At 59.1% G+C, this 43,458-nt stretch carries 44 protein-coding genes (1 of these 44 running past the window's edge); 17 read left to right on the forward strand and 27 right to left on the reverse strand.

Annotated elements, in window-relative coordinates; translation table 11 throughout:
* The 6 genes from ABWQ00_RS08500 to ABWQ00_RS08525 all read right to left on the reverse strand — a co-directional run.
* A protein-coding gene (locus ABWQ00_RS08500) for an amidase (protein WP_353238239.1) crosses the window boundary here: on the reverse strand, positions 1 to 907 show its 5' portion. Its footprint begins 296 nt before the window's first position; the window shows 907 of its 1,203 coding nt (coding positions 1–907); the start codon lies at positions 905 to 907; its stop codon lies off the left edge, out of view.
* A gap of 38 nt (positions 908 to 945) precedes the next feature.
* Entirely contained in the window at positions 946 to 1,956 is a 1,011-nt protein-coding gene (locus ABWQ00_RS08505) for an ABC transporter ATP-binding protein (RefSeq protein ID WP_353238240.1), read from the reverse strand.
* Entirely contained in the window at positions 1,953 to 3,014 is a 1,062-nt protein-coding gene (locus ABWQ00_RS08510) for an ABC transporter ATP-binding protein (protein WP_353238241.1), read from the reverse strand. The genes ABWQ00_RS08505 and ABWQ00_RS08510 overlap by 4 nt, the downstream gene beginning before the upstream one ends.
* Positions 3,015 to 3,021: 7 nt before the next feature.
* The gene (locus ABWQ00_RS08515; RefSeq protein WP_353238242.1) at positions 3,022 to 3,915 is read right to left on the reverse strand and encodes an ABC transporter permease; all 894 of its coding nucleotides are present in this window, start codon (positions 3,913 to 3,915) and stop codon (positions 3,022 to 3,024) included.
* A 21-nt stretch (positions 3,916 to 3,936) separates the two neighbouring features.
* Entirely contained in the window at positions 3,937 to 4,890 is a 954-nt protein-coding gene (locus ABWQ00_RS08520) for an ABC transporter permease (RefSeq protein WP_353238243.1), read from the reverse strand.
* A 101-nt stretch (positions 4,891 to 4,991) separates the two neighbouring features.
* Positions 4,992 to 6,608, reverse strand: a complete 1,617-nt coding sequence (locus ABWQ00_RS08525; RefSeq protein WP_353238244.1) for an ABC transporter substrate-binding protein — start codon at positions 6,606 to 6,608, stop codon at positions 4,992 to 4,994.
* Between the two features lie 432 nt (positions 6,609 to 7,040).
* Between ABWQ00_RS08525 and ABWQ00_RS08530 the strand changes: the two genes are divergently transcribed.
* The 4 genes from ABWQ00_RS08530 (at position 7,041) to rbp (ending at position 9,391) form a co-directional block, all read left to right on the forward strand.
* Complete coding sequence (locus tag ABWQ00_RS08530; protein ID WP_353238245.1) at positions 7,041 to 7,799, forward strand: aspartate/glutamate racemase family protein; 759 nt, start codon at positions 7,041 to 7,043, stop codon at positions 7,797 to 7,799.
* Between the two features lie 57 nt (positions 7,800 to 7,856).
* Positions 7,857 to 8,504, forward strand: coding sequence for a LysE/ArgO family amino acid transporter (locus ABWQ00_RS08535; RefSeq protein ID WP_353238246.1), 648 nt, complete (start codon positions 7,857 to 7,859; stop codon positions 8,502 to 8,504).
* 216 nt (positions 8,505 to 8,720) lie between these two features.
* On the forward strand, positions 8,721 to 8,978 hold the full coding sequence (locus tag ABWQ00_RS08540; RefSeq protein WP_353238247.1) for a hypothetical protein: 258 nt from the start codon (positions 8,721 to 8,723) through the stop codon (positions 8,976 to 8,978).
* A gap of 119 nt (positions 8,979 to 9,097) precedes the next feature.
* Positions 9,098 to 9,391, forward strand: a complete 294-nt coding sequence (gene rbp / locus ABWQ00_RS08545) for an RNA-binding regulator (protein ID WP_300556152.1) — start codon at positions 9,098 to 9,100, stop codon at positions 9,389 to 9,391.
* 208 nt (positions 9,392 to 9,599) lie between these two features.
* Here rbp and ABWQ00_RS08550 read toward each other — a convergent pair whose 3' ends face one another.
* The 18 genes from ABWQ00_RS08550 to ABWQ00_RS08635 form a co-directional block, all read right to left on the reverse strand.
* Positions 9,600 to 10,982, reverse strand: a complete 1,383-nt coding sequence (locus ABWQ00_RS08550; RefSeq protein WP_353238248.1) for a PucC family protein — start codon at positions 10,980 to 10,982, stop codon at positions 9,600 to 9,602.
* A 51-nt stretch (positions 10,983 to 11,033) separates the two neighbouring features.
* Entirely contained in the window at positions 11,034 to 11,225 is a 192-nt protein-coding gene (locus tag ABWQ00_RS08555) for a light-harvesting protein (RefSeq protein WP_353238249.1), read from the reverse strand.
* A gap of 12 nt (positions 11,226 to 11,237) precedes the next feature.
* Complete coding sequence (gene pufB, locus ABWQ00_RS08560; protein WP_026039355.1) at positions 11,238 to 11,390, reverse strand: light-harvesting antenna LH1, beta subunit; 153 nt, start codon at positions 11,388 to 11,390, stop codon at positions 11,238 to 11,240.
* Between the two features lie 104 nt (positions 11,391 to 11,494).
* Positions 11,495 to 12,358: a carotenoid 1,2-hydratase family protein gene (locus tag ABWQ00_RS08565; protein WP_353238250.1), complete on the reverse strand. Its 864-nt coding sequence runs from the start codon at positions 12,356 to 12,358 to the stop codon at positions 11,495 to 11,497.
* A complete protein-coding gene (crtD, locus tag ABWQ00_RS08570) occupies positions 12,355 to 13,887 on the reverse strand; it encodes a 1-hydroxycarotenoid 3,4-desaturase CrtD (RefSeq protein ID WP_353238251.1) in 1,533 nt (510 codons plus the stop codon). The genes ABWQ00_RS08565 and crtD overlap by 4 nt, the downstream gene beginning before the upstream one ends.
* The gene (locus ABWQ00_RS08575) at positions 13,880 to 14,692 is read right to left on the reverse strand and encodes a hypothetical protein (protein WP_353238252.1); all 813 of its coding nucleotides are present in this window, start codon (positions 14,690 to 14,692) and stop codon (positions 13,880 to 13,882) included. The genes crtD and ABWQ00_RS08575 overlap by 8 nt, the downstream gene beginning before the upstream one ends.
* 29 nt (positions 14,693 to 14,721) lie before the next feature.
* Positions 14,722 to 15,783: a photosynthetic reaction center cytochrome PufC gene (gene pufC, locus ABWQ00_RS08580; RefSeq protein ID WP_353238253.1), complete on the reverse strand. Its 1,062-nt coding sequence runs from the start codon at positions 15,781 to 15,783 to the stop codon at positions 14,722 to 14,724.
* Positions 15,780 to 16,757 carry a photosynthetic reaction center subunit M gene (gene pufM, locus ABWQ00_RS08585; RefSeq protein ID WP_353238254.1) on the reverse strand — a complete coding sequence of 326 codons (978 nt, stop codon included), beginning with the start codon at positions 16,755 to 16,757 and terminating at the stop codon, positions 15,780 to 15,782. The genes pufC and pufM overlap by 4 nt, the downstream gene beginning before the upstream one ends.
* 51 nt (positions 16,758 to 16,808) lie before the next feature.
* A complete protein-coding gene (pufL, locus tag ABWQ00_RS08590; RefSeq protein ID WP_019425955.1) occupies positions 16,809 to 17,645 on the reverse strand; it encodes a photosynthetic reaction center subunit L in 837 nt (278 codons plus the stop codon).
* Between the two features lie 84 nt (positions 17,646 to 17,729).
* Positions 17,730 to 17,939: a light-harvesting antenna LH1, alpha subunit gene (gene pufA / locus ABWQ00_RS08595; RefSeq protein WP_019425954.1), complete on the reverse strand. Its 210-nt coding sequence runs from the start codon at positions 17,937 to 17,939 to the stop codon at positions 17,730 to 17,732.
* Between the two features lie 10 nt (positions 17,940 to 17,949).
* A complete protein-coding gene (locus tag ABWQ00_RS08600) occupies positions 17,950 to 18,174 on the reverse strand; it encodes a hypothetical protein (protein WP_019425953.1) in 225 nt (74 codons plus the stop codon).
* A 44-nt stretch (positions 18,175 to 18,218) separates the two neighbouring features.
* On the reverse strand, positions 18,219 to 18,362 hold the full coding sequence (pufB, locus tag ABWQ00_RS08605; protein ID WP_019425952.1) for a light-harvesting antenna LH1, beta subunit: 144 nt from the start codon (positions 18,360 to 18,362) through the stop codon (positions 18,219 to 18,221).
* Between the two features lie 140 nt (positions 18,363 to 18,502).
* Positions 18,503 to 20,029 carry a chlorophyllide a reductase subunit Z gene (gene bchZ / locus ABWQ00_RS08610; protein WP_353238255.1) on the reverse strand — a complete coding sequence of 509 codons (1,527 nt, stop codon included), beginning with the start codon at positions 20,027 to 20,029 and terminating at the stop codon, positions 18,503 to 18,505.
* Entirely contained in the window at positions 20,026 to 21,582 is a 1,557-nt protein-coding gene (gene bchY / locus ABWQ00_RS08615; RefSeq protein WP_353238256.1) for a chlorophyllide a reductase subunit Y, read from the reverse strand. Before bchY ends, bchZ begins: the two co-directional genes overlap by 4 nt.
* A 42-nt stretch (positions 21,583 to 21,624) precedes the next feature.
* Positions 21,625 to 22,629 (reverse strand): chlorophyllide a reductase iron protein subunit X, encoded by a 1,005-nt coding sequence (locus ABWQ00_RS08620; RefSeq protein WP_353238257.1) that lies wholly within the window; start codon positions 22,627 to 22,629, stop codon positions 21,625 to 21,627.
* Positions 22,626 to 23,579 (reverse strand): chlorophyll synthesis pathway protein BchC, encoded by a 954-nt coding sequence (bchC, locus tag ABWQ00_RS08625; RefSeq protein WP_353238258.1) that lies wholly within the window; start codon positions 23,577 to 23,579, stop codon positions 22,626 to 22,628. The genes ABWQ00_RS08620 and bchC overlap by 4 nt, the downstream gene beginning before the upstream one ends.
* Before the next feature lie 37 nt (positions 23,580 to 23,616).
* Positions 23,617 to 24,831: a methyltransferase gene (locus tag ABWQ00_RS08630; protein WP_353238259.1), complete on the reverse strand. Its 1,215-nt coding sequence runs from the start codon at positions 24,829 to 24,831 to the stop codon at positions 23,617 to 23,619.
* A gap of 32 nt (positions 24,832 to 24,863) precedes the next feature.
* Entirely contained in the window at positions 24,864 to 25,778 is a 915-nt protein-coding gene (locus ABWQ00_RS08635) for a polyprenyl synthetase family protein (RefSeq protein ID WP_353238260.1), read from the reverse strand.
* Between the two features lie 117 nt (positions 25,779 to 25,895).
* On the opposite strand from ABWQ00_RS08635, the gene ABWQ00_RS08640 reads away from it, so the two are divergent.
* Positions 25,896 to 26,039, forward strand: coding sequence for a hypothetical protein (locus tag ABWQ00_RS08640; protein WP_353238261.1), 144 nt, complete (start codon positions 25,896 to 25,898; stop codon positions 26,037 to 26,039).
* A gap of 118 nt (positions 26,040 to 26,157) precedes the next feature.
* Here the strand turns inward: ABWQ00_RS08640 and ABWQ00_RS08645 are convergent, their stop codons facing one another.
* Together ABWQ00_RS08645 and ABWQ00_RS08650 are read right to left on the reverse strand one after the other, a co-directional pair.
* Complete coding sequence (locus ABWQ00_RS08645) at positions 26,158 to 27,909, reverse strand: ABC transporter transmembrane domain-containing protein (protein ID WP_353238262.1); 1,752 nt, start codon at positions 27,907 to 27,909, stop codon at positions 26,158 to 26,160.
* Between the two features lie 112 nt (positions 27,910 to 28,021).
* Entirely contained in the window at positions 28,022 to 29,008 is a 987-nt protein-coding gene (locus ABWQ00_RS08650; RefSeq protein WP_353238263.1) for an NADPH:quinone reductase, read from the reverse strand.
* Between the two features lie 181 nt (positions 29,009 to 29,189).
* Here ABWQ00_RS08650 and ABWQ00_RS08655 point away from each other — a divergent pair, with 181 nt between their 5' ends.
* Positions 29,190 to 29,564: a DUF2237 family protein gene (locus ABWQ00_RS08655; RefSeq protein ID WP_353238264.1), complete on the forward strand. Its 375-nt coding sequence runs from the start codon at positions 29,190 to 29,192 to the stop codon at positions 29,562 to 29,564.
* A gap of 12 nt (positions 29,565 to 29,576) precedes the next feature.
* On the opposite strand, the gene ABWQ00_RS08660 is transcribed toward ABWQ00_RS08655, so the two are convergent.
* Entirely contained in the window at positions 29,577 to 30,071 is a 495-nt protein-coding gene (locus ABWQ00_RS08660) for an RrF2 family transcriptional regulator (RefSeq protein WP_353238265.1), read from the reverse strand.
* Positions 30,072 to 30,229: 158 nt separating this feature from the next.
* Between ABWQ00_RS08660 and ABWQ00_RS08665 the strand changes: the two genes are divergently transcribed.
* From ABWQ00_RS08665 to ABWQ00_RS08715, 11 genes are all read left to right on the forward strand, one after another.
* Entirely contained in the window at positions 30,230 to 30,796 is a 567-nt protein-coding gene (locus ABWQ00_RS08665) for a hypothetical protein (RefSeq protein WP_353238266.1), read from the forward strand.
* Positions 30,793 to 32,397 (forward strand): cryptochrome/deoxyribodipyrimidine photo-lyase family protein, encoded by a 1,605-nt coding sequence (locus ABWQ00_RS08670; protein WP_353238267.1) that lies wholly within the window; start codon positions 30,793 to 30,795, stop codon positions 32,395 to 32,397. Before ABWQ00_RS08665 ends, ABWQ00_RS08670 begins: the two co-directional genes overlap by 4 nt.
* Positions 32,398 to 32,400: 3 nt before the next feature.
* Positions 32,401 to 33,723, forward strand: a complete 1,323-nt coding sequence (locus ABWQ00_RS08675; protein ID WP_353238268.1) for a DASH family cryptochrome — start codon at positions 32,401 to 32,403, stop codon at positions 33,721 to 33,723.
* 98 nt (positions 33,724 to 33,821) lie between these two features.
* Positions 33,822 to 34,775: a DMT family transporter gene (locus tag ABWQ00_RS08680; RefSeq protein WP_353238269.1), complete on the forward strand. Its 954-nt coding sequence runs from the start codon at positions 33,822 to 33,824 to the stop codon at positions 34,773 to 34,775.
* Between the two features lie 231 nt (positions 34,776 to 35,006).
* Positions 35,007 to 36,041 carry an ABC transporter substrate-binding protein gene (locus tag ABWQ00_RS08685; RefSeq protein ID WP_353238270.1) on the forward strand — a complete coding sequence of 345 codons (1,035 nt, stop codon included), beginning with the start codon at positions 35,007 to 35,009 and terminating at the stop codon, positions 36,039 to 36,041.
* A gap of 159 nt (positions 36,042 to 36,200) precedes the next feature.
* Positions 36,201 to 37,019: an ABC transporter ATP-binding protein gene (locus tag ABWQ00_RS08690; RefSeq protein WP_353238271.1), complete on the forward strand. Its 819-nt coding sequence runs from the start codon at positions 36,201 to 36,203 to the stop codon at positions 37,017 to 37,019.
* A gap of 13 nt (positions 37,020 to 37,032) precedes the next feature.
* Positions 37,033 to 37,800, forward strand: a complete 768-nt coding sequence (locus tag ABWQ00_RS08695) for an ABC transporter permease (protein WP_353238272.1) — start codon at positions 37,033 to 37,035, stop codon at positions 37,798 to 37,800.
* Position 37,801: 1 nt separating this feature from the next.
* Entirely contained in the window at positions 37,802 to 38,686 is an 885-nt protein-coding gene (locus ABWQ00_RS08700; protein WP_353238273.1) for an urease accessory protein UreD, read from the forward strand.
* A 150-nt stretch (positions 38,687 to 38,836) separates the two neighbouring features.
* Positions 38,837 to 40,063: an MgtC/SapB family protein gene (locus ABWQ00_RS08705; RefSeq protein WP_353238274.1), complete on the forward strand. Its 1,227-nt coding sequence runs from the start codon at positions 38,837 to 38,839 to the stop codon at positions 40,061 to 40,063.
* A gap of 50 nt (positions 40,064 to 40,113) precedes the next feature.
* Positions 40,114 to 41,106, forward strand: coding sequence for a virulence RhuM family protein (locus ABWQ00_RS08710; protein WP_353238275.1), 993 nt, complete (start codon positions 40,114 to 40,116; stop codon positions 41,104 to 41,106).
* 350 nt (positions 41,107 to 41,456) lie between these two features.
* A complete protein-coding gene (locus ABWQ00_RS08715) occupies positions 41,457 to 43,010 on the forward strand; it encodes a leucine-rich repeat domain-containing protein (protein ID WP_353238276.1) in 1,554 nt (517 codons plus the stop codon).
* Positions 43,011 to 43,458: the final 448 nt, after the last annotated feature.

The following is a 43,458-nucleotide window of genomic DNA, read 5'->3' on the forward strand; positions in this document are numbered from 1 at the left end:
AAGCCCTCGCCTTGGCCACTTGCTCGTCGGTGACTTGGGACGACCAGTCAAAACGCTGGGCCACCGCAGCACCCAGCACCGGCTGAAACCGCTGAAGAAAACCACCATGCACATCCCAAGCCTCGCGCCCCTGAATGGCGCGGAAATGCCAATACATGGTGTCCATGTCTGCGTTCATGACACGAACCGGTTTGGCCTTGCCCAAACACTGCTCTATTTTTTGACGCACCGGCTTGAGGGCTTTGAGGGCACCGGGTGTGGCCAGCGCCCACATGTCGGTCGGGGCCAGCAAGCGGATTTGATCGGGCAGGGGCTGCGCATCCTGGCCCAACAAGACATTCGCCACGCGGGCAAAGGTGGGCACATCGCGGGCAAACCAGCCGCAGGTATCGAGGCTGGGCGACAAGGCCATGGTGTCTTGCAAACTGATGCGGCCCTGGCTGGGCCGCATGCCCACCAAACCACAATGGTTGGCAGGGGCCCGCACCGAGCCGCCCGTGTCCGAGCCCAAAGCGAAATCACACATACGGTTGGACACGGCAGACGCCGAGCCCGAAGACGACCCGCCGCTGATGCGTTCGGCCACCGCGCCGTTGATGGGCGCGCCGTAATGCGCGTTTTGACCGTTCATGGAAAACGCCAACTCGTCGGTGACGGTTTTGCCCACAAAGCGGGCACCCGCGTCGAGCAAGCTTTGCACCACCGGGGCCGTGCGTTCCTGAACGCCCCACAGGGCCATCAGCACAGGTTGGCCGCCGCTGGTGGGGTAACCCTTGACGTGGTAGATGTCCTTGGCCGCAAAGCTCAGACCTGACAAAGGACCCGTGGCGGCGTGGGCCACGGGCTTGGCGGGGTATGGCATGAAGGCGTGGGCTTTGTCCCACAGGACGTCGGTGTGTCGGCTCATGTTCAACTCACTTTGAAAAAATGATCAGACCCCATTGATCAGGCTGCTTGCTGAGAATTGGGCTGAGACTGGGCCAGCAAGCAGCGCACACTGTGGCCATCGGCCAACCAAGTGACTTCGGGGCGTGTGGCCGAGCACTCAGGCACCGCCACCTTGCAACGGCTGGCAAAGGCGCAGCCCTGTGGCAGATTCGTCAAATCAGGGGGTGAGCCGGCAATGGTTTCCAGACGCTGGCCTTTGGCCAATGCCCCGTCTGCGCGGCTTTGCAGCAACGCACGGGTGTAGGGGTGCCGGGGCTCGCGCATCAAGGTGCGGGCGGGCCCCTCCTCCACAATGCGGCCGGCATACATCACGGCAATCCGATCGGCCACCTCCACAGCGGCACCGATGTCGTGGGTGACAAAAATCACCGACAAACCCATTTCTTTTTGCAGCTCTCGCAAAAGCAGCAGGATCTGGATTTGGACGGTCGCGTCCAATGCGGTGGTGGGTTCATCGGCCAACAGCAACTGGGGTTGGCAAGCCAAGGCCAAGGCAATCATGGCGCGCTGGCGCATACCGCCTGACATCTCATGCGGATAAGCCTGCAAACGACGCTCTGGGCTCGGGATGCGCACCCGCTCAAACAAGGCCAAGGCCCGCTGCCGGGCCGTTTCCTCGCTCACATCTTCGTGGCGGCGAATGGTTTCGATGATTTGCTGGCCCAGGCTGTAAACCGGGTCCAGCGCCAGCAAGGGCTCCTGAAAAATCATGGACGCCACGCGTCCACGGAAGCGGCTGAGATGGTCCTGCGACAGCGTGAGCACGTCCTGATCGCCCACCCGGATTTGCCCTGTGATTTGGGTTTTCTTTTCGGCATGCAAACGCAGCAAGGTGCGCAAGGTCACGCTTTTGCCAGATCCTGACTCGCCAATCAGGGCGACCACTTCGCCGCGCTGCACGCGCAAGTCCACGCCCGAGACGGCCTGCACGGGTTTTTTGCCGCCGGTGAAGGTGACATGCAACTGACGGATGTCCACAAATGCGGGTGTTGGCGTCTCCGGTTTCATGCCGCGACCTCCATGGGTTTGACCACGCTCATCCCAGAAGGTGCCCCAGAGTGCGCTGCGCCGGCCACATGCATCCAGCAGGCGACCTGTTGGCCATGTTGGGCTTGGGCCAACTCCGGCATCTTGTCGCTGCAAATGGCTTGGGCGTGCACACAGCGGGTGTGAAAACGACAGCCGCTGGGCGGGTTGATGGGGTTGGGCGGGTCACCGGCCAACGGCGGCTTTTCGGTGCGCCTGTCAGGGTCCAGTGTCGGGATGGACGAGAGCAAGGCTTGGGTGTAGGGGTGCGCGGCATGCTTGAACAGGGTTTCACTGTCCCCCACTTCCACCACTTGGCCCAGGTACATCACCATGACCCGGTCGCTCATGTAGCGCACCACATTCAGGTCATGGCTGATGAAGATGTAGGTCAGACCAAATGCTTCTTTCAAGTCAAGCAAGAGGTTCAGCACCTGGGCTTCCACGGACTTGTCCAGGGCAGAAACCGCCTCGTCAAGGATGATCAAACGCGACTGCAAAGCCAAAGCCCGGGCAATGTTGACGCGCTGCCTTTGCCCGCCTGACAACTCATGGGGATAGCGCTCAGCAAAGCGCTGCGGTGCCAAGCCCACCCGTTCGAGCAAGTCACGCGCCCGGTCTATGGCCTCGCGCTCGGGCAGTCCGTGCACCATGGGGGCAAATGCGATCGAATCTTCCATGGTCAAGCGTGGATTCAAGGACGCGTAGCTGTCCTGAAACACCATTTGGGCCTGGCGGCGATAGTCCTTCAGAGGCAGCGACTTGCTGCCCACCGTCTGGCCATCGAACACCAGTTCGCCCTGGTCGGGCGTGATCAGCTGCATGAGCAAACGCGCCGTGGTCGACTTGCCGCAACCGGACTCGCCCACCACGCCCAAGGTCTCGCCCTTGAACACATCAAAGCTGACCCCATCCACGGCGCGTACCATGCCAGTGCTGCGGCCCAACAAGTCTTTCTTGAGCGGAAAGTGCTTGACCAAGCCACGCACCGAGAGCATCGGCTGGCTGGATCCACCCGCCTCATCATTGGCCATTGTCATTCGGACCTCACTGTTTGATTTCCATGGCCGAGCGCAAGCCGTCGGCCAGAAGGTTGAAAGCAATCGATGTCATGAAAATCATCGCCCCAGGCAAGGCTGCAATCCAGGGTTGCGTGTAAATGGCGGTGCGCAAAGTGTTGAGCATCAAGCCCCACTCTGGCTCGGGGGGTTTGACCCCCAGGCCCAAAAAGCTCAGACCCGAGGCCAAGATCATGGACACCGCAATCAAACTCGTGGCGTACACAAAAATCGGCCCCAGCACATTGCCCAGCACATGCACCCGCACGATGGTGAAAGCGGATGCGCCCGAGGCCCTGGCCGCCTCGACAAAATCACGCCCTCGAATCTGCGTCGTCACGCTTTCGGCCACACGCGCCAAAGGCGGGATGAACACAATCGTCAAGGAAATCAGGGAGTTGGTGATGCCCGCGCCCAAAGCGCCCGACAAGGCGATGGCCAACAAGACCGAAGGAAAGGCATAAAAAACGTCGATGGTACGCATCATCACGCTGTTGACCCAGCCACCCATGTAACCTGCGGTGATGCCAATCAAGGAGCCGATGACAAAGGCACAAATGACGGGGGTGATGCCCATGAACAAAGACAGCCTGGCACCGACCATCAAGCGGCTGAGCATGTCGCGGCCCAACTCGTCGGTGCCCAAGGGGTGGCCTTCAAAGCCAATCGGCTTGAGGCGTTTGAGCATGGACGACTGGTAAGGGTCCATGGGCGCCAGCCACGGCCCTAAAACAGCCAGCACCATCAAAAACAGCACCACCAAAGCAGCCCCCACGGCCACTTTGTCGCGCAAAAACCGACGCCCCACGGTTTCCCAATAACCGGCAGAGCGCTCATACACCAGCGGTAGCACCGGGCTGGCGGCCGCATTCAATGAAGTCATGTCAATTCCTTGAGGTCGGGATCAAGCGCGTGCAATGCGAGGGTCCAGCAAGGTCTGGATCACATCCACGATGAGGTTGAGCACCACAAAAAACATGGCCAGCACCAAGATCGTGCCTTGCAGCAAGGGCAAGTCGCGCTGGAAGATGGCCGAGTTGAGTAAAAAGCCTGTGCCAGGCCAGGAGAACACCGTCTCGATCAGGATCGACCCGCCGAGCAAGTAACCCAATTGCAAGCCCATCACCGCCAGGGCCGTGGGGGCGGCATTTTTGACCACATGCCAAAAAATACCCAGATTGGTCAAGCCCTTGGCGCGCAAACCCACAATGAACTCTTGCGCCAGGATGTCGGCCACCAAGGCCCGCACCGTGCGCGCAATGATGCCCATCGGAATCACGCTCATGGTGATGGCGGGCAAGAGCATGTGCTTGACGTGCTCCCAGTCCCAAACCCACTGGCTGGATCCCCCCGGCCCAGCACCACCGGGCGGCAGCCACATCAGGATCGACGAAAACACAATCACCAAGACCATGCCCAGCCAGTAGTGCGGGACGCTGACGCCCAGCACAGACAGCAAAGAGGCGCACTTGTCCAGCCAAGAGTTCTGGAAATACCCGGCCACAAACCCAAACAAACAGCCCAACACAAAGCCGATCAGGGTGGCCAGCATGGCCAGTCGCAAGGTGTTGCCCACGGCGGTCATGACCTCGGCCGCCACCGGGCGGTTGCTGGCAATCGATGTGCCCAGATCGCCCTGCAGGGCACGCCAGACCCAGGTCACAAATTGCTCGGGATACGAGCGGTTGAACCCGTACAACTCGATCAGCTGGGCCTGCAAATCGGCCGATGCGTCAGGCGGCAAAATCGACACCAGAGGATCACCGGGTGCCAAGTGCACCAATGCAAAGCAAACCAGCGCCACCCCCAGCATGATGGGCAGGGAATAAATCAGACGCCGCAACAAAAAGCCGAGCATGCCAGCACTCCAAAACTGCAATTAAAAAGTGAGCAATCAGGCCGTTCACAACCTGACTGCACACCCAGCGGTGTGGGCCCAATGGGCCCACACCTGGACCATCAATCCATCGACACGGGCGCCAAATCGACAAACCAGCTGCGGGGTTGCACAAAACCCTTGACCTTCGCGCTCATGGCACGGGGTCCCACGTCATGGGCAATCCAGACGAAAGGTGCTTCTTCGACAATGCGGGCGTGCAATTTGGCCAGCGCTTCGTCGCGTTTTTTGTCATCAAACTGCGTGCGGGCATCCGCATTGAGCTTTTCAAACTCGGGGTTGCCAAAGTAACCCCAGTTGTTGGACACCGGTGGGAAGGTGCCCATGCTGGTGAAGCGCACCATGCCAAAGAAGGGGTCCATGGCGGAGTAACTCACGTTGATGGCGTCCGCACCATTGGCCGTAGGGTCTTTGGCCCCACGACGCCAGTTGGTGAACAAGGTATTCCACTCGATCACGTCAAACTGGACATCAAAGAAGCACTGCTTGAGCGACTGCTGAACAAACTCATTCATGGGCAAGGGCTGCATCTGGCCTGAGCCCGATGCCGAAATTTGCACCTTGACCTTAAGAGGTTTGGCCGCGCTGTGACCGGCTTGGGTCATCAAGGCCTTGGCCGCGTTCACGTCGTACTTGATGTCAAATTTGGGGTTGCCCCACCAAGGGTGACCCGGAGGCACCGTGCCTTTGGGGGCTGCCATCATGCCGCCCAGCAGGGTTTTCAGGCCCTCGCGGTCCACGCACAGGTTAGCCGCATGGCGCACCCGCTTGTCCAACCAAGGCGAGCCTTCGGCAAACGACAACTGCCAAGGCCAGACATGGGGCTGGGCATTGCTTTCAATCTTGAAGCCGCGCTGGCGAATTTGCGGCATGGCGTCGGGGGCGGGGGCCTCGATCCAGTCGACCTGGCCACCGAGCAAAGCGGCGGTGCGGGCATTGGCCTCAGGCATGGGGACGAGGACCACACGGTCGACCTTGGGCATGCGCTTGGCGTCCCAATAGGTTTTGTTGGCCACCATTTCCAGGCGCTCACGCGGCACAAATCGGGCCATTTTGAAGGGGCCAGAGCCGGAGGCATCTGCGGCAAAGGCGGTCCAGGCGGCCTTAGATTTGTCTGCGGGTGTAGCGCCTGCAGCGGCATCAAATTTCTTTTGCCAATGCGCAGGCGAGGCAATGAACAAATTGGTCAGGTTGATGGGCAAAAACGCATCGGGTTCGCTGGTGGTCAACTCCACTGTCAGCTCGTCAATTTTGCGAGCGCTGCGCAGTGTGGGCATGCGCGAAGCGGTCACGCCCACCTGGCTGGCATCGAAATGCACCGCGTCTTTGTCGAGCACCTTGCGCACGTTCCAAACAATGGCATCAGCGTTCACTGCCGATCCGTCATGGAACTTGATGCCGGGGCGCAGCTTGAAAGTCCATTTGGTTTTGTCGCTCGCCCCCACCGTCCATGAAGTGGCCAAGCCGGGTCCTACCACACTGGGGGCATCGGCTTTGGACAAGTCCCAGTGGGTCAAGGCGTCGTACATCGGGATGCCGGTGAACCGGTTGCCCTCAAAGCCCTGGTCAGGCTGCCCCAGGGTTCGTGGAATGTCCGCCGCCGTCATGGCAATGCGCAAGACTTTCTCTTGCGCCTGAGCGGCCATGGAGATGGCGCTGAGCCCCATCCCGACAGCCATGGTGAACGCCCAGGATGTGGGCAAACGAGGGGAAAGGATAGACCGCTTCATCATCAAGACTCCAGTAAAAGTGCGTTGAAAAAATGTGCACCAGACCCAGGCAACCAACAGATCGGTGTCGTAAGCTAACATAAGCTTCAAAAGTCTGGCAAGCATTTTTTGTATGCAATCGTCATGCCCGTTATGGTTCTCAAATCATCCGTCTGTCGATAGAAGTCAAGGCTTAAAGGCGTCAATTTAGCCCTGAAAAATAGGCACAAAAATGGTGTTTTCTGGCACCATTCTGGTTTGCACCTATGGAGTCTCACCCCAATTTGGTGTTTTCTTTGTATGCAATAAATCCCACTTCCACATTCAGATTGCAGCACCATGAACGCAGCCCCGAACCTGATTTGAAGTCGACGGCACACACACTGAAAAGGAACACCCCGCATGGACTCCACCGCACAGCGCCGCTATTTGCTGATCAACCCCAACACCAACCCGCTGACCACACAGCGGCTGCAGGAGGTTTTGCAGCCCCAAGTGCCCTCGGGTGTACAGCTGCTGGTTCAGACCGCCCGATTTGGCGCCCCCTACATCGCCTGCGAAGCCAGCCATGCGGTGGCGGCCCATGCGTGTCTGGATGTGTGGACCACGCACCGGGGTACGCCAGAACAGCCGCTGGACGGCGTGCTGATTGGCTGCTTTGGCGACCCGGGTTTGTTCGCGCTGCGTGAGGTCAGTGGCTACCCGGTGACGGGTCTGGCCGAGGCCTCTTTCATCCGGGCCGCTGCGCTGGGGCCCTTTGCCATCGTGACCGGGGGCGAGCGCTGGAAGCCCATGCTGCAGCGTCTGGCCAAGGGATTGGGATATGGCGCACAACTGCGACACATCGAAACCGTGGCCCCCACCGGCGCAGCGCTGCAAGCCGACCCGGACATGGCCATTCAATGTCTCAGCCAAGCTTGCCAAAACGCAGCGCAGCACGGTGTGGCCAGCATCATTTTGGGCGGTGCGGGTCTGGCCGGTTACGCCCGGCTGCTGCAAGCCCACTGCGCCCTGCCCTTGATCGACAGCGCCCAGGCCGGCTGGGAGGTCTTGCTGCAACAACAGGCTCCCGCTGCGCCGACAGCCGACGATGGTTTTTATGCCCCCTGGGTGGGGCTGCCCCCAGCCTTCTCAGAGGTGCCGGCCAAGGGCCATGACTGAGCCAACCCGGCACAATCCCTCCTTTCGAATTCTTTCGCGCTCTAAAGCGCGCATCGCATGAGTGTGCTGTCAAGTGTTGGAGGGGCCTCGCCTGTTTTTGTGCATGGCATGGTCTTGGGCTTGGGTCTGATCGTGGCCATTGGGGCGCAAAACGCTTTTGTTTTGCGCCAAGGTCTGCGCCGAGAGCATGTGGGCAGCGTGGTGGCGTTTTGTGCACTGGCCGACGCGCTGCTGATCGCGGCGGGCGTGCTGGGCATGGCGCAAGCCCTGGGCGATCGGCCTGCGCTGGCACGGGCTTTGGCTTTGGGCGGGGCGGCGTTTTTGGCCGTGTATGGCTGGCGGGCACTGCAGCGGGCGCGCCAGGCCAACGCACTGGATGTGACGAACACGGGCCAGGGCCTGAGCCGAGGAGCGGCGCTGGCGCAAGCGGCGGCCTTTACCTTGCTCAACCCGCATGTGTATTTGGACACGGTGCTCTTGGTGGGCAGCATTGGCGCGCAGCAGCCCGCGCCCCTGCAGGGCTGGTTTGCGGCCGGGGCCAGTGCGGCCAGTCTGATGTGGTTCAGCGCCCTGGGCTTTGGGGCGCGCTGGCTGGCCCCCTGGTTTGCAAGGCCGCGCGCCTGGCAGGTTCTGGACGTGTTGATCGGCGTGACCATGTGGGTGCTGTCGCTCTTGTTGATGCGCCACGCCATCGCTGGACCCTGATGTCTTTCAAACTGATGGAAATAAAAAATTTGACTTTTATTTCATTTGGAAATATAATGTGAACTTGTTCTGCAACACCCGCATGAACAAACGCAGATGGCTCACAAGGCGTCTGCATTGGCATCGATTGACTTCGAACACCGTTTCCTGTTGAGCTGCAGGCTTCGGCATTTTTCTCACAGCTCTGAGCAAGCCCCTGGATGGTTTGCGACTCGATTGATTTTGATTTCCCCGATTACCACCCGCACGGGCTCCACGGTCGCTTCGCCCTCGACACACCCTTTTTGCACCGGCCTTGACCGAACAACAGCTGCCACGGCTTTGCGTCAGGCCCGCCCTGCTCTGCAAGGGCTGGACCTGACGTCCGCCCTGCACCGCACGGCTTGTGCTTTCACCCAACATGCTGCGCGCCGCGTCCTCGACACCACGCGCGACTGGCTGCAAAACAGCCCCAGCCCCGAACAAATGCGCTAAAGCCTCACGGCCCGTGGCGCGTTTTCCTGCGGCTTCCTGGCCTTGGTCAGGCATCCGCTTTTCCCTGCCTGTCGGCTTCGTTTTGAAGCTGCCAAGCCACCTCTCTGAAAGGCTCAAACATGAGCAGCAAAATTTACGTGGGCAATTTGCCCTACACCATCGACGACGCCAGCTTGCGTCAGAACTTCTCTGAATTTGGCGGCGTTCTGTCGGCCAAAGTCATGATGGACCGCGACACCGGACGCTCCAAAGGTTTTGCCTTTGTCGAGATGTCCAGCGCCGAAGAAGCCCAAGCCGCCATCACGGGCCTGAACGGCATGTCGGTCAGCGGCCGATCCATCGTGGTGAACATCTCCAAGCCCAAAGAGCCGACCACCGGCTATGGCAGCGGTTACCGCGACACGCGCAACTGATCTCCATCAGTCGCCCACAAAAAAGCCACCTCGCGGTGGCTTTTTTGTGGGCTGACCCGTCCTGCCAGAGCTTCACTTGCGTGGGCGGTTGAACCAGTTGGCCAGCATGAACAGGCAGAAAACCGCGAACATGATGATGAGAATGTGTTTGATTTCCATGGTGAGTCCTTGGGTGGTGGGTCGAGGTGAGGGGTTGAAAGGTAATTGATTATGCAGAGTTGTTTTGGGGCCGCACCGCTGAGCGCATCAAAGGTCCCATCGCCCACAAGGTCAGCGCCAGCAACAAGATTTCGATCAGGTACACCGCCGAATAACCCATGACCGGGCTGCTGACCATGGCCACGGTGTCGCGCACGATGCCGCCCAGCGCCATGCCCACACCAGCGGCCGTGGCTTGAACAGCGCCCCAAGCACCCATGGCCAAGCCGATCTGACCGGGTGGCGCCAACTGCATGCTGGCCGTCAGGGTGCCATGTGCGAACAAGCCGCCACCCAAGCCAATCAAGAAGATCCCCAAGACAAAGACTGCAGGCGATGCCAGCGGAGCCGAAGCCATCACCGCCGCAAAAGCCGGCAAGCCGATCCAAGTGCCCCAGCCGGACATGCGGTAGGCGTCGCCCCCCCGTCCCAGCACGCGTGAAGCCCAAGCAAAGCCCAGCAAACCGCCCAAGGCCAAAGTAGCCGACAGCAAGGTGGTGCTGGACACGCTCATGTGCAAAATCTCACCGCCATAAGGTTCAAGCAACACGTCTTCCATGGTGAAGGCCATGGTGCCCAGGCCCACAGCGAGCAAGCGCCGAACGGTGTTGGGGCCTTGGCAAAACAGTTGCCAGGCTTGCGCAAAGCTGTGTTCTATGGGCGTGCCGGGCTTGCGCAATCGGCTGCGCGGCTCTTGCTTCCACAGCGCAATCACATTGAGCACCAGTGTGGTCACAGCCACGGCCTGCACCACGCGAATGAGTTGACCAGGGCTGTAGTCGTGCAGCAAATAGCCCAACATCAAGGCGCTGCCAATCATGCCGATCAGCTGCATGACATACATGAGGCCCACCACTTGGGGTTGACGCTCTGGCGGGGCCAAGTCGGTGGCCAGCGCCAGACCGGCGGTTTGTACGGTGTGCATGCCCAGGCCCACCAACAAGAAGGCCCCGGCAGCCCCTACTTGCCCCACCCACGCCGGGGCCTGGCTGGACTGTCCAGCACCGGCCAGGACCAGCAGTGCAAAAGGCATGATGGAGAACCCACCAAATTGCAGCAAGCTGCCCATCCAGATGTAGGGGACGCGCCGCCATCCCAGCTGGGAGCGGTGGTTGTCAGAGCGAAAACCAATGAGCGCGCGCAGCGGCGCAATGAGCAGTGGCAGCGCCACCATGAAGGACACCAGCGTGGCCGAGACTTTGAGCTCCACGATCATCACGCGGTTGAGGGTGCCCACAAGCATGACCATGGCCATGCCCACAGAAATTTGAAACAGCGACAGACGCAGCAAACGCGACAGTGGCAAATCCTCACTGGCGGCGTCGGCAAAAGGCAAAAAGCGTGGCCCCAAATTGGCCAGCGATTGCGTCCACGATGTGTTGGTTTTGTTCATAAAGGAAGGACCAGGCGCTCTCGCGCCTGGCCTTTCGGCGGGGCAAGCCCCTTACTTTTTCGCCGCAGCATCCGCCGGAGCGGTTGCAACGACTTTGGCGCCGCCATTGAGGAAGCTCTTCACCCACGTGGTGTTCAAGGTCAAAGCCAAGTGCACGCTGAAGGACGCGACGGCCACAGCAGCAATGAACACTGGAATGCCTACAGAAGGTTTCACCACCAACCACATTTTCGAATAGATCATGAGTTGTCCCCTTTACTTGAGCCAGGGTGAATAGATGTAGGCCAACAGGTGAGCAAATGCGGCAATCATGCCGAAAATCTGCGTACCCTGGATGAGATTGCGGTGAATCTCTTCCGATTCGGCCTGGGTCAGTCCCGTTGGCCAGACTTTGTCTGAGTTAGACATAGTTTTCTCCTTGCAGAAGACGTGCACGGCCCGCACGAGGGCTATTCTTGGCCACCACGGCCAGGAATGGGGTTGCCTTGAAAAAAGGTTCAAGGTTGTTCATCTCAAGCCCGCCTTGGCATGCGAAAGGGCAGCATGGCTTGAACCACCGGTGACACCAAACGTGGCACCGACAGGGTTTCGTGAAAGGCGAGCAAGGGCTCGCCCGCATAATCAAATTGCAGCAAAGCACGCTGGTAAAACGGCGTATCTTCCAGTTGTTCTTGCACCTGCACAGGCTTTGCACTGCGCATGCGGCGGTCGATGCGCCAGCCGGTCTTGGACAGGCGTTGCGCCGGGGGCGTGGCGATCGGCTCGACCACCCCCTTGGGTGTGAAGCGCAACGACAGCACACGGTCTTCAGTGCCAGGCGCTTGCATGTCGTAGAACACCACCGTGCTGCCATCGCGCATGCGGGCCCTTGACCAGTCCCAAGTGTGAAATCCTTGGTCGACAGGCTCATCACCCTCGTTGGAGTCCAGATAGGCATGGCCTTGCCACTTCAGGTCGGGGGCATTCAGATTGACCTCGATGCGAGAAGACGGCGCCAAAGGCCCCCAGCGGTGGCGCCCCCCCCCATCCAGTGGTGTGGAATACCCGAACAACTGTTGTGGCCACACTTTGATGCGGCCCCGAATGCGTTGCGGGATGGGCACACAGACTTCGTCGATGTCGATGTTCAGGCAATCACCTTCCCAGCTCATTTGACTGGGGCCGATCGTGAACTGGCGCTCGGAGCGAGCGCAGTGCCGCTGGCCACGCTCGGTCATGGCCCAACGGCCTTGGCCTTTGCTGTAGATGGCCACATTCAAGGCGCAATGGTTGTCGGGGTTGGCCCGGCCACGTCGACGCGCCCAAGCGTAGTAAGGCGAGAACACACTGCCCACAAAGGCAATGAGGGTGATGCCGTGTTGACCATCGTCACTCATGGCGTCGACATACCACCAAAGGTAGCCCCCGTCTGGAACGTTTTGGTCGAAGCGAGGCTCGCCATCACGGCCTCGGCCGCCCGTTGCCCGGACAAGGCTGCCATCGGCACGCCCGGCCCCGGATGCACGCTGCCCCCCGCCAGATACAGGCCCTGCAGGGGTGTGGTGGAGCCAGGTCTGCTGAAGATGCTGGTCCAACCGTGCGTCGCCTGCCCGTACAGCGCCCCCCCGCTGGCCGGAAAACGCCGATGGAAATCCTGCGGTGTCGTGCGAAGGCTGTTGAGTGGCGTGGGCTGCAGTGACAGACCCAGCTGCTGAAGATGCTGAAAGGTGTGGGTTTGGCATTGCTCTATAGCCTCCTCAGTAATGCCGTTGCCATCACCGCAGGCGGGGGCGTTGACCAAACAAAAAATACGCTCGGCTTGTCCGGGCGCCAGCTGCGCGGGCCGGTCTTGCGCGCACACATACACCGTGGGGCTGTGCGGCAGGCGCTGGCGTCCGAAGATGTCTTCGAACTCGCTGGCGTAGGCGCTTTGAAAAAACACGTTGTGGCGATCCAGCTTGACGCCCTCGGCGGGGGTGTGCATGGACCATGTCAGCGCCGACAAAGAGCGCGGTGGCGCATCTTTGGGCACCGCGCGGCGCACAGCATCACCCAACAAGCCTTGCCGCAAAGCACTGGCATCGCCATTGAAAATCACACGGTCTGCAGGCAAAAACTCACCCGACTGCAAGTGCACACCCGACACCCTGCCCTGGCGCTGTTCAATGCGCTGACAAGTGCTTTGGTAACGGAACACTGCACCATGGCGTCGGGCGACACGGGCCAAGGCTTGGGCCATGCCATGCATGCCACCCTCCACCGACCAAACGCCGTCCATCTCAACTTGCGCAATCAGCATCAAGGTCGCGGGCGACTCCCATGGCGAGGAGCCGCAATAGGTGGCATAGCGTGCAAACAGTTGACGCAAACGAGAATCGGAAAATTGTTGGCCCAGTTGCTGCCACAGGCTGCGCATGGGACCGAGTTGGGCCAGAACACCCAAGCCTTTGAATCCCAAGTCGCCCATGAAACCGCCCATGTTGGGGCGTTGGGCGCGGATCATCGGGCCTTCGAGCGTGGCGTAAAGCTGGCGCGTGGTTTTGCAAAAATCTCGGAAACGGCGGGCCTCGTCGCCACTGGACCAAAGGGCAATGGCCGCTTCGCTCTCGCGCGCGTCAGCCGACAAATCGAGCTGGCTGCCGTCGGGCCAAAAGTGGCGGGCAAGGACCTGCAAGGGCGTGATGCGCATCTCTGACTCGACGCTCGTGCCCACACTGCGCAGCAAGGCATCGAACACCCAGCGCATGGTGAACACGGTGGGCCCACTGTCAATTTGGGCGCCATGGACTTCGCGGCAGTGCACCTTGCCACCGGGGGCATCAGCAGCCTCCACCACGGTGACATCCAAGCCTTGGTAAGCCAAGGCAATGGCACTGCACAAGCCACCCATGCCGGCACCGACGATGACCACCCGTTGCTCAGGCATGGCTGGGCTCCAAGGCCGACGCCTTCAAATCGACGGGGGGATTGGCCGAGAGTTTGAGCACCTGCGGGTCATAACTGCGCCCCATCCAGACGCCAGCCATTTGCAAAACCTGCATGCGAACAAAAAGGGATTCTGAGAAAAAATGGTGCTTGTATGCGGCCGCACTGGCCACTTGGTGCGCACCCTGCTGGGCATACTGCAGCATGCTGCCCGTGTCTTTCCATAGGCTAAACGTGCATTGACGCACCAAGGGCGCCTCACCCAAACCCATCGCCAACAAGCAACCTGGGGCTTGCGACAAATCGGCTTGCGCAGCGGGAGCGTAGCGCCAAAACGCCATGGCCTTGGTGGGCACAATGCTGGCCCGTGTCAACACCGCAAAAGGGGCGCGGTGATCTTCTTCGCTGCCTGTGTGCTGACCCAAAGCTTCGGGACTGGTGGCTTGCCAAGCTTGCTTGTCCCAATGGCCTCTGGCTGATTGCACCGACAACACGCCCGTCCACCACTCACGGGCGCGACTGCGGTAGGCCTGCACAGGCGGACTGTCCAAAAACCGCAGTGCCAAATCGAGGTGGCTGAAGTTGCAGATCAGCCCCTGATGCGTGGCACTGGGGCGCAGGGTGAAGCCTCCGCCATGCCCACTGCCCATGACCTTGACCATGGTCAGGCCGGGCACCTCTTTGTAGGGGGTCGCCCCAGCCACCAAGCGCAACCAGCCCCAGCCTTGATGCTGTCGCAAAAAGTCGGCAAGCAACACCACCACCACCCCGGACAGCGGGTCATGAAGTGTGGGGCTCGCTTCCATGACGGGTGTCCGGTTTGGCGCTGCTGAGACTACTTAGACGCCACTTTGGCAGCGGCCAAAGCAGGTTTGAGCAGTTCAGGGAAGTCTTTGGCCATGGGTGCACCATTGAGCGGCTTGTAAGCACCTTGGTGGCAGGTGGCGCAGTTCATCTTGGCCACGTCACCCAAGGGGCCCTTGCGGTGCGCCGGGAACACCTCGGTCAAAGGTTCCATGTAAGTCAGGTTCAGATCGCGCGCCATGCGGATCCCATGCCAAGCCGTCGTGCGTTGTGGAGGACTGATTTCCCAGTTTTGGAACGACTGTGTGTTGTGGCAATAGGTGCAATTGACACCCAAAGCGGTCGACATGTGGGTCATCAAGCCATAGGTCCACTCGCCCTGCTTGATCGATTGGCGGTTGCCCGAGGGCAGCGCTGTCGGACCATTCAGACGGATGTTTTCATTGCCCAGCAAAAACGGTGTGAACGGATCGTTGGGCAAAGAGGACAAATTGACCACTGGAGAGGGCTCGTTTTGACCCGCCTTGTCGCCCATGAAGTTGGATCCATAAGGCTGGTGGTTGGCTTTGAACCAGATGGCGCTTGGGACCGGCTCGCCACGGTGGCAGGTGTAGCAAGTCACCCCTGTTTGGGCGACGTGCGGCTGCCAATCCGAGTTGATGTGCTGCGTCATCTCGACCATGCGGCGCGCCACCACCTTGGTGTACTTGCTGTCGTCTTCAAAGTTGGGCAAAGCGTGGCAGTAGGCGCAGCCCTCTTTCGGAGCCACCCAGTTGGTCATCGAGACCATCAGTCGGTTGAACTCGCCCACACTCAAGTTCCCAAGCACCTTGACGTTTTTGTATGCCTGCGAAGCCTTGGGGCCTTCGGATCCAGGTGAGGGGATGACCGCTGGCGGTTGGTTGAGTTCGGTTTTAACCTCGAGCAAGCGGGCGTTGTAGACCTGAGCCATACCGGTGCCCCGGTAGCCGCTTTGTACGGATTCGGGAATCGGGCGCTCACAGCCTGCCAACACCAAACCCGCCAGTGTCAGTCCCAAAGCTTTGACCAGGCGGCCGGTCCAGCCAGAAGAGAAGGAAATGTTCATGTTCATGGCTTTGCTCCAGTGCTCAGCGCAGGGTCAACCATCCCTGGGAAAATTTCGGGGTATGGTGGTGCCACACCATGTTTGATGGCCCACAGGTACCAGTTGTCTACCACCGTGCCGGTGAGCAAAATGCCGATGCCACCTGTGATGGGGCACAACACCGCGAACCACCAGGCCCAGCGGTGAATCGATTCCATGGTGGCGTTGAAGCCCATGGTCCAGCGCCAGAACAAGGCAGCGCGCTCAGAAGCCGTGCCCCGGTCGGTGATCTGTTCGATCTCACGCTCACCGCCAAAACGGGTGACGGCCAAAATCGTGGCACCGTGCATGGCAAACAGCAGCGCTGAGCCATACAAGAACACGATGGACAAGGCATGGAAGGGGTTGTAGAACAGGTTGCCATAGCGCAGCGAGAAAGCCGCTGTCCAGTCCAAGTGAGAGAAGATGCCATAGGGCACGGCCTCACCCCATGAACCCATCAAGATGGGGCGGAACAAACCAAGTACCAAGAATAACCAGATGGCTGCAGCAAAGGCCCAAGCGATGTGCGTGCCCATGCCCAGCTCCACCGCGCGTCGGTAGGTGCGAGCCCACCAGAACAACACCGATGCGGTGAGGAACAGGCCAACAATGAGGAACCAGCCCCCTTGATTGAGGGGCGGCATGCTCAGGCCGTAACTGGGTGCTGGCGGCTCCAGCGAGAGCCAAAACAATTGGCGCACAAACTGGATCGGGTCATAGTTGACCGAAGCCAGCATGTTCATGCCAATCAGGGTGAAGGCGATCAGGCCCAGGATCAGCGAGATCAAGCCCAAACCACCCAAATAAATCGGACCCAACTGCGCATTGCCCAGCTTGCCCACCCAGTAGTTGATCAGGGGTTGTCCGGTGCGCGGGCTGTTGCCATGTCCGAGTTCCACCCCATGGTGGACTGGACCCACGGCTTGCACCGTGGTGAACAGGTTTTGATAGTCGGCCATTCGCTTAACTCCTCAATTCTTTGGATTCGGTCTGTGTGCGTTCAGACCGTTTCAGACGGGCCACTGGGACCAGATCGGCATGTTCAGCCACCAGCTCCACCACTCGGGCCAGCCGCGGCTCCAGAAGGGACCACTGAGCACGATGCACAGGGCACTGAACAACACGGCTGCCAGCGCCAAGAACAGACCCAAACGGTGAATGCCCAAGGTGCCGATCGAGTAACCGATGATGTCGCGAAAGAACGTGTCTTCGTGTTCGGGTGTCTTGACCACGGTGCCCGGTGCTGGGTTGGTGGAAGACAAAATCAAACCCCCGTGCAAAGACAAGGCAAACACGCTGGCGAAGAAGAAACTCACGGCGATCATGTGCGCCGGGTTGTAGTGAAAGTGCAGGTACTGGTAGCCCACGTTGGAGACCCAGTCCAGGTGGCTGTAAATGCCGTACGGAAAACCGTGGCCCCAAGCGCCCATGAGCACTGGGCGAATCACCACCAAGGTGAAATATGCAGAAATCGCCACCCCAAAAGCTACGGGCACATGAAAGCCCATGCCCAACTTGCGGCAGATCTCGACCTCGCGCATCATCCACGAGCCAAACGCCCCTAGGGCACACACCGTGATGAGCTGCCACAGGCCGCCTTCCATCAGGGGCGCAAAGCGCAAGCCATAAGACAGATCAGGCGGTGCGATGCTGATTTGCCAAAGGTTCCAGGTCGGGCCTTGTGAGGCACCCCACAAAATGAGCGCCGTGCCCAGGAACGAAAAGAAGAGGGTTGTGACGCCGAAAAAACCGACGTAAAACGGGCCGACCCAAAAGTCGAACAAATCACCACCCAGCAGGGTACCACCGCGAACACGGTACTTTTTCTCAAAATTCAGCATGGCCATGGTTGGGTCCTCCTGCTTTCAGTGGATGAACAGGTGCTGCATTGAGCGGGGTTCAATGTCAGCACCTGGACGGCAAGTCCTGGATCAGGACTTGGGCGCTGGGAGCGAAGCCACAGCAGCGGGCAGCGGCGAGTTTTGCGCCGATGCTGCTACGGGTTTTTTCGCGCCGTCGAGCCAGTTGAATTTGTTGGTGCTGAGCAAGATGAGGTGAATCATCGCTGCCAGGCCAAACAAGAAAATACCCTGCAGCACCATGGCACGCAAAGGGTCGTAAAGTCGCCAAATTCTCCACATGGTGAATCTCCTAAATGATGTGGGACATGAAGGTGTACACCGCAGCTTTGACCCCCTGACTCATGCTCTTGGCATCTTCAGCACCGGGTAACAAATCCCGCCAGTGAACGCCGACCAGTTTGGCCAGAACGACGACCACAAACAGGCATCCGAATCCGATGAGGAAAATGGACCAGTAAGCAGGAGACTCATCCGCACGCGAATGGGTCTCGTTGAGGTGGGTGGTGTTTTGCATGACAGTGACTCCGTCAATCTATGGTTGAAAAATCAGGCTCTGAATCAGAACCAGGGACGCCACGCCCAGACCAGGATGTGGGCCAACACAGCAACCGCTGTGAAGCCTACGGTGCCCTGCATCCAGTAGTGGTGGAACTCCTGGGCTTCCTCATCGGTGAGTCCGGATATTGATGTCTTGGTGGACATGTTTTGCTCCTTCTAAAGAGGCCTTGCGACCCGGGTTGCGCACAGCCCGCGCAGATGGGCATCCGCAGCCAAAGGCCACGACATCCTGGTCAAGGCACCGAACATGTCGGCCCCTGCTGTTGTGTTGATCCTGGTGTGGCTCATGCCGCTACCCCTAAGCCCAGTTCACGGCTGGCCGCGTTCACATGGGCTTCAGTCACCTCGTTTTGGCCTTGCGCCTGCGACAGCTGCTCGGCTTGATCGCGCAAACGCTTGGCCGCAGAAATCTGTACCAGCACCGGCTGGCTTTGCACCACATCGCGCAGGCGTTGCTGAGCCTGGTCTTGCCAACTGGCATTGGGGGCCACCACGCCACGCGCATGCGTGGCCGGGGCTTTGTCCATGTCAGAGCCCAGAGGCAGGATGTGGAACAGCGCATCAAACAACGCGTTGCACACCTCTTGAATCAGGTAACTCGCGCCGCTGTAACCCATGAAGGGGGTCCCGGTGTGGCGACGGATGATGGCGCCCGGAAACGATGCGGGAATGAAAGCGGCGCGCATCGGACTGCCACCCGAGATCTCGCTCAGGTACATGCGTTCGTTGTAGCTGCCAAACATGATCAAAGGCGTTTGCGTTTTGACCAATTCACGCACACTGGCGTTGTCGGTCTTGTTGCCGGCGGTGCGTGACACACTGAAGCGACAGGGCAAACCCATTTCTTTTTCAAGGAAGTTTTTCAGACCCCGCGAATAGGTCTCGCCTGCCACCACCGCAAAGCTTGCAGTTGCAAAGAAATCTTGCGTGACCGAACGCCACAGGTCCCACATGGGCTTGAGGGTGGTGTGCTTTTCGCGCTCAATGAAAGGCTCAGGGTCCAAGTGCAGCAAGTCGCCCAGCTTGCGCAAGAAGTTGGTGGTGCTGTGCAAACCAATCGGTGCCTGCAAATAGGGGCGCTCTAGGGCTTCGCACAGCATGCGGCCGAATTCGCGGTACATGCAGATGTTCACATCGGCCTCGACCAAGCGCGACACATCGGCCAGATGGCTGCCCAGCGGGAACACCATGTTCACCTCAGCCCCAATGCCTTGCACCAAGCGACGGATTTCGGCCAAGTCACTGGCACTGTTGAATGTGCCGTAGCAAGGCCCGATGATGTTGACGCGGGGTTTTTCACCCACAGGGCGATCTTCAAAAGGTTTGCGGGCAGGCACTTTGCGCAGGCCGTATTCGCTCCACAGCCAGTACATGGCGCGGTTGGCGCATTGCCATTGGTCTTCGTCAATCGTGCGCGGCAAAAAGCGCGCGATGTTGGTGCCTTCGGGCGTGACGCCGCCACCGATCATTTCGGCAATCGAGCCGGTCACCACCACGGCGGGCAGTTCGGGGTCGAGCGTGGCATGGGCACGCTTCATCGCGCCTTCTGTGCCTTCACGGCCCAGCTGCTCTTCGGCCAGGCCTGTCACCACAATCGGCAACTCGTGGGGAGGCAAAGCGTCGGTGTAGTGCAGCACCGAAGTCACGGGCAAGTTTTCGCAGCCCACCGGGCCATCGATCACCACTTGCAAACCCTTGATGGCGGTGAACACATACACCGCGCCCCAGTAACCGCCTGCGCGGTCGTGGTCCAGAATGAGCGGCGATTTGGGCTTGGCCACCGAGCTGGGGGGTGGAGACACTTGGTTCATGAGCCCATCTCCTCGGCTTTGCGCTTTTTCAAGAGCTTTTCGATCTGGCGGCGGGTTTCGGCCTTGAACTCGGGCCGGTCTTTGGGCACCGACTCCCACACGCCTGCGGCATGGCCCGCGCCCACATCGCCAAAGAAATCCTTCATGGCGTCAAAGCGGGCCTGATTGCCCATGGCCGCTTGCACCACCTGCACCAACGAACCCGCACCGGCCACACCCATCAGGGGACGGGCCGATATCAAGTTGGTGAAGTACAAGGAGGGCACGCTGTTTTGCTTGGCGATCTGCACCACCGGTGTGGTGCCAATGGCCAACTGCGGCCGGTACTCGTACATGGCATTGAGGTCTTGCTCAAGCGAGGCGCGCATTTGCACTTGCACGCCCTTGGCTTGCAGCCAGGCAATGTCTTGTGCGTTCCATTCGGTGGCCGGACAAGCCGAGCCCACATAGCGCACATCGGCACCGCATTCGATGAGCAAACGGCCCACCAACAACTCAGAGCCTTCATAGCCACTCAGGGTGATGCGACCCGAAATCGGCTTTTGCATCAAGAGACCGCGCATTTGCGAGAGGGCTTGGTTGCGCGCCACATCGATTTGAGCCTGGGCAATGCCAGCTGCTTGGCCGATGTTTTGCAGCCAGTCTTGTGTGCCTTCCAGACCCACAGGGGCCGAACCCACCACAGGGCGGCCTGCGGCTTTGAATTCACGCACGCTGGCGGTGTAAAACGGGTGGATGGCGGCGGCCACAGAGCAGTCGAGCGCGGCGTACAACTCGCGCCACTCGCGGGTTGGCACCACCGGACCCGCAGCCAGGCCCATGGGGGCGAGCATCTGGCCAATGATGACGGGATCGGCCGGGAACATTTCTCCCAGCAAGGCCACCGTGGGCAAGTCACCCCGCCCGGCACGCGGCGCGGCCACCGGGCCGCTCATGATTTCTTCGCGGGCGTATTTCAGCATTGCGCCAGCCAGCACGTCTTTGGCTTCGGCATGGGTGGGCACACCAAAACCGGGCACGTCGATGCCGATGATGCGCACGCCATTGATCTCTTTGGGCAAGAGCTGCAACGGCACGCCACTGGCGGTCGGCACACACAGGTTGATGATCACGATGGTGTCCACCTGGTCCGGGTCCGCTTCAGCGTGTACGGCATCGCGGATGTCTTCAAACAGCTTGCCCGTGACCAGCGACTCGGAGTTGAAGGGCACATAACCCACACTGCGGCGGGCGCCGTAAAAATGCGATGTGAAGGTGAGCCCGTACACGCAGCAGGCCGAGCCAGACAGGATGGTGGCGGTGCGCTTCATGCGCAAACCCACACGCAGCGAACCAAAGGCCGGACACATGCTTTGCGGCTGGTCGTGTGGGCCGGTATCGGGCTGGCGCGGGTAGTCTCGGGCGTATTGGTCCAGCACCTCCGACTTGCCCGCCTCTTTGGCCGCGGCCACCATGGCATCGGTGCCCGCGTGACAGCCCATGCCGTCGCCTTGCAGGCTCGCAGGGTTCACAGCCGCTGATGGGCTGGGGTGAATCGGAATGGTGCGTGTCATGGCCGTGTCCTGGGGTTTTCAGCGTGTGGGGTGCAACAAGTCTCAAGCCGCGTCGTAGACGACTTCCAGCGAGGGCTTGATGTCTTCGTGCTTGCCCACCATGTCGAACACGGTGGCAGGCTCGAGCACCACGTTGCGACCGACCACGTCGGCACTGAACAAGCCCAGCAATTGGTCCTGGGTTTGAGGCTTGGGTCGCTGGGGAGGTGCTTCGGCCACGTTCTTGGCCAGCTCGGCAAACAGCGGACCCCACTCACCATCAGGGCGACCAATGATTTCGTAGCTGGCACTCTTGCGGCGGATGTCTTCGTTGGCCGGAATGGCGGCCAGCACCGGGATGCCCGCATTGGCAGCAAAGGTTTGGGCCTCGCCCGTGCCATCGTCTTTGTTGATGACCATGCCGGCCACGCCGACGTTGCCACCGAGCTTGCGGAAGTACTCGACCGCGCTGCAGACGTTGTTGGCGACATACAGCGACTGCAAGTCGTTGCTGGCCACGACGATGACTTTTTGGCACATGTCGCGGGCAATGGGCAGGCCAAAGCCGCCGCAGACCACGTCGCCCAAAAAGTCGAGCAGCACATAGTCAAAACCCCAATCGTGGAAACCGAGTTTTTCAAGGGTTTCAAAACCGTGGATGATGCCGCGACCGCCGCAACCGCGACCGACCTCAGGGCCACCGAGTTCCATGGCGAACACGCCATCGCGCTTGAAGCAGACATCGCCAATGCTCACGGCCTGGCCGGAGAGCTTGAGCCGCGAGGAAGTCTCGATGATGGTGGGGCAGGCCTTGCCACCAAACAGCAAGCTGGTGGTGTCGCTCTTGGGGTCGCAGCCGATCAGCAGCACTTTTTTGCCTTGCTGAGCCATCATGTACGACAGGTTGGCCAGCGTGAAGCTTTTGCCAATGCCACCTTTGCCGTAGATGGCAATGATCTGGGTTTCTTTGGTGACTTCGCTGGTGCTGACAGCGTCGGGTTCGACGTCGGCCTCGCGGCGCAGCACTTCAACAAATTTAATGGGCTGAACAGTGGTGTCGGTAGTCATGCGTTGGCACTCCAATCAAGAATCATCTTGAGACAGCTCGCATCTCCGAAGGCTGTCTCGTAGGCGGAACCAGCTTGTGTCGATGGCTGGGTATGGGTGATCAAACCGTCGAGCGACAAGCGACCGGTGTGCACCAGTTCGTTGACGGCCAACAGGTCGGGGCGCTTCCACTCGGCGGCAATGCGCATGCGCGCTTCGCGCATGAAGGCCGGGGCGTAGGCAAATTTCAAATCTTGTTTGTAAAAACCAGCCAACACCAACTCGCCACCGGGGCGCAGGCGCTGGATCAGGCTGTCAAGCAGGCTGCCGTCGCCACTGACGTCGTAGATGGTGTTGTAGTCACGGCGTGGGTCGTCTTGCGGTTGCATGACGGCGTAACCCTCAGCGCCAGCAAATCGGTCGGCCTGGGTTTCCCACACGGTGGGCGCTGGCAGACCTGCCGCCACCGTCAGGCGCGCCAGCAGGCGACCCATGACGCCATGGCCAATGATGAGTTCGGGCGCGGCAAATGGCTCTTGCATGCCGCCGCCAGAGACGGCGTGGTAGGCCGTGGCGGCCAGCGCCAGCAGCACGGCTTGGGCTCCCAAGTGTTCTGCCACCGGCACAACTTTTTGCTCGGTGACCATCAAATGCGAGGCCGCACCGCCAAACAAGCTCTTGACGCCAGTGAAGCAATTGGCACCGGGCACAAACACGCGTTGACCGGCTTGGATGCCCGAGTCACTGGCGCTGCGCACCACCTTGCCCACCGTCTCGTAACCGGGCACCAAGGGGTAACCCATGCCGGGAAAGGGTGGCATGCTGCCGTCCCAGAGCATGCGCTCTGTGCCGGTGCTGATGCCACTGAACTCGACCGCCACCTCGAGCTGCCCGGCTTGCAATTCGGGCAATTCGAGCGCTTGCAGGGACAGGTGCCTGGGGCTGTTGAAAACGACGGCTTGGGATTTCATGACTGTATTTTTTGCTTTACATCTGACGATGTCAAAGTTAATTGACACTTTTTGCGGAAACCAAGGGTAAACACTGAGATTTACGCCCCACAAGAATGCGCGCATGGATCGGCATCGCGTTGGGCACCTGCTCCACATGGGTGAAACCAGCCTCTTGCATCATGGTTTGCAGCTCATGCGGGGTGCGCAGGCGCCCTGCCCCCATGGCCAACAGATAAAAGTGGAAGTAAGCATCGACAGAGGCCTCGGGTTGCCCGGCTTCTTCGTCGGGTTGCGCCATGGGTTCGGCCAACAACAACACCCCGCCCAAAGGCAAAGCTGCAAAGGCTTTTTGCAAAATTTGCCGGACCACCGCATCGGGATGGTCGTGCGCCACACGCACCAGCGTGATCAGATCGGCCCCTTCGGGTAAAGGGTCGTCCAAAAAACTGCCGGGGTGCAAGGCCACGCGCTCGCTCAGGCCTTTGGCTTGCAGACCTTCACGGGCCAGCGCCAACACGGGGGGCAAATCGAACATCTTGAAATTCAAGTGGGGCGCGTGCGCAGCCAACTCGCTGACAAAGCGACCCTTGCCCGCACCCACGTCGAGCACACAACGGTGCTCGTCAAAAAAGTAAGAGGACAAGATTTCTTGCACCACAAAGCCTTGCGAAGCAGCCATGAGATGCGAATAACGGGTGAACTTGTCCACTTCCGAAGCGGGCATCGCGACGGCTGGTTTTTCGTGGGCATAAGGCCAGTACTCGGCCATGCCGCCACTCCAGGCATTGTTCAAAAACTGCAAGGGGTCTTGCATGTCCTGGTAGAGCAGGTGGTTGTGCTCAATCATTTGGGCAATGCCCTCGTGCTGCGCCAAAGGCACGCCCAGCGGCCCCAAGCCAAAGCGACCTTGGCTGCGGTGCTCGAGCAAACCCAAGGCCACGGCAGACAGCAGCAAGCGCTGCAAGACCGCTGGCGCCAAGCCTGTGCGTTGGGCCAAGTCGGTCAATTGGGCCGGGGCTTGGTGCAAAGTGCGAAACAGGTCCAAGCGCACGCAACCCAACAAGACTTGGCTGTGCACAAAGCCAGCCATCAAATCAAACAACTTGCGGGTGCGCCGCTGCGTCAGCCAACGCGTGAAGGGGTTGCCCAGCGACCAACGGTACAAGCCGGGGTGTGCGTACCAGCGCTCCAAGCGGGCTTGCCAAGCATCTTTGAGGGAGGTGGCAGAAGAAGGGGCCTGCAGGGCGGCCAAATCCAGCGGTTGGGACATGGGGCTTCCTTGGCTTTATCGGGTCCGAGCGCTCAATGCGGGGCGCTGACGCGGCGGGTGGCCACCTCAGGGTGGGTCTTGAAATAGCCTTCACACAAGGCCTTGGGCACCAAACGCTCGGCTTCGAGCTGCACCAACTGGCGCAGCATGTCGCGGCAAGAGCAAGGTGGAATCGAAGACGCGGCTTGGTCAATCAGGTGGTCAAAGTGGGCAATGGCACCGTCCAGTCCCAAGGCTTGGGCTGAGCTTGGGCGGGCATGCAGAGCATCTTGGCCTGCAGGCTTTCCCAAGGTGGCGGCATCGGCAATCACGTCACGGATGTCGTCGGCCACTTGGTAGGCCTCTCCCAAGTAATTGCCCAAATGCGCCCAGGGTTCAGGCTCTGCGCCGCAACTCAAGGCCCCTGCGCAGGTGGCTGACACAAACAAAGCCCCGGTCTTGGCACGTTGGTATTGGCCCAGATCGGCGCTGGTTTCACACTCCCATGCTTGTCCGGCGACGATGCCATGCGGCAAACCGACGCCCGTGGTCATGTTGTCCATCAATTGGATCAGTCGATCGGGTCGCTGCGCACCGGCTTGCAACAAAACACGGTAAGCCATGACGATCAGGCCATCACCCGCCAACAGCGCCAGCGGTTCGCTGAAGGCCTTGTGCACGGTGGGGCGGCCGCGCCGCGTATCGGCGTTGTCAAAGGCGGGCATGTCGTCGTGCACCAAAGAGGCGCAATGCATCAACTCCAGGGCCACAGCAGCGGCATTGGTGAGTTGGGGCGCGTCGTCGCCACAGGCAGTGGCCACCGCCATGCACAGCTGCGGGCGGATGCGGGCACCGCCAGAAAACACCGCATGCCGCATGGCCGCCACCAGCCGAGGAGGCGCGCCCGTGCCTGCGGCTTGCTCGAAATGCGTGCTCAGGGCTTGTTCAGCGCGTATCAACAGACTCATGGGACCTCCAAAGGGAGAAGGCCTGTCAACTCAAGTTGACTGGCATAAGTGTCAATATAACCTGATAATCAATACTGTCAACCTTTATTGACACATCCAAGCTTGAAAGGCAAAGCCATGGGAATTTGGTTGGAATTGGGCATTTTTGGCTTGGTGTTCGTGTTCGCCTTTTGGCAAATGCACGACGTGCGCAAAGCGCAAGAGCAAACGCGCCAGCAGCGGGCGCGGGAAAAGGCAGCGCAAGAGGCGCGTGATGCGTAGGATCAAGAAGCCGCTGCCAAGCCAGCGACAGACGCCACCGACAAGAAGCCGTGACTCACGCGCCTGTGCCAAAAGGTTTTGGAGCGCACGCCACGCCCATCGCCCACGGGGTGGACTCCTACACAGCGCTGAACTGCAGTGCTGCCAGGCTGGCGTAAAGGCCGCCTTTGGCTTGCAGTTCGGCGTGGGTGCCCTGCTCCATCAAGCGGCCGCGCTCGAGCACCCAGATCACATCGGCGCGCTGCACAGTGGCCAGGCGGTGAGCAATGACCAAGGTGGTGCGGCCCACCATGGCTTTGTCCAACGCGGCCTGCACCATTTTTTCGCTTTGCGCATCAAGCGCGCTGGTGGCTTCGTCCAGCAACAAAAGCGGCGGATTTTTCAAAATAGCCCGCGCAATCGCGATGCGCTGGCGCTGTCCACCCGACAAGCGCACGCCACGGTCGCCCAAATAGGTGTCAAAGCCCTCGGGCAATTCGCGGATGAACTCCTGCGCATAAGCCGCTTCGGCGGCAGCCTGGACGTCCTCGAGGCTGGCATCGGGTCTGCCATAGCGGATGTTTTCGATCACCGTGCCCGAAAAAATCACCGGCTCTTGCGGCACGATGGCCATGCGCTCGCGCAGATCGTGCAAGCCCATCTGATCGATCGGCACACCGTCCAGCACGATGCGGCCCGATTGTGGGTCATGAAAACGCATGAGCAAATCGAACAAGGTCGTTTTGCCGGCCCCACTGGGCCCCACCACCGCCACCGTCTGGCCCGGGTGGACCTGTCCACTCAATTGGTCCAACGCCCAGGTATCGGGCCGCGAAGGATAATGAAAACGCACCGTTTCCAGCAGCAAAGAGGAGCCCCCTTGTGGCCAAGGCGTTTGCCGTGGCTGGGCCGCGATCTTGAGATTCGACTCGGTGTGCAGCAACTCCATCAGCCGCTCGGTGGCGCCGGCTGCGCGCAGCATGTCGCCGTAGACCTCGCCCAAAACCGCAAAGGCACTGGCCAACAAGATGACATAGAACACCGTCTCGCCCAATTGGCCTGCGGTGCTGGTACCCGCCCGCACAGCCAAGGTACCCATGTACAAGCCCCAGAGCAAAACGGCACTGGAGGCCATGATGATGAAGCCGACCAACACCGTACGTGCGCGGATGCGGCCTAAAGCGGAGCTCAGGGCGCGCAGGGTGGAATCGACGAAGCGGCGGGTCTCGCGGCCCTCGGCGGTGTAGCTTTGCACCACACTGATGGCGTTGAGCACCTCGGAGGCGATCGCACTCGAATCGGCCACCCGGTCCTGGTTGGTACGCGAGAGGCGGCGCACGCGGCGACCCAAATAGACGCTCGGGAAAATCACCGCCACCAGAACCGCCACCACCTGCAGCATCAAAATGGGGTTGGTCCACACCAGCATGATCAGCGCCCCCGCGCCCATGACCAGGTTGCGAAGTCCCATCGAGAACGAAGAGCCCACGACGGTTTGCACCAGTGTGGTGTCGTTGGTGAGGCGCGAGAGCACCTCGCCCGACTGCGTGGTCTCAAAAAAGGCCGGACTTTGTTTCAGCACATGGCCATACACCGCGTTGCGCAGGTCGGCGGTAATGCGCTCACCCAGCCAGCTCACGGTGAAGTAACGCCCTGCCGAAAACACCGCCAAAGCCGCAGCCACGCCAAAAAGTTGCAAAAAGTTGCCCGCCAACTGCTCGTCCGGCGCGCCACTGGCCAGCCCTTGGTCAATCAACTGTCGCAGGACCCAAGGAAAAACCAGCGTGGTGCCTGCGGCCAACAAGAGGAACAAGGCCGCTACACCCAAGGCCACGCGGTAAGGCTTAAAAAAAGGGAGCAGGCCCGAAAGCGATTTGGGAGAAGTAGCCATGAACGATCAAAAAAACCAACGCAACAACACGGTGCCTCGAAGGCCCTTCAAGCATAACGGCAAACTTGAACCCATCCTCGCCATCAACTCAAAGCGCGGCCAGTGGCCCATCTCACACATCGATCACCACATTCCCCACCAACTGGCCCGCCTCCACGCTGCGATGCGCCAGGGCCACTTGGTCCAGTGAAAAGCACTGACCGATGCTGTGCCGCAGTTGATTCTTGGCCAGCATCTGAGACAAACGCGACAGAGCACGTAGCCGATCTTCTGGGGTCAAGTCATAAACCAAAAAGAATTTGACCCCCATGGACTGAAACAACCAAGGGCGAAAAGGCAAGCTCACCTCCAAGGCGTTCGAGCCATAGCAAATCACTTGGCCATGGGGCGACAAAGCGCCCTCTGCAGCAAAGCGTGCAGTGCTCGAAAAGTCCATGTCGATGATCACATCGGCACCACGCCCATGGGTGAGAGCTTTGACCCGCACGGGCACCGGTTCGGTCTTGTAAAAAATGGCGTCTTGCATGCCAGCAGCGCGGGCATGTTCGGCCTTGGTTTCTGAACCCACCGTGCCGATCACCCGTCCCCCGGCCAGCGTCACCATTTGCGTGATGTAGTGCCCCACCGCCGAAGAAGCCGCAGTCACCAGCACGGTCTGCCCCCGCAAATCGCCCGCCATGCGCTCGGCCAGGATCACTGCCTGCACCGCCGTCAGTCCCGGAATGCCCATGCAAGCGCCGGCAGCAAAGTCAGTGCCTTCGGGCAAGAACACCGCTTGCTCAGAAGGCAGAGCGATGTATTGAGCGCAAGTTCCTAGGGGCCGCTGCCATTGGCCATTCCAGACCCAAACCCGCTCGCCCACACGGTCAGCAGACACGCCCGAACCCACGGCTTCGATCACACCCGCACCATCGCTGTGGGGCACGATCAAGGGGTTTGCCAAAGGCCGGGCTCGGCGCGACTTGACGTCTGAGGGGTTCACACCCGAGGTGGCCAAACGCACCAACACCTCACCGGCTTGCGGGTTGGGGGTGGGCAACTCGCCCACCTGCATCACATCTTGCGCTTCACCGTTGGCGCTGTACCAAGCTGCTTTCATGCGGCACTTTCTTTTGAAGTCTTGAGCCATTCGGAGGTGCACATGCCATGCACAGCCGATCCAAACCATCAATCATGATGCCAGAAACCCCTGGCACCGAAGTCGTATTTGGCGCCCACAAGACAGCCCCGGCACGGGACCACACAATACGCATCCTCTCAACCACTGTTCTTGGATTCTCATGACTCGCTCCGGCTTGAACGTTCTTGGTGGCGAATTGATCCCCTGCTCCTATGACCCCCTCACGGGCTACTTCAGGGACGGTTGCTGCAATACCACTGAAGAAGACGTGGGCACCCACGTGATCTGCGCCAAAGTCACACAGGATTTTTTGAATTACTCACGCTCGCGTGGCAATGATTTGATAACCCCCCGTCCCGAACACCGCTTTGCGGGTCTGAAGGCGGGTGACAGGTGGTGTCTATGTGCCATGCGCTGGCTGGAAGCTTTTCAGGCGGGCGTTGCACCCCACGTGATTTTAGAAAGCACGCACCAAAAAGCCCTTGAGTACGTCACCCTGGAACAACTGCGTGAATTTGCTTGGGAGTCGCATTGAAGGCGACTGAGCTCACATCATCATGCTGAGCTGAAACACCGAGTTGGGCGCGCGCGGCATGACCGGTGGCGGCAGTGGCTTCAAACGGAACTGGCCCATCATGGAAGTGACCCGTGCATCACGGGGCATGAAGGGAACCGCCACATCGGCCAAGGTTTGCGCCTGCAGCAAGGCCTGCATGTTGTCCTGGATGCCCGTCTCGAGCGCTTTCATGGGGTGGTCAGCATCCGGGTAAAGCTTGTCAAAACTGTGCACCTCTTCAAAGTGCTTCACCACATCCCACAAACTGATCTCTTCGGGGTTACCGCGGATTTGGTAGCCACCACCCGGACCGCGGTGGGCGCGGATCAGACCGGCTTCACGCAGCTCTTTGAGGATGGATTCGGTGTACGAAGAAGACAAAGACAGACCGCTGGCGATCTCTTCGGTGGTCACGTGTTTGATGACCGAGCGGGACGTGATGAACACAGCGATGTCAAGGGCTTTGACGGTTTTCTTCTGGATCATGGCCTTCTCCGTTAATGATGGGATATTCTATGACTATACAGTCACAAAACAACCATTTATTTTTTGAAAACCTTTCCGTTGACCACAATGGTTTCTTTAGCACTACAAAAACATGATCGCGTTGGCTTTTCACCCGCCTGCTTACAAGGCCTGTTGGCATGAAACGGCATGTGGCCGCCATTTTGGTTTTGCTCACCACGGCCATGGTGATCGACAGCCATGTGGACTGGGAGCGGCTGGATGGCCGACGCTTGTTGGTACTCAGTGGCCAGCCCTTTGATGTGACCGGCTGGGCAGCCGAACAGGCACTGGCTTGGCGCCGCGATTGCAGCCAGCTGGCCCCCCTGCAGATGGACAGCCCAGCAGCCGATCAGGTGTTGGCCGTCATTCGCCAGCACAGCCTGCCCGACTCGCAAAGCGCGCGGGGCTTGCAGATTCGCCAGTTGGGCGACTGGGCTTTGGCCGAGGTGGCTTTTGAAAGCCTCAAGCCCGCACTGGTGGTCTTGCGGCTGCAAGGCGGCCAATGGCGCGTTCAAGACCGGGCCGTTTGGAGCGGCTCAACCGCCCCTTGGAACAGTGCTCACTTTGTACGCCGATACCTGCGCCAGCAAGCGCGCGATTTGCCGCAGGCCTTGCTGGACTGCACCGACATCGACGCTGAGCGTTACGGACCAGGGCCTGGCGGGCTCGGGCCTACACCATCGAACAGGACCCTGCAGCCATGAGCTACCGGGTGGTGTGGTTCAAGCGCGACCTGCGTCTTCACGACCATGCCGCGCTCGCGCATGCTGCCTGTCGTGGACCCGTGCTGTGCCTGTACATCGTCGAACCGGGTTTGTGGGCGCAAGCCGATGCGGCCTTGCAGCACTTCGAATTTGTGCGCGAATCTTTGACCGAGCTGCACCAGGACTTGCAATCACTGGGCGGCAGCTTGCAGGTGCGCTTGGGGCCTGCGGTGCAGGTGCTGGCCACGCTGCACGCACAAGCGCCCTTTGCCGAATTGGTGGCACACGAAGAAACCGGCAACGCCTTCACCTATGAGCGCGATGTGCAAGTCGGCGCATGGTGCCGCAGTGTGGGTGTGGGCTGGACAGAGTTTCCACAATTTGGCGTGGTGCGACGCCTGAAAAGCCGCAACACCTGGCAGGCTCGATGGGAAGCGCACATGGCCGCGCCGCAAGCGGTCTTGCCCGATTTACGTTTTTTCCATGCGCCAGACAATTCTGGTCCCGAAGTGATGGCACCGCCACCTGGCCTGCAGCACAACCCCGCCCAGCGCCAGCGCGGCGGGCGTCGCTTGGCTCTAGAGACCTTGCACAGCTTTTTGGATGCACGGGCCTTGTCCTACCGGGGTGGCATCTCCTCGCCACTGTCGTCGCCCACCGCGTGTTCTCGCATTTCGGCCTACTTGGCCTGGGGCTGCATCAGCATGCGCGAGGTGGTGCAAAGCACCCGCGCTGCGCTCGATGCTTTGCCGCCGCAAGCGGGCAGGCACAAGGCCGGTCTGATCGGTTTCATCAGCCGCTTGTATTGGCATTGCCACTTCATCCAAAAACTCGAAAGCGAGCCCGAGATCGAGTGGCGAAACATGCACCGGGGTTACGACGGCTTGCGCGAAGACGGATGGAACGACGCCCACTTTGCGGCCCTGACCTCGGCCCGCACCGGCTGGCCCATGGTAGACGCTTGCGTGGTCATGCTGCACGAGACTGGCTGGCTCAACTTCCGCATGCGGGCCATGCTGGTGTCGGTGGCGGCTTATCCGCTGTGGTTGGACTGGCGGCCCGTGGGCCATTGGCTGGCCACGCAGTTTCTGGACTACGAACCCGGCATCCACTGGAGCCAGCTGCAAATGCAGTCGGGCACCACCGGCATCAACACCACGCGGGTGTACAACCCGATCAAACAAGCGCAAGACCACGACCCCAAAGGCATCTTTGTGCGGCGCTGGCTGCCCCACATGCGCCGCGTGCCCGACACCTGGTTGTTCGAGCCTTGGCTCATGCCCCCTGAAGTGCAGCGCCACTGCGGTCTGACGGTAGGCAGCGGGCCTGATGCCGACATTCCCCTGCCCGTGGTGGATTTGGCCGAGGCCACTCGCACTTCCAAAGCCGCGCTGCACGCCCGCCGGGGCGAACCGGGTGTGAAGGCGGGCAAAAAAGCCATTGTCGAAAAACACGCTTCACGCAAACACGGCAGCGGCGCGCAACGTGACGTGTTCACCCGCGACAGTGAGACCCCCAAGACCGGCCGCCGAAAGTCGGGTAAGTCCTCGGGTTCAGCTTCCAACACCCCACCCAGCAAGCAGCTGGGCTTTGATTTTTAAACCATGCGCACCACCATTTTTTGGTTTCGAAACGACTTGCGCTTGCACGACCAACGCGCACTTCAACAAGCCATAGCCCACGCCCAAACGCACAACCAGGCCCTTTTGCTGGTCTATGTGCACGAACCCGCGCAAGACGAAGACACCGCCTGGGGCTTTCGCCGCATGGGCGCGCACCGCAGGCGCTTTGTGGCCGACACCCTGCAAGACCTGCACAACGCGCTGCAGGCTTTGGGTCAGCGCCTGGTGTTGCTGCACGGACCTGTGGCCGATGTGCTGCCCATCTGCGCACGCCAAGTTGGCACCGACACCGTGTTTTGCGAAGACATCGCTGCGCCCGAAGAAGAAGCCCAAGTACAAGCGCTGATCGACGCGGGACTCACGGTCAAAACCCTGTGGCAATCCAGCCTGATCGAACCCGACGCCCTGCCCTTTGCGGCCGAAGACATGCCGCAAGTCTTCACCGAGTTTCGCCAACGCATCGAATCGGCACGGCTCCAACCTCTGGCACCGCTGCCAGCGCCCACCCAGCTGCCCGCACCGCCAAGTGACCCATTGCCCACCTTACCCGGCTGGCGCGACTGTCCCTTCACGCTGCTGCAAGCCGACACCGAAGGCGACACACACCCACGCTCGAACTTTCCTTACACCCAAACGCATTGCCGGGGTGGCGAGGCCAGCGCTTTGGCCCACCTGCAAAGCTACCTCACCCCCCCTTGGCCCGACCGCTACAAACAAACCCGCAACGCCCTGCAAGGCCAGCACACCAGCAGCCACTGGTCGCCCTGGCTGGCCACGGGCGCGGTGTCGGCCCGCCGCATTTGGGCAGACCTTCATGCCTACGAACAACGGCATGGCAGCAACGACGGCACCTATTGGCTCTGGTTTGAGCTGCTGTGGCGAGACAACTTCCGCATGCTGCACCTGCAACACGGCCCGCAACTCTATGCCGCGCGGGGTTTGTCAAACCTTCCTAAGCCCTCGCACTTTCCCAAAGACTTTCAGCGCTGGTGCAACGGCCAAACCGGCGAGCCCATCGTCGATGCCGGCATGCGCGAGTTGGCCGCCACAGGCTTCACCTCCAACCGCATGCGTCAGATCGTGGCCAGCTTCTTGGTGCACGACTTGTCTTGCGACTGGCGCGCAGGCGCGGCCTGGTTCGAATTGCAACTGGTGGACTTTGACGTGAGCAGCAACCAGGGCAACTGGTTGTATGTGAGCGGGCGCGGCACCGACCCGCGTGTGGGCCGGCGCTTCAACCCCGTCAAGCAAGCGCAAGACCACGACCCGCAAGCTCGGTTTCAAAAGGCCTGGCTTTCGCCCTGACACTGGCCCGTATCTGCCGGGGGTGCAAGGATAATGCGCCCCATGTTGTTTTTCATGCTCTCCCTGACCTTTGTCGACCACACGCTCAGCGCCCAAGCATGCTGATCGGTGTGTTGTTCGCTTTGGCTGCAGGCCTGATGTGGGGCTTGGTGTTTGTAGGGCCACTGCTGCTGCCCGACTACCCCGCCGCGCTGCACACCTTCGGTCGCTATCTGGCCTTCGGGCTGATCGCCCTGCCCCTGGCCTTTGTGGACCGCGCCGAAATCCGACGCCTGACCCGTGCCGACTGGTTGACCGCGCTGAAACTCGCCGCCATCGGCAATGTGCTGTATTACCTCTTCCTCTCAAGTGCCATCCAGCGTGCAGGTGGTGCGCTGCCCACCATGATCATCGGCACGCTGCCGGTGGTGATTGCGGTGGCGGCGAATGTGCTCAACCACCAACGCGACGGGCGTTTTCCGTGGCGCCAACTGGCCCCAGCTTTGGCGCTGATTTTGCTCGGCATCGCCTGTGTCAACCATGTGGAATGGGCCGCCCTGCTGCAAAACCCGCAAGCCGACACCAGCCGCTACATGACCGGGGCCGCGTTGGCCGTGGGCGCGGTGGTTTGCTGGACTTGGTACCCCCTCAAAAACGCCGACTGGCTGCGCGGCCATCCCAACCGCAACCCCCGTGTGTGGGCCACGGCGCAAGGCATCGCCACGCTGCCCCTGGCCTTGCTGGGTTATGCAGGCTTCTGGCTTTGGACCAGCGCCACTCAGAACCCGCTGCCCATGCCCTTGGGACCCCGCCCGCTCGAGTTTTTGGGTCTCATGATGACCATTGCCTTGTTGGCCTCGTGGCTTGGCACCCTGTGCTGGAACGCGGCCAGCAAAAGGCTGCCCACCGCCCTGGCGGGCCAGTTGATCGTCTTTGAAACCCTCGCCGCGCTGGCTTATGCCTTTTGGATGCGCGGCCACTGGCCCGAGCCGCTGACCTTGGCTGGCATTGCCTGCTTGGTTCTTGGCGTCATCGGCGGCGTCAGGGTCAAAGCGGTGGAGGCCAAGCACTGAAAGCTTCAGGGTTTTCACTGATCCCACCCAGATTCAATGTGTATACAGTTAAGAACACAAAAAAGGAGTGCACTCTCTGGAGAACCTTTTTGGTGCAGCAGGACCGGATCAGCGTCACCACAAACGGGCATTCCTAGGGAATCAACCTGACAAGCATTGTCAGGAGAGTGCTTGATAATGGCACCGATATTGCTAGTTACAAATCACCGTTTTTTTGAACCAGGAGTCCCCATGAACAAGCGTTTCCTCATCAAGGCCACGGCCGCTTTGGCCGCAGTCGCCGCCTTTGGTACTGCGCATGCGCAAACCACACCCATCAAGTTCCAACTGGACTGGCGTTTTGAAGGCCCATCGGCTTTCTTCTTGTTGCCTGCAGCCAAGGGCCATTTCAAAGATGCCAAATTGGACGTGACGGTGGACTCCGGTAACGGCTCCGGCGGTGCGGTCACCCGCGTAGCCTCGGGCACTTATGACCTGGGCTTCGCCGACCTGGCCGCCTTGATGGAATTCCACGCCAACAACCCCGACGCGCCCAACAAGCCCGTGGCCATCATGATGGTCTACAACAACACACCCGCTTCAGTGATGGCATTGAAGAAGTCCGGTATCAAAACCCCGGCTGACCTGGCTGGCAAGAAGATGGGCGCGCCCGTGTTTGACGCGGGTCGCCGCGCATTCCCGATCTTCCAAAAATCGAACAACATCGGCAACGTGACTTGGACCGCCATGGACCCACCTTTGCGCGAAACCATGTTGGTGCGCGGTGACGTGGACGCCATCACCGGCTTCACCTTCACCTCGCTGCTCAACATCGAAGCGCGTGGCGTGAAAGCCGAAGACGTGGTCGTCATGCAGTACCCTGACTTTGGCGTCAAGCTCTATGGCAACGCCATCATCGCCTCGCCCAAGATCCTCAAAGAAAACCCAGCCGCTGTGAAAGCCTTCTTGAGCGCGTTTGCCAAAGGCGCCAAAGAAGTCATGGACAACCCAGCCGCGGCCATTGAGACCGTCAAGGCCCGTGACGGCATCATCAACACCGCACTCGAGACACGGCGTTTGCAGTTGGCCATCGACACGGTGATCAACAGCCCATCGGCCCGCGCCGAAGGCTTTGGTCAGGTCAATGGCCCACGCTTGTCTTTGATGGCTTCGCAAGTGTCTGACGCTTTCAACACCAAGACCCGCGTCAAGTCAGAAGACATCTGGAACGGTTCGTTCTTGCCCACTGCCAAAGAACTGGACATCTTGCCCAAAGCCAAAAAATAAGCCCCCTTCGTTTCGGCAAGCCCAGTGCCTGCCGAAACTTTGGTCATCTCCGGGGGTCTCAACACCCTGGCTTGAGCCCACTTCAACTCCAACGAGTCAGTGGGCTTTTCAAGGGGATGTTTTGTATACACTTTCGAACACCATTTCAGAGTCCACACCATGACCCAAGAATCATTCGTTGATTTCCAGAATGTCTGGCTGGCCTACAACGACGAGTTGCTGGCCCAAAACCACTTTGCGGTGGAAGACATCAATCTGCAGGTCAAGCAAGGCGAGTTCATCGCCATCGTCGGGCCTTCGGGCTGCGGTAAATCGACCTTCATGAAGCTGACCACCGGTCTGAAGATGCCCAGCAAAGGCCGCATCCTGGTCGATGGCCAGCCTGTGACTGGTCCGCTCAAGATCAGCGGCATGGCGTTTCAGGCCTCGTCACTTTTGCCTTGGCGCACCACGCTCGACAACGTGTTGCTGCCCCTTGAAATCGTGGAGCCCTACCGCTCCAATTTCAAGGAAAAGAAAGAAGAGTACGCAGAACGCGCCCGCAAGCTGCTGAACACCGTGGGCCTGGGTGGCTACGAAGACAAGTTCCCCTGGCAACTGTCGGGCGGCATGCAGCAACGCGCCAGCATCTGCCGCGCCTTGATCCATGAGCCCAAGATGCTGTTGCTGGACGAGCCCTTTGGCGCGCTGGATGCCTTCACGCGTGAAGAGCTCTGGTGCATCTTGCGCGACCTGTGGACCGAACAAAAGTTCAACGTGATTTTGGTCACGCACGACTTGCGCGAATCGGTGTTTTTGGCCGACACGGTGTATGTGATGAGCAAGAGCCCCGGCCGCTTTGTGGTGAAAAAAGAAATCGACTTGCCACGCCCGCGCGACCTCGAGATCACCTACACCCCTGAATTCACCAACATCGTGCACGAGCTGCGCGGCCACATCGGTGCCATGCGCAAGACCGGTACAGCCATCAACCAATGATCGGGAGCCCCTGATGAACAAAAAATCCCTCGAAAGCTGGTCACCCTGGATCTTGCTGGTGCTGAGCATCCTGATTTGGGAGGGCCTGTGCCGCGCCTTCAACGTGTCGGAATTCGTGTTCCCCAGCCCCTCGCGCATCGCACAACAAACCATCGAATACCGCGACGTGATCGCGGGCCACGCCTGGCGCACCTTTTGGGTGACCATGGTCGGCTTTGGCATCGCCATCGTGGTGGGCGTGTTGCTCGGCTTCATCATCGGCAGCTCACGCCTGGCCTATGCCGCCGTGTACCCGCTCATGACGGCCTTTAACGCGCTGCCCAAAGCGGCCTTTGTGCCCATCTTGGTGGTGTGGTTTGGCATCGGCATCGGTCCCGCCATCCTCACGGCTTTCCTCATCAGCTTCTTCCCCATCATGGTGAACATCGCCACCGGCTTGGCCACGCTGGAGCCTGAACTGGAAGACGTGCTGCGCGTGCTGGGCGCCAAGCGCTGGGACGTGCTGATCAAAGTCGGCCTGCCCCGCTCCATGCCTTACTTTTATGGCTCGCTCAAAGTCGCGATCACCTTGGCCTTTGTGGGCACCACCGTGTCCGAGATGACGGCCTCGAACGAAGGCATTGGCTACCTGCTGATCTCGGCCGGTTCGGCCATGCAAATGGGCTTGGCGTTTTCTGGCTTGGTGGTGGTGGGTGCGATGGCCATGGCCATGTACGAACTGTTCAGCGCCATCGAAAAGCGCACCACCGGTTGGGCACACCGCGGCTCGCAAGGCGAGTAAGGTGGATGGGGTGAGCCAGGTCAGTGCGGTGCGTGCGGCAGACGCGTCCGGACGCTCGACCTGGCACGCCAGCCTGCAGCTTGACTACACGCTGGAGTCCGAACGCAGCGTCGCACGCTACCTGCACCAGGGTCCGCTGCGTATCCTGCAAAGCCTCTACCCCGAAGGCGATGCGGTCTGCCACAACGTGCTGGTGCACCCGCCCAGTGGCCTGGTGGGTGGCGACACACTCGACATACAAGTCACTGTCGCATCAGGGGCGCACGGCCTGGTGACCACGCCCGGTGCCACGCGTTTTTACCGGTCAGAAGCAGGCCTCGCCACACAACAGGTGCATGCGCGGGTCGAGTCTGACGCTCGCTTGGAATGGCTGCCTTTGGAAGCCATTGCCTACAACCAATGCGATGCGCTCAACAGCGCCGTATTTGACCTGGCCCCCGGCGCTGAAATGATGGCTTGGGACCTCACAGCATTCGGGCTGCCTGCGGCCGACTTGCCTTATGTGCAGGGCACGTTTCGCCAACACCTGGAAGTCCCCGGCGTGTGGCTGGAGCGCGGCACCCTGAACGCCGACGACACCCGCCTGATGGACAGCCCGCTGGGCCTGGCAGGCCAACGCTGCATGGCCACGTTGGTGTTTGCAGCAGGCAGCGCCATGGCCGATGAGCGCATCGAGCGGGCTTTGGCCTGCGCCCGCGATTTGCTCGAAGCGTCTGAACTGCGCCTGACCGCAGGGGCCACCTCACCACACCAACAAGTCATCGTGCTGCGGGTGCTGGCACCGGTGATCGAGCCTGCCATGCAATTGCTGCGGCGGGTGTGGGCGGCGTGGCGTCAAGAGATGTGGGGCTTGCAGGGCACTTACCCACGGCTCTGGCATGTCTAAACCATGAGTGTCTTGCGCCCAAGCCACATTGCATGAATCTTTGAGCAGGGCACAGGCGCACGACGCCAAGCCTTGTTCAATCCGAGAGTGATCTGGATCACGGTTAAGCGCTGAGCCTCGTGGTCAGATGCGAATGATGTTTGTTTTGTCATGAACACTTCCGCGCATTGGATCGGTTTGCTGACCGCCTTGGGGATGGGCTTGCTGATCGGTGTGGTGCGCGAGCGCCGATACGCGCCAGAGATGACCAAGGCCGGCACGCGAACGCACACGCTGGTGGCGATGCTCGGTTATGTGAGCTGGAGTTTGGGCACTTGGCCATTTGTGGCCACGGTCTTGGTGGTCGGCGCACTGGTGATCGGTGGTTATCAGGCCACTGCCCGAACCAATCCCGACCAGACGGGCGAGGTGGCTTTGTTGACGACACTGTTGTTGTCAGCGCTGGCGCAGCACAACCCGAGCTTGTCTGCGGCTCTCGGTGTGTTGGCCGCCGCACTGCTGCATGCCAAACAAGCTTCGCAGCACATCAGCCGTGTTCTGATCACCGATCAAGAATTGCAGGACGCACTGATCCTGGCTGCGGCAGCACTGGTCGTGATGCCGCTGCTGTCAGACCAAGCGATAGACCCCTGGGGTGTGCTGCAACCCATCACACTGTGGCGCATCGTGGTGCTGGTCATGGCGGTGGGCATGCTGGGGCATGTCGCGCAGCGGGCGCTGGGGGGTCGTTGGGGTATGCCACTGGCGGCCTTCTTTTCGGGGTTTGTGTCCTCCACTGCCGTGGTCGTCAGCACGGGGCAGCGCGTGCGCGGCGGGCACAGTGATGCGCTGCCCGCAGCGGCTTGTGCCCTGCTGGCCAATCTGGCGTCTTTGACGCTGTTTGCCGGGGTGCTGGGGGCCGCCTCACCGCCCCTGCTGGTGGCCATGCGCTGGCCACTGGTGTTGGCGGGCCTGGGCTTGCTGCTGGTGGTGGTGCTCGCCTTGCGTCGCATCGAAGGGGATGGTGCCAAAACCCCCACAGGGCGTGCCTTCAAGCTCACCCATGCATTGGGCATGGCCAGCGTCATTGCCTTGATGTCCTTGCTCGCCGCCTGGCTGCAACATGTTTTTGGCGATGTGGGTGTGCTGGTGGCTGCGCTGTGTGTGGCTTGGGTGGAAGTGCATGCCGCAGCCGCCAGCATTGCGCAACTGATTCAGTCAGGCGGCATGACACCTGAGTGGGCGCACTGGGCACTGGTGGCCGTTCTGGCCTCCAGCGCTTTGGCAAAAACCGCTCTGGCGATGGCCAGCGGCGGGGTTCGCTATGGTCTGACAGTCGGACTGGGATTGGCGGCCATGGTGGCGGGTGGCGGGGTGGGCGTGTTGTGGCATCTTTAGGCTGCACAATGCCGTTTGGCTCCAGTGAGTCGGAGAAAACGGGGGACCGAATGAGTGAGCTGATCATCTATCAGGGCGACGATGGGAAAACCCAGGTGCAGTTTCGCGCCTTGGAAGGCAGCCTGTGGCTGACTCAACTGCAGTTGGCTGAGCTGTACGGGGTGACCGTGGCCAACATCAACATCCACCTGCACAAGATCGTCCAAGAAGCCGAATTGGCTGCTGAAGCAGTTATTAAGCGGGACTTAATACCTGCGGCCGATGGCAAACGCTATCCCACCAAACTCTACCGACTGGACATGGTCCTAGCAGTGGGCTACCGAGTGCGGTCTGTGCGCGGCACCCAGTTCCGCCAATGGGCCACCGCCCATCTGACCGAATACCTGGTCAAAGGTTTCGTCATGGACGACGAACGCCTTAAAAACCCTGGTGGATGGGATTACTTTGACGAACTGCTGGCGCGCATCCGCGAGATCCGCGTGTCAGAAAAGCGTTTTTATCAAAAGGTGCGTGATCTCTTTTCGCTGAGCAGCGACTACCAGGCCAACGAACAGAACGCCCAGCTCTTTTTTGCCGAAGTTCAAAACAAACTGCTGTATGCGGTCACGCAACACACCGCAGCTGAAATCATCCGCGAGAGGGCTGATGCCAAGGTTCCCAACATGGGCCTCACCAGTTGGGAGGGCAGCCGAGTGCGAAAGGCAGATGTGATCGTGGCCAAGAACTACCTTCAAGCCGAAGAGGTGGACACTCTCAACCGACTGGTCGTCATCTTCCTGGAACAGGCCGAACTGCGTGCCAAAGATCGCCAAGCCCTCACGCTGGACTACTGGCGGCAAAACGTGGACCGACTGCTGGCCTTCAACGACAAGCCCATCTTGCAAGGCAGCGGCCAACTAAGCAATGAGCGCGCCAAACAGCTTGCTCACGAACGCTACGACAACTTTGACGCCCAACGCCGCCAGGCCGAGGTCATGGCCGCCGATGCGGAAGATTTAAGGGCGCTGGAAGCAGTGGCAAAAAGAGGATCCTCAACATCCTAACCAAACAGGCTGGAAATTGATTGAAGGCTCAGATGCCTAGTTCCGCTCAAGGCTGGAAGCGGACACCGGCACTGGTCGGCTGGAAGATAACAATCTGCCAAAAGCGGAATAAAGCCTTTGTACGTTTTGCCGTTTCCCAGGTCGTAGGCTAGACGGTCGAGGACTAGAACGTCAAGCAAGCTGACCATCGTAGCTAATTTCACAGATGAGCAGTCAAGGGCAACAGCTATGATTAGAAAGGGTGTAGCGAATAAACAATGTATTATTCGAAAACTGCACTCCTGATAATTCATTGAGATGCCGAAACTGGGCTTCTCAGCAAATAAATTGTAATTTATCGAATATAAGTCATGCGTTCAATTTTTTTTAATGAATTCAAGGATGCGATTAACTTCCTCAAGAAGATTGCAGTTGGTAAAATAGTGCCACACTGTGACTCAAGTGTGGATGGATATTTGTGGAGTTCTGAAAATTTAAATTTATCCACCAAGCAATTGGAAATAATCTCGGAACAAATTGGTGAAAAATATATATTCGTTGACCGTGAGACAAACCTTTCATGGTATCTTAAAGATGCTACGGGATTCAGGTTCCTTCCAGATCCTTGGATGCATGGTGGGCACACGGACTGGAGGATACCAACTCTGAAGGAGTTAAGGACGCTAAGTTCGACAACTCCCAACAAGTCCGGAGTTTATACAAAGGAATCGCTCCACGGGCTTATTCAAGGAGCATATGTAAGTATTAGCCGCGATGGTGCGGATACCGCTTGGTGGGATTTTGATAGTAACTGTCAAACGCATGAACAATATACAGATGGAAAAATTATTTGGGGACGTGAGGGAAGGTTTGCCGGTTTTGAATCAAGCATAACTCATAATTATGCCAAGACAATTCTTGTTAGAGGGGGGCGTGTGTGCCAAGAAGGCTGGTCGATTAAATTGCTTAATTGGTTACAGACCGAGGATATTGTTAAATTCAAGTTTCAACCTACTATAGATTATATAACCGAAGAAATTACACACATTTCCATCAAATCAAAAGCCCCTTCTGAAATTGAAAATTTGCAGGGCCTTGAAAGTATAGAGATAAACGAAACTGGTTGTATGCCACAGATTTCATGGAGTCTGCCGAAATTAAAAAAACTTATCATAAGGCAATTAAATGTTGAAACGATTCCAGAGCGAATTTTTCAGCTAGGCGGTCTAGAGTTACTTTTAATAAGTAACGATTGCATAAAAGAAATCCCACATTCAATCGGAAATCTTGAAAATCTTAAAACGCTTACTTTATTAGGACAGGGTGCCGTTTCCATACCAGAGTCAATCGGCAACCTTGGCAAACTCGCTCGCCTTGAGTTTCGGCGTCACGTGAACCTCATACCTAACCGAATTGGAGATCTAGTAAGCCTTAATCATTTTTATGCTGCCGGAGAATTTACTACAATTCCTGAATCAATTGGCCTTCTTAAAAGTCTTAGGCGTTTTGAATGTACTGCACCACTCGATTCATTCCCAGCAAGCGCCTTTCAGCTATCCAACTTGAAGGAGTTATTTCTCTTTGGGGCACCAATGAAAAATGATATTCAAAATATATTCAAAATTTCCAGCCTTGAGAAACTAGGGCTTGGTTATTGCCCAATTGAGAATCTTCCTAATGATTTTTCATCAATGAAAAATTTGATTGAGCTTAGCCTTTCAAAAACACTAGTCGAAAAACTTCCGGAGTCTATGCTTGAAATGGAAAAACTACAGGTTATTGATATAAAAAATTCCAAAATTTCTTTCATCCCAGATTGGCTATCTGAAATGAAGTCTTTGCGGAAAATTATTGTATCAGAAGAATTATTTGATAATTTACCAAAAAATCTTAAAGATGGGCCTATAAATATTTCAAAGTGGTAATTTATAATTCATCAATCAGTTCAGTAATATAATGCTAAATATATTTTGCCGCTCCAAATTCTATACGCTCAAGTTATCGACCTATGCGGCGGAAGATTTAATTTAAAAATTACTATCGATAATCAAAATGATAAAAAATTAACACGTACAATACCTTTTTCAACTTGAAATTTAATCAACCGCGCGATCCATATTATGTCTCATGCCATCGATATTGACGGAACAACAGAAAAACTCTTTCTCTTACAGCATCTTGCATATGGTTCAGAGGCCTATTGTCGAAGTGAAGGCATGTTTTCAGCCGAGCATTTAGATTATTCTAAGTTTCAGTCCCCCTGGGGGTGGACAAAGGCTGTGGTCAGCAATTACTTAATTGAATGCGCTGTAAAACTCGGCGGATTCAAATCTGAAGTGCAACACCCATTGGATTAATGGATGAGGGTGGATT

Source organism: Limnohabitans sp. (assembly GCF_040400975.1).
GTDB lineage: Bacteria > Pseudomonadota > Gammaproteobacteria > Burkholderiales > Burkholderiaceae_C > Limnohabitans_A.

Bases quoted from the DNA above. Each gene is read 5' to 3' on its own strand.
- ABWQ00_RS08715 (WP_353238276.1), top strand. From the start codon at position 41,457: ATGCGTTCAATTTTTTTTAATGAATTCAAGGATGCGATTAACTTCCTC.
- ABWQ00_RS08640 (WP_353238261.1), top strand. From the start codon at position 25,896: ATGGGAATTTGGTTGGAATTGGGCATTTTTGGCTTGGTGTTCGTGTTC.
- ABWQ00_RS08505 (WP_353238240.1), bottom strand. From the start codon at position 1,956: ATGAAACCGGAGACGCCAACACCCGCATTTGTGGACATCCGTCAGTTG.
- ABWQ00_RS08660 (WP_353238265.1), bottom strand. From the start codon at position 30,071: ATGATCCAGAAGAAAACCGTCAAAGCCCTTGACATCGCTGTGTTCATC.
- ABWQ00_RS08680 (WP_353238269.1), top strand. From the start codon at position 33,822: ATGCTGATCGGTGTGTTGTTCGCTTTGGCTGCAGGCCTGATGTGGGGC.
- ABWQ00_RS08510 (WP_353238241.1), bottom strand. From the start codon at position 3,014: ATGACAATGGCCAATGATGAGGCGGGTGGATCCAGCCAGCCGATGCTC.
- ABWQ00_RS08655 (WP_353238264.1), top strand. From the start codon at position 29,190: ATGACTCGCTCCGGCTTGAACGTTCTTGGTGGCGAATTGATCCCCTGC.
- bchZ (WP_353238255.1), bottom strand. From the start codon at position 20,029: ATGAACCAAGTGTCTCCACCCCCCAGCTCGGTGGCCAAGCCCAAATCG.
- ABWQ00_RS08535 (WP_353238246.1), top strand. From the start codon at position 7,857: ATGAGTGTGCTGTCAAGTGTTGGAGGGGCCTCGCCTGTTTTTGTGCAT.
- crtD (WP_353238251.1), bottom strand. From the start codon at position 13,887: ATGCCTGAGCAACGGGTGGTCATCGTCGGTGCCGGCATGGGTGGCTTG.
- ABWQ00_RS08690 (WP_353238271.1), top strand. From the start codon at position 36,201: ATGACCCAAGAATCATTCGTTGATTTCCAGAATGTCTGGCTGGCCTAC.
- ABWQ00_RS08525 (WP_353238244.1), bottom strand. From the start codon at position 6,608: ATGGCTGTCGGGATGGGGCTCAGCGCCATCTCCATGGCCGCTCAGGCG.
- ABWQ00_RS08515 (WP_353238242.1), bottom strand. From the start codon at position 3,915: ATGACTTCATTGAATGCGGCCGCCAGCCCGGTGCTACCGCTGGTGTAT.
- ABWQ00_RS08550 (WP_353238248.1), bottom strand. From the start codon at position 10,982: ATGAACAAAACCAACACATCGTGGACGCAATCGCTGGCCAATTTGGGG.
- pufC (WP_353238253.1), bottom strand. From the start codon at position 15,783: ATGAACATGAACATTTCCTTCTCTTCTGGCTGGACCGGCCGCCTGGTC.
- ABWQ00_RS08695 (WP_353238272.1), top strand. From the start codon at position 37,033: ATGAACAAAAAATCCCTCGAAAGCTGGTCACCCTGGATCTTGCTGGTG.
- ABWQ00_RS08685 (WP_353238270.1), top strand. From the start codon at position 35,007: ATGAACAAGCGTTTCCTCATCAAGGCCACGGCCGCTTTGGCCGCAGTC.
- ABWQ00_RS08635 (WP_353238260.1), bottom strand. From the start codon at position 25,778: ATGAGTCTGTTGATACGCGCTGAACAAGCCCTGAGCACGCATTTCGAG.
- pufL (WP_019425955.1), bottom strand. From the start codon at position 17,645: ATGGCCATGCTGAATTTTGAGAAAAAGTACCGTGTTCGCGGTGGTACC.
- ABWQ00_RS08575 (WP_353238252.1), bottom strand. From the start codon at position 14,692: ATGGAAGCGAGCCCCACACTTCATGACCCGCTGTCCGGGGTGGTGGTG.
- ABWQ00_RS08705 (WP_353238274.1), top strand. From the start codon at position 38,837: ATGAACACTTCCGCGCATTGGATCGGTTTGCTGACCGCCTTGGGGATG.
- ABWQ00_RS08620 (WP_353238257.1), bottom strand. From the start codon at position 22,629: ATGACTACCGACACCACTGTTCAGCCCATTAAATTTGTTGAAGTGCTG.
- ABWQ00_RS08520 (WP_353238243.1), bottom strand. From the start codon at position 4,890: ATGCTCGGCTTTTTGTTGCGGCGTCTGATTTATTCCCTGCCCATCATG.
- ABWQ00_RS08675 (WP_353238268.1), top strand. From the start codon at position 32,401: ATGCGCACCACCATTTTTTGGTTTCGAAACGACTTGCGCTTGCACGAC.
- pufA (WP_019425954.1), bottom strand. From the start codon at position 17,939: ATGTGGAGAATTTGGCGACTTTACGACCCTTTGCGTGCCATGGTGCTG.
- ABWQ00_RS08710 (WP_353238275.1), top strand. From the start codon at position 40,114: ATGAGTGAGCTGATCATCTATCAGGGCGACGATGGGAAAACCCAGGTG.
- ABWQ00_RS08600 (WP_019425953.1), bottom strand. From the start codon at position 18,174: ATGCAAAACACCACCCACCTCAACGAGACCCATTCGCGTGCGGATGAG.
- pufB (WP_019425952.1), bottom strand. From the start codon at position 18,362: ATGTCCACCAAGACATCAATATCCGGACTCACCGATGAGGAAGCCCAG.
- rbp (WP_300556152.1), top strand. From the start codon at position 9,098: ATGAGCAGCAAAATTTACGTGGGCAATTTGCCCTACACCATCGACGAC.
- pufM (WP_353238254.1), bottom strand. From the start codon at position 16,757: ATGGCCGACTATCAAAACCTGTTCACCACGGTGCAAGCCGTGGGTCCA.
- ABWQ00_RS08530 (WP_353238245.1), top strand. From the start codon at position 7,041: ATGGACTCCACCGCACAGCGCCGCTATTTGCTGATCAACCCCAACACC.
- ABWQ00_RS08565 (WP_353238250.1), bottom strand. From the start codon at position 12,358: ATGAGTGACGATGGTCAACACGGCATCACCCTCATTGCCTTTGTGGGC.
- ABWQ00_RS08645 (WP_353238262.1), bottom strand. From the start codon at position 27,909: ATGGCTACTTCTCCCAAATCGCTTTCGGGCCTGCTCCCTTTTTTTAAG.
- ABWQ00_RS08555 (WP_353238249.1), bottom strand. From the start codon at position 11,225: ATGATCTATTCGAAAATGTGGTTGGTGGTGAAACCTTCTGTAGGCATT.
- bchC (WP_353238258.1), bottom strand. From the start codon at position 23,579: ATGAAATCCCAAGCCGTCGTTTTCAACAGCCCCAGGCACCTGTCCCTG.
- ABWQ00_RS08630 (WP_353238259.1), bottom strand. From the start codon at position 24,831: ATGTCCCAACCGCTGGATTTGGCCGCCCTGCAGGCCCCTTCTTCTGCC.
- ABWQ00_RS08670 (WP_353238267.1), top strand. From the start codon at position 30,793: ATGAGCTACCGGGTGGTGTGGTTCAAGCGCGACCTGCGTCTTCACGAC.
- bchY (WP_353238256.1), bottom strand. From the start codon at position 21,582: ATGACACGCACCATTCCGATTCACCCCAGCCCATCAGCGGCTGTGAAC.
- ABWQ00_RS08665 (WP_353238266.1), top strand. From the start codon at position 30,230: ATGAAACGGCATGTGGCCGCCATTTTGGTTTTGCTCACCACGGCCATG.
- pufB (WP_026039355.1), bottom strand. From the start codon at position 11,390: ATGTCTAACTCAGACAAAGTCTGGCCAACGGGACTGACCCAGGCCGAA.
- ABWQ00_RS08650 (WP_353238263.1), bottom strand. From the start codon at position 29,008: ATGAAAGCAGCTTGGTACAGCGCCAACGGTGAAGCGCAAGATGTGATG.